Here is a 57,671-nt window from a genome sequence, read left to right as displayed (position 1 = left end):
ATTAAACTGATAATTTGCATTTGTAGATACTTCCATTCCGTTCTCTGTCCAGTTAGTAAATGTGTATCCTGGATTTGGTGTTGCATTTACTGTTACTAAAGAGCCTGAATTAAATGTACCTCCTCCATTCGTAGTTCCGCCTGCTGATGGATTTGATGATAGCGTTACTGTATACTGTAACAGTATAGCACTAAAGTTTGCTATTAATGTTCTGTTTCCACTTATATTAAACTGATAATTTGCATTTGTAGATACTTCCATTCCGTTCTCTGTCCAGTTAGTAAATGTGTATCCTGGATTTGGTGTTGCGGTTACTGTTACTGAAGAGCCTGGATTATATGTACCACCTCCATTTGTAGTTCCGCCTTCCGATGGATTTGATGATAACGTTATTGAATATGGGATAACGGTTGTAAAGCTCCATACATAGTTATTTACCAGAGCTGTGCCTGCCAAGTCCTTAGCCCCGGTTGTAATTGTGGCTGTATATATAGTATTTGGTAATAGGTTGCTTGCCGGTGCAAAAGTGGCAGTTATACCGGAGTAGGACACAAAGCCGGAAACTGGTGTTGTACCTTGCATTAAGGTAAATGTTGCTGTACTAATAGTTGAGGCATCCATTGTCTTACTAAAAGTTGCGGCTATTTGTTTGTTTAAGCCTACACCTGTGGCAGCATTAACCGGGTCTGTAGAACTTACTGTAGGTGGAGTAATGACCACTCCTGCTCCTGTTGTAAAGCTCCATACATAGTTATTTACCAGAGCTGTGCCTGCCAAGTCCTTAGCCCCGGTTGTAATTGTGGCTGTATATATAGTACTTGGCAAGAGGTTACTTGCCGGTGCAAAAGTGGCAGTTATGCCGGAGTAGGACACAAAGCCGGAAACTGGTGTTGTACCTTGCATTAAGGTAAATGTTGCTGTACTAATAGTTGAGGCATCCATTGTTTTACTAAAAGTTGCGGCAATTTTCTGGTTCAAAGGTACGCTTATGGCAGCATTAACAGGATCCGTAGAACTTACTGTAGGTGGAGTGATGACCACTGCTGCACCTGTTGTGAATTTCCAAACATAGTTATTTACAAGAGGAGTGCCTGCCAAATCCTTTGCCCCGGTTGTAATCGTGGCTGTATATTCAGTATTTGGTAAGAGGTTGCTTGCAGGTGCAAAAGTGGCAGTTGTGCCAGTGTAGGACACAAAGCCTGAAACTGGAGTTGTACCTTGCATTAAGCTGTATGTCGATGTTTGAATAGTTGAAGCATCCATTGTCTTACTAAATGTTGCGGCAATTTTCTGGTTCAAAGGTACACCAGTGGCAGCATTAGCAGGATCTGTAAAACTTACAGTTGGTGGAGTGATTACCGCTCCCGCGCCTGTTGTAAAGCTCCATACATAATTATTTACCAAAGCATTACCTGCAAGATCCTTAGCCCCGGTTGTAATCGTGGCTGTGTATGTTGTGTTTGGTGCAAGATTGGTAGATGGTATATAAGTCGCTGTAATACCAATATAGCTTACGGTACCAGATACAAATGTAGTACCCTGCATTAAGGTAAATGTTGCAGTTGTAATAGTTGAAGCATCCATTGTCTTACTAAAAGTTGCAGCTACTTTCTGGTTAAAAGGCACACCAGTTGCAACATTAGCTGGATCTGTAAAACTTACTGTGGGTGGCGTGATAACTGCTGCTGCGCCAGTTGTAAATTTCCAAATATAGTTATTTGCCAGAGCAATGCCTGCAAGATCCTTAGCCCCGGTTGTAATCGTGACTGTATATTCAGTATTTGGTAAGAGGTTACTTGCCGGAGCAAGAATTGCAGTTGTACCGGAGTAGGACACAAAGCCTGAAACTGGTGTTGTACCTTGCATTAGAGTAAATACTGCATTGGTAATAGTTGAGGCATCCATTGTTTTACTAAAAGTTGCTGCAATTTTCTGGTTGAAAGCCACACCTGTTGCGGCATTAGCAGGGTCTGTAAAACTTATAGTTGGTGGAGTGATGACTACTGTTGCGCCCGTTGTGAAGCTCCATACATAATTATTTACCAGAGCAATGCCAGCAAGATCCTTAGCCCCGGTTGTAATCGTGACTGTATAAGCGGTATTTGGTGCGAGATTGCTTGCCGGTGCAAAAATTGTCGTTGTACCTGTGTAGGATACAAAGCCGGAAACTGGCGTTGTACCTTGTAACAAGGTAAATGTCGATGCTGTAATAGTTGTTGCATCCATAGCCACACTAAAAGTTGCGGCAATTTTCTGGTTGATAGGCACACCTGTGGCAGCATTAACCGGATCTGTAGAATTTACAGTAGGTGGCGTGACGACAGCTGCTGCACCTGTTGTAAAGTTCCAAACATAGTTTTTTGCCAACGCGCTGCCTCCAAGATTCTTAGCCGTTGTTGTAATCGTTGCTATATATATGGTATTTGGCGCAAGATTACTTGACGGTGCAAAAGTGGCTGTGGTGCCTGTATAAGACACAGTACCAGATACAAACGATGTACCTTGCATCAATGTAAATGATGCGGTGGTAATTGTTAAAGAGTCCATCGCTTCACTAAAAGTTGCAGTGATTTTATTATTGAAAGCCACATCTGTTGCGGCATTAATAGGATTTGTTGAACTCACTGTTGGTGTAGTGACAACCGGGGGAAAAGTGATTCCATCTCTGTTGTCGCAACTAGCCATAATTATCACTAGTAGCAGTGGTATTAACCAAACCTTAAAATAGTTTTTCATTTTGTTCATAATAAATTAACTCCTCAGATAAATTAGTTTTCGTTATTTACTGTTAAAAAGTTACGTATGTGTTTTGCGCTTGTAAATAGGGCAAGGGGATGAAAAAGGAACTACATCTTTTGGGTGATATAACCTTCCTATGATGTCAAGATTCCATCGCGAAAATTAATTGTACTTTATTCATTTAGAATACATTTAACAATCCTTTGCGGAGTTCCTTCAAAAAAGAATAATCAGCTACTTCCAAGCTCATATGCATTTACAAGTTTATCCTTATATATTCACACAATTATTGATCGATACGAAGTAAAGGTGGTTTGCCTGTACTAATGACAATTGTGTAATGAGTATTCTTTGCGGCAAGGAACGATACCGACTCATTCTGGAAAACAGCAGTCGCAGTAATATTTCCTTCAGGAGCGGTTTGATATTCCGTTGTTTGCCCGGGTTCGATATCGTCAATGCTGAATTTGTTGCTTCCTGATGTCTGTATATTCACTTTGACTTTGTTCAACTGTTCGTTCCGGATGCGGACCTGAGGGTCTGTATTACGGGAACAACCATTGATGAAAACAAAGAATACTATACTAAGAATACCGATAAATATGTTTTTCATGCGTTCTCCTAATTAAATTATTTGTTAGCTACCGAAATACTAATAGGTTGTTTTTGAGATTCTTGTCATTGTTATTATAGTTAGAAACCGCCCACATAGTGGTGGGTTCCCACAGGCGTGTTTGCGGCTTGAGTCTCTCCTTTATGTAATGAACATCGCCTTTAATTGTGTAAAAGAATTATGTTCTTTTTCGGTTACTGCCTTTTGACAACTAAATTCACACTGTTTCCAAAAACCACAATAATCCCAATACGTTGCAGACGTTTTTTCAATTAAAAACAATCGGATTTTTTAATAGTATAATTTGTGAATAGTGAAAAGGTATATCAATAGAGCAAAAGGATGAAAATAGGACTACATCCTTTGGATGAGTCAATCCCTGACGTTATCGGATTTAATGAAAGGAATTATTGTTGAGTAAATATTTTAAACTATAATTTTACGTTTCTAATTTTCGAATATTCATTTCCCTAATTCTATTAGGTTTTTTACCAATTTATTATTGAACAGGATATTCTTTCTAACTTTACAAAAAATTATCAAACTCTATTTTAAATTTTCAAATTTTGAAAACCCCACAACAGCTAACTTTTTTTGCCTAATCCATAAGTATTCTAAACCCAGATGAACCTTCTGTCAAATTAACTAAAGTAGAATCGAAATTTTGAACCACCGAATGATCCATTAACAGCCTTCCTATTGTTCCTTTTCCTGATTGTATATTGTTTGTAATCTTTGATAAATCGCTTGTGATATTTGAAAATTAATTACGAACATGGTTCTAAATATTGCTAACTAATTAAAATATTTTTTTATCTCCGTTAACAAAGTTTCTTTATTGAAGGGTTTACTAATAAACTTTGTTGCACCCGCAGACATAGAAATATCTTTGTCTTTTCTAAACGCGAATGCAGTAATAACTATAATTGGTGTGTCTTTGTATTTTTCCATTTTCCTTAGCTCCCTTACCAAATCAATTCCGTTTTTTCCGCAGTTCAGCGCTAAATCGATTATGAATAAGTCGTACTCATTTTCTTTTAGCGCAGCATAAAATTCTTCATCATTACCGCAGATTTTTAACTCATAATAATTTGGTAGAGTAGCTTTATAGACCTTTTGATTTAATCCATCATCTTCTACGATTAGCAATTTATTTTTTCTTTTCATCACGCTGCTTCCGGGTAAATTATTACTACGTTGATATAATTAATTTGTACGGGTAAAAACCAAAGTAAACTTAGTTCCTGCACCTTTTTCTGATTCCACCGTAATATTTATTCCATTCAAATCGCAATATTTTTTTACGAGTGAAAGACCTAAACCGTTCCCATCATATCTTCTAGAGCTTCCTCTCTCCTCTTGCATAAAAGGATTGTACATCATTTTCATAAATTCATCAGATATACCTATACCGGTATCCTCTATGCTAACATTAATGCCTTGTTCATTTTTTGAAACGTTAATCGAAATGTATCCTTTCTTTGTGTACTTAATAGAATTGTCTATTAAATTCACAAATATTTGAAAGATGCTGTAATGGTCACCAAATACCACGGCTTCTGTTAGGTTTGAGTGGAAATTAAATTTAAGTCCCTTATCTTCTATTATTTTCATATTCTCATTTATAATTTTTCCGATAATTTCTTTTAATAAATCAAATTCGCTGAAAGATGGTTCATATGTACCCACTTGCATTTCAGAAACATTCAAAATCAAATCAACAGTTCTAATCAGTCTATGACCGGCAGAATCAATTCCATCAAAATATCCTAAAAAATCCGGTGTTATTTGTTCTAACATCTCTTCTCTTAATAAATTTGAAAAACTCAAGACGACATTCATTGGAGATCTTATTTCGTGCGACATCTGATTGAGGAATTCGGATTTCAGTTTATCTGACTGCTCGGCTTTTTCTTTAGCAGCTATTAATTCTATGTTTGTCTTTTTAAGTTCTTTGGTTCTTTCCTTCACCTTTTCATCTAAAATCAGATTCTGATTTTCTAATTGCTGATGAAGATAGCGGGCATTAAGCAGATTTTTTATTCGAAGGTCAACTTCTATCAAATCAAATGGTTTTGTAAGAAAATCACTTGCGCCTCCGGCAAGCGCTTTTTGTCTAGATTCCGGTGTTATATCGGCAGTGAGTACTAATATGGGGAAGTAAGTATTGGCTGGAATAAGAACTTTCAATTGCATCATCACCTCAAAACCGGTTAAGTGTGGCATGTTCAGATCAAGCAAAATTAAATCCGGATTGAACTCTTCAAACAAACAAATAACCTGCGTAGGATCTTTAGTTGTTGTATAGTTTGTAAAACCTTTAGCATCAAGCAGCCCAGTTAGAACATCCAGGTTAGCCTGCTGATCATCTACAATAAGTATGTTTGCATTTTTAAGTGTTAAATCTATCATGGTTTCTTTCCAGTTAAATTATCACCTAACATTTTAGATTGTCTTCTTCTAAATTTCATGAGCAACTCCATATAAATAATCTAATACTTTTTTTCTGTATCTACCATTTGGGTAAAGCTCAAATATTAAAGAGCAACTTAGTTTATAGTCACAACGTAATAATTAAAACAACTCCGTATTGAAAAACGACGTCTTTGTTGAGCAATTTGTTAGTGGTTGCATTTTTCATTTAATCAAAAGAAATTTTTCATTTCATTTTAGTTACCAGAGTGTAATAATAGGTTCTCAATTTATTTAATTATTTTGGACAAGTAAAAAACAGAGTAAACTTAGTTCCTACCTCTTTCTTTGATTCTACCATAAGAGCTATTTTGTTCAAATCGCAATATTTTTTTACGAGTGAAAAACCTAAGCCGTTTCCATTATATCTTTCAGAGTTTCCTCTCTCCTCTTGCATAAACGGGTGGTACATTATTTTCAAAAATTCTTCTGATATACCTATTCCGGTATCATCGATACTGACAGTTATTCCTTGTTCATTTTTTGAAACGTTAACCGAAATGTATCCTTTCTTTGTATACTTAATAGAATTGTCTATTAAATTCACGAATATTTGGTAGATACTGTATAGATCACCGACTATCACCGCTTCTGAAAGAACTGAGAAGAAATTAAATTTAAGTCCCTTATCTTCTATTATTTCCTTATTCTCATTTATAATTTTTCCAATAATTTCTTTTAGTAAATCAAATTCTCTAAAAGATGGTTCATATGTACTCACTTGCATTTCAGATACATTCAAAATTAAATCAACAGTTCTAATCAGTCTATGACCGGCAGAATCAATACCAAAATAGTCTAAAAAATCCGGTGTTAGTTTTTCTACGAATTCTTCTCTTAATAAATTTGTAAAACTCAAAACATCATTCAATGGAGATCTTATTTCGTGCGACATCTGATTAAGGAATTCAGATTTCAGTTTATCCGACTCTTCGGCTTGCTCTTTTGCTGCCAGTAATTCTATGTTTCTCCTTTCAAGTTCTTTGGTTCTTTCCTTCACCTTTTCTTCTAAAATCAGATTTTGATTTTCTAATTGTTGGTGAAGATATCGGGCATTAAGAAGGTTTTTTATTCTAAGGTCAACTTCTATCAAATCAAACGGTTTTGCAAGAAAATCACTTGCGCCTCCGGCAAGCGCTTTTTGTTTAGATTCATGAGTTATATCGGCAGTGAGTACTAATATGGGGAAGTATGTATTGGCTGGAATATGAACTTTCAATTGCATCATTACTTGAAAACCGTTTAAGTGCGGCATGTTCAGATCAAGCAGAATTAAATCCGGATGGAACTCTTCGAACAAACTCATAACTTGCCGAGAATCTTTAATTGTTGTATAGTTTGTAAAACCTTTTACATCAAGCAACCCGGTAAGAACATCCAGGTTAGCCTGTTGATCATCTACAATTAGTATGTTTGCATTTTTTAGTGATGAATCTATCATTGTTTCTTTCCAGTTAAATTATCAATTAGCATTTTAAACTCTCTTTTCTGTTAAGTTGTGAGAACTGCGTAAAGAGTATCGAGTTTTTCATTTGCAAAATTTTTCCGGTTGAGTAATTATACTTTTTTACATTCTTCCAACTTCATCATATTTATCTAAAAAATATTTTTGTTTTTATGCATTCGAATAATTATGAGCTGTTCAAAATCAATCCAAACTTCAGCAGCTTTTCCTTTTTAATCAATAAGTTTGCTAATAAAAGATTTAGGATATCTTGTATAAACCCATGCTTCTCCAATTATTGCAGAAACAGCTGTTGATGATTTCCGAATCTGATCTATGGGAGTATATTTTTCTTATTTCGGAAATGATTTAGATATTTCGAAAACTTCCAAAGCCAATTTGAAAGCCACCTGATAAACAATCAAATCCCTAAATCCTTTATAAACTCTTTTCTCCATACTCACTTTTCTCTACACCTTACTGCTTTCCCTCATCCACTCATCTACTACTTTCAAAAATTGCACAACATCAATCGGTTTTATGAGATAATCTTTAGCCCCGCTTTCCATTAATTGCTCGATCTGTTTTGTCATTGCATCCGCGCTGAGAATAATAACCGGTATTTCCGCTGTTCTCGGTTCTGCCTGTAACAGCTTTATCACTTTACTACCATGCATGTCTGGCAGATCTAGATCAAGCATAATTAAATCCGGTTTGTAATCAATTGCAAATTGAACTGCATTTTTACCATATATATTTGTTATCAAATTAATCGACGGACGATGCATTACTAAAATCTGTTCAACTAACTGTATGTTCGAAAGATTATCTTCTATATACAAAATAGTTCTGCTTTTCTGTATTATTTCATCTTCCGGTTTTGAGAATTCATTTATTCGTTCGTAGCGATTCTTTTGACTTTCCGTCTGCGGCAGTTCAATCCAGAAAGTGCTTCCTTTGCCGGCTATACTCTCAACACCAATTTTTCCATCCATTGCTTCCATCAATTTTTTAGAGATGGCTAATCCGAGTCCGGTACCTTCGGTTTCTGTTCGTTCAGCACCAATGCGTTCGAATGGATTAAAAAGTTTTTCAATGTATTCCTTTGCAATACCTTTTCCAGTATCAATCACACTAATCCTAATTACATTCTCCTTTTTCACTTCCCCATTCTCCATATTGTAGCGAAGCGAAGATTCCGCTTCTGTGGGATTACATACTGATTTCCGTATTTTACATTTAACCTTAACCGAACCGCCTTGCCGATTATACTTAACTGCATTAGTAATTAAATTCAGAAGAACTTGTTTCAAACGCTGATGATCTGCTTTTATGAAGAGTCTTTCAATAGTTGAAGCATCTGCTTCGAGCTTGATTTGATTCTCATCAGCGAGATGACGAACAATATCAATCGTTTCCAAAATAATACCAAAAATCTCAACTGGCTCCGGTGAAACAGTCAGCCGTCCAGCTTCAATCTTTGACATATCGAGCACTTCATTTATTAAATTTAAAAGATGCTTTCCGCTTTTCAAGATTTGATTCACACCTTTTTTGTGAGCCGGATTCAGTTCTCCCATATCCATTAATTGTGCAAAGCCGAGAATTGAATTCATTGGTGTTCTAAGTTCGTGACTCATACGGGAAAGGAATTCACTCTTTGCAACATTTGCCCGTTCGGCTTCTGCTTTTGCTTTTGAAAGTTCGTTCTCATTTTTTTTACGTTCTGTAATGTCTTCAATTGCAAGAAGAATTATCCGTTCTTTGCCTCCAATTCCTCTTCGAATTTGCCGGGCATTCAAAAGCATAATGCGCTTGCCAATTGTAGAAAAATCGTGTTCAACCTCATAGTTATCAAATGTTGTCTTTTGAGGAAGGATGGTTTCCAACAACTCTCTTAGTTTAGGAATATCCCATTGGTGATTTCCCAGATCATATATTAGCTTTCCCACTGTTTCCTCAGGGCTTACCTTAAAGAACTCATAGAAGGAACGGTTGGGTTTAACTACTCTTAAATCTTGATCAAGTGCAATTAAAGGTTCACGCACAGTGTTGATAACACTCTCTGCAAATTCACTTGCTTCATCTGCGGATTTTTTAATCACAACAAGTTCTTTGCGGGTTTTTTCCAGTCCGGCTTCTATCTCCTTACGTTCGGTGATGTCCTCAATGGCAAGAAGAATTATCTGTTCTTTTCCCGATCCTCTTTGAATTTTCCGGGCATTTAAAAGCATGATGCGTTTACCGATTGTAGAAAAGTCGTGTTCAACTTCATAGTTATCGAAGGTTGTTTTTTCAGGAAGGATTGTTTCCAGAAGCTCTCTCAGTTTTGGTATATCCCATTGATGATTTCCAAGATCATATATAAGTTTTCCAATTGTTTCATCGGAATTTACCTCGAAGAAATCATAGAATGAACGGCTTGCTTTAACTACTCTTAGTTCTTTATCCAATATAAGTAAAGGCTCCCGCACAGTATTGATTATATTTTCTGCGAATTCACTTACTTCATCTGCGGATTTTTTAATCACCGCAAGTTCTTTGCGGGTTTTTTCCAGTCCAACTTCTATCTCCTTACGTTCGGTGATATCCTCAATAGCAAGAAGAATTATCTTCTTTTTTCCAAGGGCTCTTTCTATTTGCCGGGCATTCAAAAGCATTATACGTTTACCAATTGTAGAAAAGTCGTGTTCAACTTCATAGTTATCGAATGTTGTTCTCTCAGGAAGGATTGTCTCAAGCAGTTCTCTCAGTTTAGGTATATTCCATTGGTTATTTCCCAAATCATATATAAGCTTCCCAATTGTTTCATCAGAGTTTACCTCGAAGAAATCATAGAATGAACGGCTGGCTTTAACTACTCTAAGCTCTTTATCCAATAAAAGCAAAGGTTCCCGCACAGTGTTGATTATGTTTTCTGCGAATTCACTTACTTCATCTGCGGATTTTTTAATGACTGCCAGTTCTTTTCGGGTTTTTTCCAGACCGGCTTCAACCTCCTTTCGTTCGGTAATGTCCTCAATAGCGAGAAGAATTATCTTCTCTTTTCCAAGGGCTCTTTCAATTTGCCTGGAATTTAAAAGCATGATCCGTTTACCGATTGTGGAAAAGTCGTGTTCAACTTCATAGTTATTGAATGTAGTTTCTTCGGGAAGGATTGTCTCCAGAAGCTCTCTTAGTTTAGGTATATTCCATTGTTGATTTCCCAGATCATAAATAAGCTTCCCAATTGTTTCATCAGAGTTTACCTCAAAGAAATCATAGAATGAACGGCTGGCTTTTACTACTCTTAACTCTTTATCCAACAAAAGTAAAGGTTCCCGCACAGTGTTGATTATGTTTTCTGCAAATTCACTTACTTCATCTGCGGATTTTTTAATGACCGCAAGTTCTTTACGGGTTTTTTCCAGACCGGCTTCTATCTTCTTGCGTTCGGTAATGTCCTCTATAGCAAGAAGAATTATTTTCTCTTTTCCAAGGGCTCTTTCTATTTGCCTGGCATTCAAAAGCATGATGCGTTTGCCGATTGTAGAAAAGTCGTGTTCAACTTCATAGTTATCGAATGTAGTTTTTTCGGGAAGAATTGTCTCCAGCAGTTCTCTTAGTTTAGGTATATTCCACTGGTTATTTCCCAGTTCATAAATAAGCGTTCCAATCGTTTCATCGGAACTTACTTTAAAGAATTCATAGAATGAACGGCTGGCTTTTACTACTCTTAACTCTTGATCCAGTGCCATTAAAGGTTCCCGCACAGTGTTGATTAAGTTCTCAGCGAATTCACTCACTTCATCAGCCGATATTTTAATAACCGCAAGTTCCTTACGGGTTTTTTCCAGACCGGCTTCTATCTCCTTACGTTCGGTTATATCCTCTATAGCCAAAAGGATGATCCGTTCTTTTGTTTTGGATGTTCTTTCAATTTGCCTGGCATTTAAAAGCATGATGCGCTTGCCAATGGTAGCAAAATCGTGTTCAACTTCATAATTCTCAAAGGATGCCTTCTGAGGAAGGATGGTTTCCAGTAATTCCCGCAGCTTGGGGATATTCCACTGTTTATTTCCCAGATCATAGATAAGCTGTCCCACAGTTTCTTCAGGCTTCACCTTAAAAAATTCATAGAAGGAACGGCTGACCGCGACCACCCTGAGATCTTGATCCAAAGAAAGTAAAGGTTCCCGCACGGTGTTAATGACGTTCTCAGAGAATTCACTTGCTTCATCTGCCGATATTTTAATAACCGCAAGTTCTTTGCGGGTTTTTTCCAGTCCGGCTTCTATCTGCTTACGTTCGGTGATATCCTCAATGGCAAGAAGAATTATCTGTTCTTTTCCCGATCCTTTTTGAATTTTCCGGGCATTCAAAAGCATGATGCGCTTACCGATTGTAGAAAAGTCGTGTTCAACTTCATAGTTGTCGAATGTTGTTTTCTCGGGAAGGATTGTCTCCAGCAGTTCTCTCAGTTTAGGTATATTCCATTGGTGATTTCCCAGATCATATATAAGCTTTCCAATTGTTTCATCGGTGCTTACCTTGAAGAAATCATAGAATGAATGGCTTGCTTTTACTACTCTTAACTCTTTATCCAATAAGAGTAAAGGTTCCCGCACAGTATTGATTATGTTTTCGGCAAATTCTCTTACTTCCTCTGCGGATTTTAATTTGATTTTTGAAAGAGGTGGATAATTAACTGATTTTATTTTCTCTTGTAAATCGTTCTTTACCATAAAACCACCTTATGTCTAACAATGGTCAGAATTTATTTTTCTTAATATGTATTGTTGTTCGGGGTACGAACTCATTTCCGACTTAAATCGTTCATTCACAGAAATTATTCACTTCAAACTTGGTCTATTGTAAAAACAACAAGTACCGTTTTACCGCTAATTATTTAACATCGAAATACTCTTGGAAGTTGTTCTAAGTGTTTCATCTGAGTAAGAATAGTTTGCAATTTCCAGGCGTGTATGTAATGCAAGTTTCTCCATGATATTATGAATATGACTTTTAACGGTATAAGTGGATATGCGTATTCTTTGACCGATCTCCTTATTGCTCATACCTTCGCCTAGAAGCAAAATTACTTCCCGTTCTCTCGTTGTCATCTGAACTGCTTCTTTCAGTTTGGATTTGCCTTCTCTTACTGCATTATCAATAATTTGAGAAAAGAGTGAATCAACCAGGATAGGAGGTAATACAGTTGCTCCTTCAACTACTGTTCGTATCGTGATTAAAAATTCATTAAGCGATGCGTCTTTAAGGATGAAGCCGTTGGCACCGGCTTTTACATACTGTAAAATATCTGCCTGTACAGGCGCAAGGTCCATAACAATAATTTTTGCTTCCGGAAAATCTTTCTTCACTATTTCTACAACACGTAAACTATTTTGACTTCGTAATCCAAGATCCAAAAGAACCACATTCGGTTTTAGCTGCTTGATTTTTACAAGAGTACTCTTTCCATCTCCGGATGCCGCAATTACACTTATATCCTTATGAAGTTTAAGAATCGTAAGGATTCCATTCCGCAAAAGACGGTTATCTTCGATGAGTAGCAGTCTGATTTTTTTCATGGAATAATCTCAATAAATTGTAATTCAAATATTTTGTACCGGCAACATTGATTATTTCCAATGCCGCTATTGAAACATATGTAGATACTCTTGCTGAGTAGTGCTTTATTTATTACAAAACAAGAAGTAGCTATTATTTATAGAAGCGGCTTTACCAATACCGCTTCTATAGAAATTATTTTTTAACTTTATACTATCTATTAGTTGACCTTTGTGAGCAATTTTATCTCAACTCTTCTATTCATAGATCTTCCTTCAACTGTTTCGTTTGTAGCAATTGGTTTATCTTTACCATATCCTACTATTTTCAGATTATTTCTATTAGCGCCTTGGCTTACAAGATAGTCTACAATTGCTTTAGCTCTTTCTTTTGAAAGCTTTTTATTATAAGATGCTGAACCGACTTTATCAGTATATCCACCAACTTCCCATTTGTATTTCGGATGCTTATCAATGGTAACTACAAGACCTTTAAGAGCATCATACGCATTAGGCAGTAGTTTTGACTTATTAAATTCAAAATTTGTGTCGCCGCTAAGAACTAAAGATTCTATTTCACCTGGCTCTATTATAACTACAGTATCTTTTTCATTCTTAATAGGACATCCTTCAGAATCTACCTGAACACCCTTTGGTGTATTAGGGCATTTATCAAGATTGTCCGGAACACCATCACCATCGGAATCAAGCGGACAGCCGTCTTGATCTACCTTAAAACCGGCAGGTGTGTTAGGGCATCTATCAAGATAATCGGGAATACCGTCTTTATCGGAATCAAGTGGGCAGCCATTCTCATCTACCTTAACTCCGGCAGGCGTATTAGAGCATTTATCAAGGTAATCAGGAACACCATCTCTATCGAAATCAAGCGGGCAGCCATCTGCATCTACTTTAACTCCGGTAGGCGTGTTAGCGCATTTATCAAGATAATCGGGAACACCATCGCCATCTGAATCAAGCGGGCAGCCGAATTCATCTACTTTAACACCTTCTGGTGTCTTTGGGCACATATCTCTGGAATCGAGAACACCATCACCGTCTGAATCGCTAGTCCTACCGAAGTAATAAGATAGACCCGCAGTAGCAGTGATTAACATATCATTACTGGAACCATGTTGTATATCATCCAAATAATCTTTGGCACCTGTTATTAACCCAGCGGATACATTAAAACTCATACCCTTCGAAACCATAATTCGTGCTCCTACATCTCCATGGTAAGCCAACATATGGTGGCGATAACCATTTGGATCTGTATAATTTGGTAAATCAGTTTCGTTAGCATCCTTAGGATAAAACCAAAGTTGGTGAATGCCAAAATCCACAAATGGATAAACAACATCGTTAATAGAAAGAGTATAAAATATTCCACCGCCGTACATATCCATTTTTGTAGTAAATTTATGTGTTGGATTTGGTTTTTGGCCGTTTAGTAAATCTGTTGGACCATCTTGCCCCGAAATTAAAGCTTGCTGATAGAAAATTCTTAACCCAATATTTCCCATTCCTCTGGAAGGAATATAATATTCCAGGGAGCCTTTAGCAGTGAAATTAAGTTTGTTAGTTTTGTAATCGGTAAATGCTGATGTTACACCACCTTCAGCGGTAACACCAATTACGTTTGACATAGCGTTGTTTGGCTTTTGTTGCGCCATCATATCAGACTGAGCAACACCAAAAAGCATTAGTATAAGTAAGTAAACTATTTTCATTTCGATCTCCTTATTTAAAAAATTTAGTACAATTATTTTCTCTAATTCAGAGAAATTTCTTTTCCCCTGCCCGGACAGATATGCCTAACTTACTACAACGAAACAATTCCGCACTTAAGCGTTACCATCTTTATTTATTAAATAGAACTACCTAAGTATTACAAATTTCTTTATCGAGACGAAGGATCCGGATTCTAATCGATAAAAATACACACCAGATGAGAGACTGAGAGTTCCCTGGTTAGTATTGAAATTAACGCTGTAAGTACCGGCTGCACGTATATCATTTACCAGTGTGGCAACTTCAAGTCCAAGTAAATTATAGACCTTAAGTGTAACCTGTCCAGGTTTATCTAAACTAAATTGAATTTTAGTTGAAGGATTAAATGGATTTGGGTAGTTCTGATAGAGTACTAATTCTCTTGGTACTAATCCATTCTCAACAGCGGTCACCAACGGATTTGCAACTGTGTTGGCGTCTAAAGTAACAGCTGTTTGCGCTAATGCCTTGCCGTTAAGCGTTGCACCAGTACTTATAACAATTTCTGTTTTACATAAAATTATTCCTTTCATAGCAGCTGTTGTTCCAAGTGTAACTTTGCCGGCAACCTGCCAGAAAATGTTGGATGCTTGTGCACCACCACTTAGTGTAACAATTGCACCATTACCCACATTTAGATTCTGAGCTATCTGAAAGATAAAGACGTCAGTTGCATTGCCTGAAATTGTTAAACCAGCAGCAGATACTATAATTCCGGTACCCCACTTATAAATACCCCGAGTAAGTGTCTGCCCGGTAAGGTCTCCGGCATATAGCTCACTATAATCTGGTAATGTTCTTCCAGCAGCATCAGTATAAGCAGTTGCCATGTCTCCAATAGCAGTAGTTAATTTAGATGGGGATGGGTCAGTATAGTTAGCAGCATAAACCTTTCCGGTAACTAAAGATGAGGTTGCAAATGTACCTGAAGGATCCATTATTAATCCAAATCCAGTAATGGCTGTTGCCGCAATTGGACTTACCCCTAAATCACCGGTGATTTGAGTAACACCAGTAACTGAGATTCCCGATTTTGCAAGAATCACAAAATTGCCTGATGTTCCAAGGTTTACAGTTGCTGGCGATGATTGTGACATTACTACTGCAGGCACTATTAAACCCAAGGTAAGAATTGCTACAATGAATTGAATACACTTGCTTAAAAAAGCAGGTGGGTTATTTACTTTTGTTTTCATAATTAGTTCCATATAGTTCGTGTAAGTGCAAGTGTTCGAATAATTATATTTTAAATTGTTCTTGATTTAATTGCGCTTTAAAAATTCGTTTTTGATATTTAGGTGTAAGTAACTTACATAGTTATCAGGTAGGTGTAAATAAGGCAAAGGGATGAAAAAGGAACTACATCTTTAGGGTGAGTAAAAAAAAATTAAAGAATTGTATTTTGTTTATGTTCTATAAGTTTTGCAATCAAAAAAAATTACTATGCAATCGAAAGACAACATAGGCACCGTACACGAAAGCAAGTTTTAATAATTTTACGATAGCAATTTTCATTACCAGGACAACAACTAATACGTAGTAGAATAATTGTAGTACTGCGCGGGTTTATGATAGAAAGAATTGTAATCAAATTCCCTTTCCATTTTGGATGAACATAATTAAGCTTACCTGAAAAACTAAATAAAAATTTATAACAAACTTATTATTGCAATAATACCAGAGATTATTATCAGCACACCGGCGATTCTGTTTACCCATCGCAGTCCCATTAAGTCCAGCTTATTTCTAAAAAGTGTAACACTGGAACTAAGTAATACAAACCATAAACCTGAACCTATAAATACGCCTACTACAAGAGCCGCTGCAGAAAAATATCCGAGTCCATTTCCTAAACCAAGTGCAGCAAACGCAGCAATAAAAGCAAAGATGGTCATTGGATTTGTAAGAGTTAGAAAAACCGTGGTTAGATAGGATCTTAAAATTCCATTACTCTTAATAAGTATTTTAGGATCAACTGGCAAAGTCCGAAATGTTCTTAATCCAAGAAAAAGTAGAAGCGCTCCTCCTACTAATCGGATCCAGATTCGTTGACTAATAAGTGCTGTCGAAATAACCGTAAGCCCAAATGCTGCAACACAACCGTAAAGTAAATCGGCAGTAGCAGCACCAAGACCAATAATTAGTCCACGTACCCGTCCTTCTGTTAGTGTCTTGCGGATACACATAATTCCTATGGGTCCAATAGGGATTGCCATAGCAAAACCAATTAAGATTCCTTTGAGAAAAAAAGTAAACTCCATATTATAATCTTTCAGTAGAACATCTTTTTTCACCTTCTTTAAGGTGAAGTGTTAAAGCTTCATTTTTCATTTATCACTTTCACGTTTACGTTGGACGATCATTATGCTCCTGATTACAGAGTCATTTCCTTAATACTGCCAATTCCCTGAACATACCCATTTCCTGTTCACTGAGATTCTCCGGAAGCACGATGTCAACTCTCACTAGCAGATTTCCAAACTCATTCTTCTTTGCATAGATCGGCATTCCAAGTCCACGAAGTCTGAGTTCTTTGCCATTAGGCATTCCCTTTGGAATGTTGATCGTAACTTTGCCTTTTAATGTTTTGATTTGAGTCTTTCCGCCAAGGAGTGCAGTGTACAATTCTAATGGGAGATTACTGTGGAGATCGTTTCCAATCCGTTGAAGTTCCGGATGCGGTGCAATCTTGACAGTAAGATATAGGTTACCGTTTGGACCGCCGTTTAATCCCACTCCACCTTTGCCCGGAATTCTTAGCATTTGCCTGTCTGCAACGCCTGGCTTGATCGTTACCTTAATTGTTTGACCATTTAGTCGGATGAGGCGTGTAGTATAGTGATACGCTTCTTCAAGCGAGAGTGTTGTTTCTGTTTCAAGATCCTCACCCTTAACGGTAACACTCCATCTCCCTTGGCTTTGACCGCTGCGTTGTCCAAACAGCATCTCAAAAAGATCATTAACACCCTCATCGTTAAACAATGAACCGGATTCGTTAGTGGTTGCCTGGTACGATTGTCCGCCGCGACCGCTTGCATATTTCGACCAATCAAATCCTCCCGGCTGCGCTCTGGCTTCTTCATAGTGTTTCCATTCCGCACCAAACTGATCGTACTTTTTTCGTTTTTATGGATCGCTAAGGTCTTCGTTTGCCTCGTTGATTTCCTTGAATTTTTCTTCAGCCGCTTTATCTCCCTTGGTCTTGCTGGATGATATTTTTTAGCAAGCGTTCGAAATGCCTTTTTTGATCTCTACAGGTGTTGCTGTCTTTCCTACACCCAAATCTTTAAAGTAATCTTTGTAGATCATAGTCTAACCGTTTTGTGCTCATACCGCAGACGCTTTCATACATAATATTTATCATCCAGCAACCCGTACTTGCGCAGGTCGCAGTAATTGATTATTCCAGAGATAACCGCGACACAGTTCATCAACTACGGTTCCTGGTTTACTGCCTTTATGTTTCGCCACCGCCACTGCATCATGAAGATTATGGTCGAATGGCGTACCAACACTTCCGAAAGGGAGAACTCCATGCTTTTCCATCAGCGTAAGAAGTTTCTGATGGATGATTTCCATTCCTTCCACAGAGGGTTGATTTTCATTACTTGCCCATTGCAGGGCTTTCTCCATATCGTCAATAATATCTAATAGCGGAATTATGATCTCCCGTTTACCTTCCTCAGCAATTTTATTACCATCACGCTCAATACGACGACGATAATTCTTAAAGTCTGCAAGAGTGCTGAGATTCCGGTCACGCTCATTTATTAGTTCTTCTTGCAATCTCTGAATTTCTGCTGCCAAATCAGCTGGTGGTAAAAGACTTTGTTCATTCTCGTCTATGTAAAGATCCATTATAAACCTCTTTTTTTGATTGTTTGATTAGATCAATTAGCGGATATGGGATAGTCGGTATATCCTTTTTCACCTGGAGAATAAAATGTGTTCATCTCGAGTTCTTTTGATAGCTGCCAACCGTTAGCAAAGCGTACAACTAGATCAGGGTTATTAATAAATGGTTTGCCGAATGCAATAAGGTCCGCAAGTCCTCTTTCTAATTCGCTTTCAGCGCGTTCAATGGTATATCCACCACTTAAAATAAGTGTGTGCTCAAATCTTTTGCGTAAAACATTTTTAATTTCGAGTGGTACTTCGGGCGCACCCATACTGCTATGATCTACTAAATGGATATAAAGTATTCCTATACTATTCAGCTTTTCAGTAAGATATTTATACGTGTCATCAATCTCAGGATAGTAAGGCATATCGCTCGCGACACCATAAGGAGATAAACGTAAACCGATCCTTTCCTTTCCAATTGCATCAACTGCACCCTCTAGTACTTCCAACAGAAAACGGCAACGGTTTTCAATGCTGGCGCCGTAATTATCTTTTCTTATATTACTAACTGGAGACAAAAATTGTTCTAACAGATAACCATTAGCGCCATGCAGTTCTATGCCATCAAACCCAGCTTTTATAGCATTAGCTGCTGCGGTAATGTATTCTTGTTTGGTGTGTTTTATTTCAACAATATTCATTTCTTTTGGGATTGGAAAATCCTGTAGTCCATAAACATCTGTCCACATTTGTCCATTTGGTTTAACAGCCGAGGGCGCAAGAATTACAGCATCTTCCGGCATGTTCTCACGATGGCTGATACGTCCAGTATGCATAAGCTGAACAAATATCTTTCCATCTTTGGAATGCACGGCATTTGTAATTTTCTTCCAACCTTCTACTTGGGCTTCACTATAAATTCCGGGGATACGGCTATAACCAAGCCCATTTGGTGAAGGCGAAGTCCCTTCAGTAATGATAAGTCCGGCAGCAGCACGTTGTTCATAATATTCTACCATTAATTGATTCGGGATATTTCCAATTGCACGAGCTCGCGTCATGGGAGCCATAACGATTCTGTTTTTAAGTTCAATGTTTCCCATTTTATAAGAACTCATTAGTTTAGTGTTTTTCATTTTTATATTTCCATTTATAAAATCATTTATCAATTTAGTATAGTTCAATAACCGAATTATGAATTCTATTTTATATCGTTATGAAAATATCAACTCTGATTCAACCGGCTTATAAGACTGAAAAACTCCAAGTATATGACCATCCTGATGTCCCATAACCATTTGTTGAGCTAACACGCCAATAGTATAGATTTGGCGCCGTTAATCACGTCACTTGTTGAATCAAAGATGTTAATCCGCTTTGATTATATAAAAAAATTGTAAAAGAACTATTTACAGATACCTGCAATGTATAACTCGTAGCTCCACCGCTTGCGCTCCAGTTTAACATCGGGGAAACAGATATATTTGTTGCTCCATTTACCGGAGATGATAAATCCGGTGCAATTGGTACCGCTGTTGTAACACTCCATACAGTTGACCATCCGGATGTTCCGTTATTGCCTGCTGCATTTACACGCCAATAGTATGTTGAAGCAGTCAGTCCCGTTACCTGTTGAGTCGAAGAAGTTAATCCGCTTTGATTATATACAAAACTTGTAAATGAACTATTAACAGAGACCTGTAATGTATAACTTTCCGCTCCGCTGGTTGCGAGCCAACTTAACGTTAACGGTGCTGAATAGGTTATTGCATCATCTATCGGGTTAGATAAAACCGGCACCATTGGCGAGGGACCTGTTGCAGTAAAGCTCCATACTGTTGACCAGTCAGATGTACCCGCTTTATTTGTTGCACTTACTCTCCAATAATAAATTGATAACGGATTCAGACCGCTTACTTGTTGGGTTAAACTTGTTAATCCACTTTGATTATATATGAAACTTGTAAATGAACTGTTAGTCGACACCTGTAATGTGTAACTTACTGCTCCGGTGCTTGTTTTCCATCCAAATTCAGTCGGAATTGCTACATGCGTTGTTGCATCAGCCGGGTTTAATAATGTAGGTACGGAGGGAATAGTATCAGCAACTACAGGACTATCGCTGTTATTACTACAAGAGTTAAAAATAAAAATTAAAACAAATGCAAGTATTAATAATCTATTCATAGTATTTGCTCCTAATATTTAAATTTATAAAATAGACTTGTCACATAAAGTGAACGGCGGTTTGTTGATATAATTAAAATTTTACTCGCCATAAATTTTCTGAATTATTTGTTGAGTCTAAAAAAAAATGCCAACTGTAAATGACTTATTAATGGAATTTCTACTAAAATCCATTTGTAAATTACATACGGATCTAAAGCGAATCAATCGTTCTAAAGGATGAAAAAGGAACTACATCTTTTGGTAATGAAATTAAAGGAAATTACTCGCCAATTAATGGAGTTGTTTCTGCTGCAATTAAGTACTTATTAAAGAGATTATAGTTTTATACAATCTGCATGCATAATTTTTTATTATTAAAAGAAACCATCAAAATATTATTGTCTTAGATTATACTGATGAGTTTTTTTAAGAGTATTGAAGAGGAACAAGTTTTTAATTCTTATTATAATTTGATAAAAGATATTCCAAGTAACGCGATTTCAATTGATTACTTGCAAGCACTTGTTTAACCGGAGGAAGTTTTACAATCACACCAAGTATTGCTGCCATTGCTCGGTGATTCCACAAAGCTTGTTGATCGAAGATTAGATTTTGAAATTTCCCACGCTCAATTGCCATCACTACAACTCTGTGCGCACTGTTGAGAGGAGTAATCACCCTTTGCTCTCGTTCTATCTGATGAATCTTCCCAACAGTACAAGACCGAACACACAATCCGCATCCAAGACAAATATCTTCATTCAAAACAGCTTTCTTTCTTTTTTTCTTCAGAGGATCATTAGCAGACACAAGACTCAAGGCTTCAACAGGACAGACATTCACACACTTTCCGCATCCGTTACAAACTTCAGTTGTTACGACCGGGAGATAATTTGTAGTGTGTACCGGATTCAGCATTGCGAATCTTTTTGCGGCGAGCATCGCTTCGCAACAACAGCCACAACAATTGCATATAAAACTAACTTGCTCTCTAACATTTTCTCCGAACTGAACAAGATTGTTATCATAGGCAGATTGAAGTAAATCCATCCCTTCTTGTAAATCAATTTCTTTGGCAATGTTATGTTTTATTAAAGAGGCGGCAACATTATTGAATGTTAAGCAAATCTCCATAGGTGCATCACATGCTTTACCGAGATGTTCCATCTTATGCCGGCAATAGCACATTCCAACGGCTCTATGGCTTGCTGTTTTAATTACTTCGCTTGCTTTTTCATAATCAAGAACTTCCAATTTGTGCGCTTCGCTCAAAGTCTTTTCATTCACAAATGTTCTTCCCGGTTGAGTGATTCCTCCAGTGAAAAGCTGTTTAATAAAATCTTCTTCCACATTAAGATATTGATAGAAAAGTTCTGCCAAAACTTTTTGATCAATATCGGTACGGATTCTCATCATCGAAAATTCGAAGAAGCCTGCCATTGGCGGCGGAAGTGAGTAAATCGGTTGTCCATTTTGTTCAACATCCAATAAGATTCCCTTCGATGAAAGTTCATCTAGTATTTTTTGAGTTTCACTAATAAATTTTTTAGTTAAGTATGCTGCTACCTTTGCAGTAAATGGTTTTATTGGTAGTGATGCTACAAACCCAGCATCTTTCTCAGTAAATAACATTTCTAAAATTTTATAAAGTAATTCTGAAGGTGGGGCTCCTTGTGGTAATTGATTAATTCTATCTACCAAATTCTTATATGCGGAGCGTGTAGTTAAATGAGCCATTATTTTTATATAAATTTTATTCAGCAAAATATTCTAAAGGAGATTGCTGGGAATCAAATTACTGTTATTTTACTTTTGTGTCAAAGGTTTATATGAATTGAATTTTGTAGACATGGGCAGACGGAAATCTGTATACCTCTGGTTCCATTAGAACTTGGGCAATTAAATGCACAGTTTTTCTATCTGGTTACAAGGGGCATAATGCTGCCGCTACATTAATCGATTTATATTCTTGCAGCGTTCGTAATTCGTACTATTTCTTGAGCAATCTCCTCAGGCGAAAGAACAAAATCTATACACCCGCTTGCTATTGCGCTTTCAGGCATATCAGGCTGTGTAGCTGTTTCGGGTTTCTGTGCTATGGTAATGCCTCCTACTTCTTTTATACCGCTCAACGCTGCTGCCCCATCACCATCATAACCAGAGACAATAACAGCGATAAGTTTCCCATCCCAGTTCTGTGTAAAGGAACGGAGAAAAACGGTAATCACATCTGGCCATCCCCTTGGCTTTGATATCGGCTTTAGCCGGAACTCTCCATCAAGAACATGCAAGTCACGCTGTTCCGGGATGATGAAAACATGATTCGGTTCTATAAGTAATTTTTCCGTTATAAGTTCAACAGGCATCTTTGTGTAACGCGGAAGAATCTCATGAAGCATAGTAGCGACGGTTCGCAGATGATTTACAATTACGATTGCAACACCCATATCACTTGGTAAATGCTTAAGTAATCTGGTATAGGCATCCAGACCACCGGCAGAACCGCCCACGCAAACGACAGGAAAGTTTTTTGCATTACTCTTAGATTTCATTGATAATCACTCCTGCATCCATTCCATATTTTTATTCTGTCGTTTTACCATCGAAGTGTTCATTGTCCTTCTCCGCATCTGCACGGGTATGGTGGACAACGCCGTCCCGATGATTCGGCGGTGAATAGATCGTATAAAGCTTCATTGGAACGCTGTCGGTATTGATAATATTGTGATTCATTCCAGCAGGAACGAGCACGGCAAATCCCGCGCTGATCTTCGTGTGAACGCCATTAAGGACAGCCTCGCCCGTACCTTCCTCCACGCGAAAGAACTGATCGAGTTTATGCACTTCCGCCCCGATTTCCTCCTTGGGCTTCAACGCCATTACAACAAGCTGACAGTTCTTAGCCGTATAAATCACTCTGCGAAATTCTTCATTTTTGACTGCAATACTCTCGATGTTTTGCACATAACCTTTCATAGCAACTCCTTTATTTGATGATTCTTTACAACTTATAATTAACAACATCCCATACAGAACAACAACAAAATATTTTTTCATAAAAACTCCGATACTTAATGGTATTGTCTATAGAAAAGAAAGTCAAGAAAAACGGTTCAACTTGGGATTTATTTATTTCACATTTCTGACTTCGGTCTTACAGACAACACTATTGATTATTCATAAGCTAATGGCTTCTTGTTTTTGCAAACAACTTCATCCTTTATCAAAAGCATTTACGAACATACCTTCTTCAATTTTTTCTTTGTCTTGATGAGCTACGTTCCCGGCTTTATCCTTTGCTTCATTAAGGAACCTTTCTGCCTCACTTAAGAAAGAGTGTCAACTTTTTCTTTAGTCTCTGCAACCATCTTTTTGATTTTTTTTTACCATCATTTAAGAGATGCAAGGCTTTATCTTTTGCGTTCACTACATATTGATCAGCATCTTCAATAAAATCTTGTGATTTGGTTTTAATATCTTCTCGTAATTCTTTACCGGATTTGGGAGCGTAAAAAAACGCGATTATTGATCCGACTGCTACGCCGGTTAACATACCGATAAATAATCCTTTACCCATTCCGTTTCCTTCATTTTGCATAATGATCCTCCATTTGTTTTTTATTTTCCTGTAATGTACAAACATGCATTCAAAGCGCACGCCTGCCACGAATGACGTTTACTAAGATCATTATAACTGCAATTACAAGCAGAACGTGAATAACACCGCCCAAAGTATAGGTGGTGAGTAGCCCTAGAAGCCACAACTATTAGAACAACCGCGATAGTGTATAACATAGTAAGTCTCCTTTTCGTTAAAATTTTATTAAAATTCTTTATGAAGCTATGAAGAGAATTATAGTAATTCAATCGGTCAAAGGGATGAAAAAGGAACTACATCTTTTAGTCGAACCATACCGATATCTGATTACAGAGAAGGTCGATTGTTAACAAAAGAATATGTAGGAGTATTCGAAATAGTAAATTGAAAAGTGGAATTAAGTTATTCTATTTGAACTGAAAATAAATCAATGCAACACCGGCAACGCTCATCAATATTAGCGTTATTGTTCCAAGAACATTTGACCATCTTTTGTTGGTAAATTTCCCCATTACTTTTTTGTTGTTACAAATGTGCATTATAATTGCAATCATTACCGGCGCTGTTAAACCATACAAAACAGCAGTGTAAATAAGCGCATGTATTGGACTTATGCCGAGAAATTCCAAAGACAATCCAACAATAAGTGACACGATAAGTGTGATGTAAAACCCTTTGGCTTCATGAAATTTTTTATCTAATCCTTCCTTCCAATTAAAAGTCTCAGCTAAAATGTAGGAAAGTGAGCCAGCCAAAACAGGAATTGCTAAAAATCCTGTACCGATTACACTGACAGCAAAGAGTAAATAAGTAAGTTTACCTGTTAATGGTTCTAATGCTTTTGCAGCTTGTCCAACTGTATCAATTTGAGTGATACCAGCTTTATACAATACAGCGCCCGTTGTAAGGATGATGAAAAACATAACAAGGTTTGAAAACAACATTCCGAAATCAATATCCATTTTCATGTTGTTCAAAATTCGTTTATTGATAATAATTCTTTTATGGTTATGTGAAATGTCTTCCGCTTCCATAGTGGCTTGCCAAAAAAACAGGTAAGGAGAAATAGTGGTGCCAAGAATGGCAACAAGTATCCCAAAGAAACCCTTGTTGAAATGAATAGTTGGAATAAAAGTACTTTTCATTACATCTGCCCAATTTGCTTGCACCAAGAAAGGGACTAAGACATACAATAATAATGTAACACAAAGCCATTTTAATACAGCAGCAAGTTTTTGATATGGAAATTTGATAATGAAGAAAATAAGTAAAACCGTAAAAATTATGCTGAAGGTAAAAGAGGGAATTTGAGGTATAAGTAAATTGGCAACGGCTCCCATTCCCTGGATGTCTGCGCCTATATTGAGTGTAATAGCGGGGAAACTAAATACCGCCATTAAATATAAAATACTTTTCGGGTATTTCTTTTTTAGTGTTCCTGTCAATCCCTCTTGAGTTACCATACCGATTCGCGCGCACATCTCCTGCACAGCAGCCATTAGAGGAAAAGTGATAATTGCAGTCCAAAGAGTTGCAAAACCAAAACCGGCACCTGCCTGTGAATAGGTTGCAATTCCCGAAGGATCATCATCGCTCGCGCCTGTAATAAGTCCTGGACCAAGTATGTGCCAGTATTTTTTAATTCGTGCTGAAAGTATTGTAGATATTTTCATTATCGTTATATAATGAAGAAACCAATTATACCTTTCATAAAAATTCCTTCGAGCGTTGAATGATAAACAATGTAATAGGAATTAACTAGCTTTTTCTAATTGACGAACACATTTAAACTTTACCAAAAAAAGATTATAACAAACTAACAATGGCAATTAAACCGGAGATAATTATCAGCACACCTGCAATTCTGTTTACCCATCGTAGTCCAATCAAATCCAGCTTATTTCTAAAAAGTGTAACACTGGAACTAAGTAATACAAACCATAAACCTGAACCTATAAATACGCCTACTACAAGAGCCGCTGCAGAAAAATATCCGAGTCCATTTCCTAAACCAAGTGCAGCAAACACAGCAATAAAAGCAAAGATGGTCATAGGATTTGTAAGAGTTAGAAAAACAGTGGTTAGATAGGATCTTAAAATTCCATTACTCTTAATAGGTATTTTAGGATCAGCAGGCAGAGTCCGAAATGTTCTTAATCCAAGAAAAAGTAGAAGCGCTCCTCCTACTAATCGGATCCAGATTCGTTGACTAATAAGTGCTGTTGAAATAACCGTAAGCCCAAATGCCGCAACACAACCGTAAAGTAAATCGGCAGTAGCAGCACCAAGACCAATAATTAGTCCACGTACCCGTCCTTCTGTTAGTGTCTTGCGGATACACATAATTCCTATGGGTCCAATAGGGATTGCCATAGCAAAACCAATCAAGATTCCTTTAAGAAAAATAGTAAGTACCATGTTATCAACTTTCAATCATGATATTTGTGTAAAAATCATGAGTTCAACATACAAAATATTTACCTTACTTTGTATTTGAATTGCATAGTTTTATAACCGGAACCTACATTCAGATTAATAGTAAACAAATAATCCCCTCTTTCATTGAACGATACCCCGCTGCCAAAATGGTTCATCATAGGTTGGAGGCGTAAAGATAAGACTTTCTTAGATGCTGAAACAATTTCTACCTTGGCACTTGTATCGGCGAATTCTTTTCCATTATTAATATTTGTTATGTCTAAAATAAAGTAATGCGAGCTATCAAACATCGCTTCCTTCGTTGCCTTATCCATCTTTGTTTTTTTATCTTTCATTTTACTCATCGCGGTACCCATATTTGTCTTCATTATTCCCTTATATTCTTTCTGGCTTAGGATCCACACTTTGGTTCTAAGACTATCAACAGTTGATTCAAAAACTGGCTTACCCATCGCATTCGATATGTCATTTTTCTTTATGACAGTCTTTGTCTTCACATTACGTGTAGTCTGTCCAAACATAGTTAGTGCCATAACGATCATCAATATCATTGGGAGAATTACATATTTTGTTTTCATAATATTACCTTCCTAATTAATCTGTAATTAAAATTTAAAATTAATAAATCTGTGGTCATTTTATATTTATCGCTTTATCACAATTAGTAAATTATTTACTTAGTAGCTAACACAATAATAAGTTTACAAGTAATTCACTTTCCGTTTGTCTGTTGTACCTTGAAAGTAAAGATAGGATAGATGCTACTTTCAGACACAACATTTCAATTGATTAAATGTTAATCCTTCCACTCTTCCGAAATCCCTTTGCAGCAATGATAGCAAGAGTCACGCTTCTACTCCCAATGACATCTAACAAAATAAGATTACCGTCCGATACGAATCGTCTTTAGTCCTTCTATTAGTCCGAAGGCACTCAATAACCAGAGAATCACTACAATAATCACTACGGCATTCAAGATTTTCTTTATGGTAGATTGCATTGGGATGTAGCTGTTAATCAGCCATAGGATCACTCCAACTACAACCAAAACGATCACTAATTCAACCAATGACATAGTCTTTCTCCTTCTATAATTTGTTTATTCACCGGATTCCGCCGGCTTGGTTTTCTGCTTTTCTATCGCCTCCTTATTTGTTATAAACCATTAAAACGGTTTGTATCCTTATTTCAGTTCAATGCTATCTAGTCAATAGGTGTCTAATAGCATAGAGCGGCAAGCCGCAATGATTGATCCCGCTAGCAGGATTGATGTTTGACCTGCCTGCCGGCAAAAGCAGGTGGGTGATGTAAAAATCATTTAAAATATCTTGACTTGCCCGAAGCAAGCAGGCATAAAAAACAAAAACTTAAATGTCAATACTATAGTGTTTTTCAATTTACATTTCCTTCTATAAAATTATTCATCAAATTATTATGGACTCAATAATCTTATCATAACATTGTAAAAGACACAATAAGTTAAATAAACCAGATACTACTATTTCAAAAAATTCGGCTGCCATTTTACAGCTAATCCGGTGGCTTCAGATGAAGAATAAAATCCAACCGAGAAGTTCTTGTCTTGTATACGATGTAATTCAGGGATTAATATTCCACATAATGCTCCTACTCCAAAACCAGTCATTACATCAGTCGTAAAATGTCTTAGTGCTTTCAATCTAAAATATGCCATGAGAAGAGGCGGTATTGCTGCTGCTACATAAACAAGATATTTATTCCATCCCAGTTCCGGATGGTAATCACAATAAACCTTTGCGGTTAAAAAAGAAGTCTCTGCAATAGATGCAGTATGCCCACTATAAAGCGAACTCCGGTTGAAGGGCCTGCTTCTTTCCTCATTGGGAACTGCATCATAATAGACGACAGGACGGAATCTATTTTGAAAAGTTGGTCCGATTGGGCTTAAAAGATAAAGATTGTTTGTAATTGCTTGGGTTTCCAAATATATCAGCAGCACATCTAACCAGTCTCGCCTAATATTGTGATCCAGCACAGTGAGAACAGGAAGGAGGACTCCAATTACTGCCAACTGACTTGAAAGCCTCTCGTAGTAGTCTCTTTTAGTTGGATCAAAATTCAAAGCCCAACGGTCAATTGGAGAAATATCATTTCTGTTTAAATTCTGTAATTCTGCAATTGATATTCCAGATTTGGACGTTACCAAGTGTATCCCAATTTTTTCTATCACCGTTCCTCCGATTATGATACTACCTGTTACCCAGTAATTAACATAATAAGGATGATATGAAGAATCGCCTACAGAAGATTGAGAATACATCTGTTTAACTAAAAAAATACCTAAAAAAACAAGGATAATTAATTTACACCGATAAATTTTCATGATTTTGTTTTTGTATTGATTTATTAAAATTAATTAACATAAAAATATAGCACCAACTACCAGTGAATAAATTGCTTACTTGATCTTGTACTTGAACTGCGTATTTATGTAACCTACACCAACAGTGATAGTAAGAGTCACTCTTCTACTCCCAATGACATCTAACAAAATAAGATTACCGTCCGATACGAATCGACTTTAGTCCTTCTATTAGTCCGAAAGCACTTAATAACCAGAGAATCACTACAATAATAACTACCGCATTTAAAATTTTCTTAATGGTAGATTGCATAGGAATGTAGCTATTAATCAGCCATAGGATTACCCCAACTACAACCAAAACGATCACTAATTCAACCAATGACATAGTTTATCTCCTTTTACAATTTATTTTTTCACCAGTTAGCTACCGGCATTAGCTTCTTCCTTTTTCAGCCTCATTCTATTATTGTCCTGATATCTATTCATAATAATGTAGGAGTTAATTTTCATAGTCCTTGCCTATTAGTTGAGAAGAGTCAAATTCAGGACTATTTTTTATCGATTCCTGCGAAAGATTGACATAGACTTTTGATTCACTCCAATCGATAAGATTAATCCATTGTGGTGATATAAGAACCTTTCGCCCCTGAAGCCAGTTGTGTGTATCAACAATCAGGAAGCAAAGATTCCACTTTTCATCGTCAACTATATAATCTTCCACATGTCCAATGTCACCGTCAATAGCATGAATGTAATATCCCTCGACATTATTTGTGCTGCGCAAGTGCGGATTGCCATGAAGTTTTCGTACAGAATCATCGCTTTCTTTCACTGTTTTATTTTCGCTAATAGGTACATAAGGAAACATTCCAACGGGTCCATCATAAAATACATTCTCCCAATAAACTGGAAATCCATAATGGTTAAACAATTCTAATTCGTGTTGGCGAGTTACGGTTTTTTCAGTTTCAATATCAGGGCTGTTGCGTACCTGTTCTTTAGTTAGGTTCACCTGAAATGTCCGTGACTCCCAATCAGTTATCCCAAGTGCCAAGTGTGGAATAAGAACCTTCCGTTCAGACAACCAATTACCTGTTTCTACAACTAAGTAACGGATGGACCAGGTAAGATCATCGAAGTAGAACTCACTCACTTTTCCCAATTCACCATCCTTTGCACTAATGGTATAACCAATTAAATTATTTACACTACGTTGCATACGAACTCCCTTTTTAATAATTATTCATAATACAATAATAGCTTGTTTATGGAAACTTCTGTTGTTTGCGCGCAGTTGAAAGTAAACTGCTGAGGATTTTCAGTAACATTTTGCAGCACAGCGTAGGTGATTTTCTTAATAGATTTTATTTTTAAAAGATGTTGTTTCATTTACTTCCGTCAGACTTTAAAACTTCTTCATATCTTATTGCTTCTTCTTCCAAGTTTACTAGATTTAAAAATGCGATTATAAAATCCTAACTTTTATTGAAATATTTCAAATAATATGTATGTTCCCATAATCAATTTGTATGTAGAGGCATTCACTTTTTTTCAGATATATCTAATGGATTATCCTTATATGGTACAGAACAAATGAACAGGTTGCCTTTTACATCGTGGGAAAGCCATGCCAAGCCACTACCAAATATGGTTTTATCCGTGCCTGATAATTTAACGGTTGGCAATCCACCTTCAAGAGCTAACATATTTTCCCAATAAACTACGTAATTAGAATAATCACCAATATTATTTCTGACTGCTATAGTACGTTTACCTATATGAATTTCTCCTGGAAGGTTATCAATGAAAGGTACAGCAGCATCACTTGGATAAGGTAATGGTTGAAATTCGAATTTATTGGGTGTATACATAACTGTCTGGTTTTTAGATCTATTGATTGTTATATCCTTTTTCAATTGATCATTTGGAGGTTTTTGTCCTTGTATAATAAAGGTGAATTGAAATCCAAGGAATCCAAAGATAATTAATGCAACAACTAATTTTAGTTTACTCATTGTTTGTCCTCATATTGTTTATCCAAAGGTAGAACCTTTGTAAATTGTTTCTATTAAATGACGACTATCAACCTGTCGTACATACTGTTTGATGAGCCAGATAGTTCTCAATACCAACTTGATCAATCTGTGCACGTTGTATTTCTGCCCAATCGACATGACCTTCTTCCATTTTAAGAATCATGGTTAGCAGATCAACAGTTCCTTGATCATAAATTTCACAGGCAAGTTTGATTGATTCATTATAAGCGCTAACAGCATCAAGTTCATCGTTATCATCGTTACTGATCATTTCTGAAACTGTCTTACCAATCTTTATTTTGTTTAGATTGGATACCACTGGTGAACTATCAAAAAAAAGGATTCGCTCGATAAGCCATTCCGCGTGATGCATTTCATCCATTGCTTGTTTTTTAATTGCCATATGAAGTTTACTGTAACCCCAGTTTTTGCACATTTCAGAATGCACTATGTACTGGTTAATGGCTGTAAGTTCATCTGCCAAAAGTGAATTCAAGACAATGATTAATTTTTCATTGCCTTTCATATTTTTACTCCATTAAAAATGTTATAAAAAAATTCGACTTTATTAATTCTTCTTTCTAAAAGTAACCAACCAACCAAGACACCAAAACCAAATGTGAATAATGGGAAGATCTATCCAGAGTTATTACTGCCCTGCAAATTATTTAGTTTAAACTTCCCTTTTATTATGCTATCAACCAGCGACCAATTGAACAAGTATAAATACTACGCTAATGGCTATCACAATGATCAATATTGAATTATTTTTATGCTCACGTAATTAATTTCTATTGTAATAATTGATTTTATTTATTTTATTAATTGATTTTTGGGAATTAGTTCAAAGCGCAATCCTTATGGATAATGGATATGGCGAAGAAATTTCTATCAGAGATTTATTATTCTCATGCTGATCTACAACCCAGGTTGCAACAAAGTAACCGAGCGCTGCACCCAAAAAATCGTCTGATGTCCAATGTTGGTCTTGATAAACACGAGATACAAACGTTAGTACGGCTGGTAAATAAGCTAATACTTTTAACCAAACCGGTTTAGCATTTCTTGAAAGAACAGTCGATAATACGAAGGCGGCAGCACTATGCCCACCAGGAATTGAATGATACTCCTGAGTAAAAAAAGCAGAAAACGGGTGAAATGAGTTAGGACCTTCGTTGTAATAAGGTCTTGCCCTGCCAATTGCCACCTTTAATATATAATCAATTGCACCGGCATATAGAGAAGCCTGCCCAATCTCATAAGCTATTTTCCTAGTTCCAATGTCATCCGCTATCAATGAATGAATAGCAAAACCGCCAAAGAGAATAACGGGAGAGTATAGTTCACCATAAATCCTACCGAATTCAATTGGAACACTCTTGAAATATTTTTGATCTTTTAAAACTGCACTGCGAACAGGTTGATCAGCTGTTTCCATAAGTAAAAATGTTCCCGCGCTTAACAAACCCATTGTGAGTATATCGTTGCCATCCCATTTACCTGGTTGTTTTACGAAATCCCAAGTCTCATTTCCGAACTGGGTAAAAGTATATTTTAATTGTCCGAAAAGAGAAGATTCACATATGATGATTAATAGTATTGATAAATAAATTTTGTTCTTCATTTCGCAAACCTTTCTACATTTATAATTGAAGTGTTAATCCAAAACCATATGAATTACCGGAAATAAACGGTTGAATATTAATAACTCGTATTCCAACTTGAGATTCTTTTTTATTAATTTCAACCGCTTTCTCATGCTGATCAACTACCCACGTTGCAGAAAGGTAACCGACTGCGCCTCCCAAAAAAATATCAGAACTCCAGTGTCTATCCAGATAAACCCGGCTTATTATACTGAGTGCTGCCGGTACGTATGCTAATATTTTTAACCACAACGGTTTAGCATTTCTTGAAAGAACAGTTGTAAGAGCCATGGTAATGCCGGTATGTCCTCCGGGAAGTGATTGATGATCTGGATTATCATATTTGGAGAATGGAACATAAGTTTGATTCCCTTGTTCCAAATAGGGTCTTGATCTTCCAATTAAATATTTTAGACTGCCATTAACTAAAAAAGTATAGAATGCTGCTTGTGTAATTTCAAAAGCGATTTTATGGGCTGTCTTATCACCGGCATATAATGCATACACAGTAAAACCAGCAAAGAGCGCTTCAGTAAAATATAATTCACCCCACATATTTCCGAATTCAATTGGATAGCTCTTGGCGTATTTTTTATTAAGTCCGTATTCTTTATCACTATTTACAAAATTTCGGATTGGGTTATCGGCTTGCATAACTAAAAATGTTCCGGCACTTAATATTCCTAACCTGAGCCAATCGTATCCATCCCATTTCGTTGGTTGCTTGATGAAATTCCAGGTTTCGTTACCAAACTGGGAAAAATTATATTTATTTTGCTCTACAGAATCCGGTAAAACAGGATTTTGTGCAAATAGAGAAGACTCACACAGAACTGTAAGGAGGATGATTATAAAAACTTTCTTCATTGTGGTTTCCATTTTATACTTTTACATTTTAAAAAAAATCAGAAACAAACGTCTTATCTTTTGAACTTGAACTCTTCTAAAAATATTTGAAGGAATATTTTCTGTTCAGTTCTTACGGAATGAACACTTGGAAAATCGCGAGGGTATCTATCACTGTAATAAATCAAATGTTCAATACCAATACTTACATTGTTAAAAATTCTGAAGGCAATACTTGGTTTGATTAATCCAATATAACTATTACCAGCAATTCCAACAAAAGTACTAAACCACCAATAATAACCTTTAAATGAAACACCCACCCATCCTCCAATATTGAATGTGCTTTCAAGTGTTGCTTGCGCTCCACCGGCATAATCATAATCTCTAACCTGTGAAGTATCAGGTCCAAACCGTTTGCTAAGTGCCCCAAAAGGTATAATATCTAAATGAATATTAGTATAAAGGCTAGTACTCTTGGTCATTGGAAGTTTAGAAATTATTCCAGGACCAAAAGCTATGGTACCTAATTCAAAAGTTTTATTGTCATAAAAGTCCATGTGCTGATATAGTCCGGTTAACATTTCCAGATTACCTGTTTGAATATTCTTTGCGTATAATATTCCATTTCCAGTTACAAGAGAAATAATTTTCCTTCCGACTCCAAAATCTAAATCAGTACGGAGTTTGAAATAATCAAAAGGTTTACGTGATCTTTTTTCAAACGGATTTCCATAATCGAGTTGTAGAGTGAAATTAATACTATTATTTCCTTTCTGGTATGATATTCCTTCATTGACCCTATGAAACCCACCAGACAATGTTATGTTAAGCGGTTCTTTCTGATATACATCTGCTGTTGTTGACCTGGTTAATTTTCCTTCCAAAAACCTGCTTAAGAATCTTGTAGGTGTAATAACGGCTACAGCTAATTCACGGAAAAATCTATCGGCACCGGTTGTTTGATCATCAAGAATATTTGAACCCAACCGGTAAAATATTTCCCCAAGGAAAATACCATTAACAGGTGTATTGATGAGATCGTTATAAGAAGGTAATGTGTTTTCTCCAAAGTACTCCCATTCTAAACTACCTAATACTGCAAACGGTGCAGATTCGAAGAACGAATAACCGTTTGCACGAGCTGCATTAAAATACATTCCTCCGGAAAAAGGATGGAAAAAATAATTCATACCAAATCTATCTTTATCCCATTCCCACCCGGTTTTTAAATTATTTTTCCAGGAATTAAATCCAACCCGTGAAAAATTATAGTTAAAGATATACCTATCAATTAAAAAAGTGGAAAGGTTTGCCAGCGTAACTCTAAGAGCAACCATCCCCAAAGATGATTTTTTATTATACTCAGGATTGTCATTCAGCAAATCACCATACATATTGTATTTCAGTGTATCTGTTAAAGAAGTATTAATTGTATCCGTTAATGCCGTTTTAGTAGTGTCGGGAAGCGATTTGTTTTTATCCATGTTAACAACTGAATCGGAAAAATGATTACTCCTATTAATTGGCAAGTACTGACTTAACCACATATTTTGATTTTGAGGTATCTTTTTATCAAACGCAGGTTTAAACTGCGCCTGATATATTGTTGAAAACGAAACTAAAAAAACTAAAGACCAAATAATTTTCATTTTAATTTTCCTTATCCTAAAAAAACTATTTCCGATTAATCTTTTTTTGTGAATAAATCCTTTATTGTTTTTCCAACAACATCCATATCGCGATTAAATTCTTGTTTGAATTCTTCCCATTTATCTTTTCCTTCATATTTATATTCACTTATCTTTTTCTTTAGCTCAACATTTTTTTTTTCTAACACCACTACTTCTTTATCATATTTAGCTTTGAATTTTTTACTCGCTGTTTTCATCTCCACTTTGAAATCATCAATACTTTTTTGGTTAGCATTAATTTTTAATTCAGCATCGCTCTTAAATTGCTGCCATTCTTTCTCGTATTCAGCCTGAGCATCTTTCAAATCTTGCTTTGCTTCTTTTACATTTTCTTTAGCATCTTCTACTTTTTTTTCTCGATTGACATTACAACCGGTTAATATTGATCCACCAATTAACACTATTGCTGTTAATAAAAAATATTTTGTTTTCATAACTCTCCTTGTTTTGTTGATTAGAAATATTCAAATGCTTTTTTAATAATTGAACCTGAAACAATTGCTGCGCATAAAATAGCCCGACAAACTAAACATTAAAATTTAGAAATTATTTTGTGTAGTTCTTCCTTAGTCTTTCCAAGTTTATTCTGCAATTTTCCTAATAGTTCTTCTTCCTTCCCTTCCTGGTAAAGTAAATCATCATCGGTTAGGTTTGCGAATTGCTGTTTAAGTTTACCTGCAACTTCTTTCCAATTTCCTTTAATTATCATTGAATTCATTTTATAATTCCTTTAAAATTAAATTGATAAATATTTCGTGTAATAATTTCTTAATTACAATATTATGATATGGAGGAAATAAGGATTGTTCAATCGTACAAAAGGATGAAAAAGGAACTACATCCTTTGGGTGAGAAACTACTTATTCAGAATAATGATACTTTTACTAAATCGTAAATAGAGTTGAAATATTCGGATTCCACAAATAGAAAATATTGCAAGTATACTTTTTATTTATCATAGGTATCTCTTATTGGATTTTAATTAGATTTTAAAAAGCAAGGTAAAGAATGGATGCGTTAAAAAGATTGAGAATTAAAAACAGACTAAAATAATTAATTTTTAACTTAAGAATTTCATCACTCGTTCTGGTTATACAACCGGTTTCGAAATGCAATTACCATTTAAATCAAAACCGGTTATAATTTTTGTAAATATTCATCCCGGTTATTTTTTCTTCTTGCCTTTATCTTGCTTGCCCTGATTATTATTTTGTTTCATAGCCTTGTTGTTACCATTGCCATTATTCCCTTTATTCAAAACTTTGCGGTTACCATTATCCTGCTTTTGCTGCTTAATCCAATTATTATGTTCGGGATGATATTTGTTCACAAAATATTTTGATTCACGGCTATCGCGGATTGGCTGTTGATCGTGACGACCTTTATATGAGGAATATTTTTCTCTGTAAGTTTCATGATTACGCCACGGCCGCTTCTCATTCACTACTACTTTATAAGAATTATATAAATCATAATTGCGATAGCTTGAAGGCAAATATGAACTACTTATCCAACGCCCTTTTGTATTATAGTAATAACGATGTGTAGGAACATTGTAGTAGATATCTATATCAGGCAAATAATAATATTCAACATAATCATAACCGGTGGGTCCCCAAGCTGGCTGGATACCTAAATTAAAGCCGAGACTAAAACTTACCTGCGCTTTTATAGGTGCTGCAAGAACAATTAAAATTCCCGCAATTAAAATGGTAAAATAGATTCTTCGCATTTTTAACTTCTCCTTATTGTTTATTTAAATTGCAACTACTATGTCAGAACAAATTATTTAGAACATAGATAACTCCATCCGGATTGAATCAAAATTTCCATCAAAGTCTCTGTAACTTTAAGTTAGGGGAAATTGATACATTGATTGAAAACTTAGTTATTTAAAAATTCTAAACACAATTCATTTGTCCAATTCTCTGCCATCTTCTGTCTTGTTATCTGCAATTGGATTTCTTTTTCTGTAACCGATAGTTGTAAGTCTGCTTTCAGTTTTATTTTTAGAAACAAGGCAAGCTTAAACTGTTTGTACTTGAGAAACTCCACAGGTTAACATCAATACAATCGTAATAAAAAAATTCATCAATTCAGGTCTTCTTTTATATTTTGGGCTAAATCCATCGCTGTTATCAGCGATGGATTTGAACGTAAAATATTGTATTAAATTATTTAATGATCTCGACAAATACATTCCGATTATACATTCTTCCTTCAGGATATCTATTTGAAAACGTATACTGCATATTAGTTTGACCGATTCCGATAGCCTGTACATTAACTTTTTTGTTTTCTTTACTAAGTTCATCCTCTATAATACCTTTTACTTGATCTGCTCTTTCCTGCGAAAGCTTTTGATTTTCTTCTTCATTTCCAATTATGTCTGTATGACCGTGAATTATTACAGTATTACCGACATTCAATCCTGGAGTAATTTCTTTTCTAATTTTTGTTTCATAAGACAAAACTGATTCGGATTTATTGTAATCGAAAATCATAAGATATCTGGAAGCATTCCTTAATTCTCTTTCCTTCAACAGCTTGAAATCGATGTCTTCAGTGACTTGTTTTCCATCTTGCATTGATATCACAACTTTTGCATTAAATTTGCCCTCAGCAAGTCCTCTCATAAGCGGTGCCGGATTGATCCTTTGCTTATTATTTTTAAAGGGACCAAAATTCATTGTATTATTTTCACCTGTGATTGAAATATCCCAGCTTTTGAACTTAACATCCTTACTTATGGAGAAAACCATATCATTATCCATTAAAGATTCATCCCTGATAGTATAAGATATCGGTCTCAACATGTCCTGATTACTAAAAATAAAGACAACTCTACGGTTTTCGTCGTCAAGTAGAGCTATAAATGTCGAATCTGTAGAAATACTTCCGGACGGTTTCCGCGGTGGTTCCACTATAGTTTTTATTCTTTTGGCATCAATCCCAAAATTATTTACTAAATAACTCTTTACATTATTCGCATAAGTTTCTCCATCTTTTTCTACCGGGTCAGAGCCTCGTAATGTAAGCAGTTCATTCGGATTCTTTCTCATTCTATCGGCATAAACATTTATAACATCATAGTAGGCTATCATTACTTGATTGATATTAGTTTCTTTTACGGTTAAATCGCCTACAATAAAATTTCCAAGGTCAGATTCTTTGAAATCCTGTGCAGCAGCCTTTGAAAGCATAATATATCTTAGAGGAATTTCCTTATTTCCTTCATCAAAAAACACATAGGGATGTATCGGGAAATAACCTTTAATACTTTTTGTTGCTATAGTATTGTTAGCGGGCATAACAACGGAAACTTTCTTTTCGGGAGGAGTCTCAGTAATTTTTTCTTCAACAGACTGCCTGAAATCCGTGGTAATATTTTGAGGTAACTGTTGCCGTCCGAGAGTTGAAGAATTATAATTCAATCCCTCAATCGAACCAGTACTCCAAGCCTGGTAGCAGAATTTAGTCTCTTGTGCATTTATTGTACTAAACACTTGAACAATTGAAAATGTAAAAAAGAAACTTACAATAATTATTTTTGTTAAAATTTTCATTTCATAACTCCTTTTATATTATTTTTTTGAATTATTGAATTATGGTTTAACTCAATACTATTAAATTTATTTCCGGTCTATTCTCCAAACAGTCGAGTCTACACGATACAAAGGGATAAACTACATCCAGTAAAAGTGTTGGATTTTGCATAAAATAATTTGATCCCTTTAATTAAATTAGTTTTAGTTATTTACCATTAAAAAGTTATGTAGATGTTGTGATTGTGTAAATCGGACAAAGGGATGAAAAAGGAACTACATCTTTTGGGTGAGTCTACTTCGCATCAGTCTAAGTACTAAAGGATTGTTCAATTATTGTTTCCTAATTTCTTGCAATTCAAATTCAATGGTTCCATATCCTAGAATGTCTCTTAAAAATCCCATTAGTCCGCCACCTTCAATTATTATTTTGGCTTTTATTAATCCTATACCTTCTGCATACCATTCGGTTACTCTATTTTTGGAATTAGATGAACCTTCAACAACAGATTCTAATTTTATCGCTTCAAAGCGCCCGGCTTTTGTTTTAACAAATTCCTTATCAAATGCTTTTCCAGTAACTTTAACATTATTCTTACCACCATCTGAATATTCATCTCCTTCCCATTGCCACATCATTCCTGGTGTTAAAGGAAGTGGAAATCGCAATAAAGGTTTTCCATACGTGAATGTTACTTCTTTGTTTATAAATAAAAATATTTTTAAATACTGATAGGTTTCTTTTGTATAAACACCCTCTTCTTTTATTAGTAAAGTCTGTCTATACTTAAATTTGTCGCCTTCACTCGAACAGATGGTAAAATCTCCATCCTGATAGTATTTTGTAATACTTTCACCAAATGATGATTTATAAACCAATGTTATACTATTATTAACTGGAAAGTATGAATTTGGAATTATGATGATTCTCTCTTTAGCTTTTGATGCGAAACTAAAAACAGCAAATAAAACAAGTATTGGAATTATATAAATTGAATTGGTTTTCATATCGGTTATTGTTTCCTAAATAAATTTCTTTTTGAGATTTAATTTTTTTCCTTTGGATTGATAAAGAAGACGAGTTAAGTGAATGAACAATTAGATATACGCAAAAATAATAATCAAACTACTTTCCCTAATCTCTTTATTGGATATAATTTTGATGGATAATGTAATAAGGAATGAAGCTCGCAACAATCGTCCATAAGGATGAAAAAGGAACTACATCTTTATGTTAGAGTTGATAAATGTATTCTTACCTGGTGTTAAATTCTATGCAAAAAATAAATTCTGTTATTCACTACAAAAAATGAATGTATATTTTAATTATTTATCTGGAATTCATCTTCTTGGAGGTGGGGGAAATCCCGCAACATCTGCAACGCCGTTGCGAAGTGCAAACCACAAAACCTGGAGAAAATAATCTTGCGGGTATCTTGTGTAATTTGTACTTCCAATCTTCATTAAACCTTTTTCGTCTGGCAAGTTGGTTCCACGAATAATAAATATTTTGCCAAAGATAGAGCTGATCCGATCAAAAATTCCATTTTCACTTCCAGTATCTTTGTTTAGAACTGCGATGGATAGATCTTTGTAAGCGACACGCAAAGTACCGGTTGCTTGTCCCGATTTAACTTTGATATTAAACTTTGCAGACTGAATAATTCCGGATTTAATACGTCTGTGTTCACCTGCTTCAATAAATTTATTTAAATTGGTTACATCCATCAGGCTTACCGAACCTGAATATCGTAAAGAAAAATCTTTTGACATTAAAGGAATTGCCATAAACAGTTTCATTGTGCCAGAATTCATAAAAAGTCCTTCTCCAATAATAATTGTAGTGTCAGGAAAAACTGTGTGATTAGCAATTCCACTTATTGAAATATTGACTTTATTAAATGAGATCACTCCTGGCTTTGCTCTTACAGCAAACCGCTCGCGATATTTGAAACTACTATTTATAACTTTTATACTATCTACTTTTATTATTTCATTCATTGATGAGAGAACTTCGTTTGGCATCTGTGGATTAGGTGAGCTATTGTCATATAGCTTATCCATGTTTACAAAAATATCGGCAAACGCATCATTTATATTAATGCTTCTTGCTTTATAAATATTTCCATGCAACAATGAGAGGCAATCCAAACCAATTATTTTAATTTGAGGAGCATCAAAACGAAACCTGGTTTGCCTGAATTTACTTTTGGCGAAGAATCGTTCATCATCAATTAAAGAAGAATACTTTATCGAATCCGTTACCATTTCAGAATCAGGTACCGATATATGAAGCAAATCAACACGAAGTTCATTCTGCGATTTATTAAAATTAAGGACAATTTTTTGTGCATCTATTACTGACCTAACAAGATTATTAGGAGTAAAACCTCCTTCCCGTAGAATTTTAATCCAACCGATTCCACTTGCTGAGAATGAAGCAACACGGCATGTAAACGAAGAGTCGCTACTTAGAAGTATTAAAGAATCACACCCTAAACGATTCTTCCAGATATCGTAATGTATATAACCAAGCTGTATTGTGTAAGCCGGATAAGCTTCCTTAAAGGTGTTCGTAATTTTGTCTTTTAAGAATTTGTTGATTAAAGGATCTGTAAAGAAAATTAATGTCAATATACAAATGAGTATACCGGCACCAACAATAATGCTTACATACTTCACAACTTTTAGAAGTAATGAATTTTTCCAACCCTGCGAAATATTTTTAATTTGTGGCGTATTTATCATTTCTCTTTTTCTTATTAGAATTTGGATAGAAAATTCATCTAACTTTTCTGATACGAACTATAAAGTATTACATAAAGAATTACTTTACTCTGTTATAAAATTATAAGATCATATTTTTTTTAGTTTTAAATCAGAAATCATCGCAACTGCAGATACAAAATAAAAAATCACAAACCAGGCGAGATATTCTTTCGCAAATAAATATCCAAGAAAAGCTATAGTAGAAACTGCTGAAGCTGCTAATACTGTTGGAATACCAGTGAAGCCCTTTTGTTTATATGCCGTAAAATATGCCAATCTTATAGAAGCTGCACCAATATTTAAAAATCCTGCAATAAGCATTACAATTCCATCTATCCCAACAAACCATCCGAAAACAACTGAAGAGGAAACAGCCATAAAATCCGTAAAACTATCCAGGTAAATACCAAGTGCTCCTCCACCAATTGCTCTGGCTAACTTTCCATCAAAATAATCTAACAGGAATTGCATTAGTATAAGAACGTATGCAATAATTAAAAATCCTTTGAAAGAAAAATAAACTGTAAAGGAAACACACAAAAGTCCAAGCAGTGTAAGCAGGTCTGGCAAGCGAAGAGTACGGAGTTGTTTAAATAACATACTAATATTTCCTATTAAGTAATTTAGAATGTAAACTTTGTCTTCAATAATCTTTAATGAATGATATAAAATGTCTAATATGGATTTTCAAAATTCACAGGCACTCTGCTTTTCTGCTTTGTGCCCATAAATTTATTTTACCTATCCTTAATACTTCCTCTTTATTAATGATAATCAGAGCGTGCGACGTCCGCGAATGAAATTAACTAAGATAATTATGATTGCTATTACCAAAAGAAAGTGAATTAGACTACCCGTGACGGGGAAAGCGAAGAATCCAAGTAACCACAATACAATTAAAACTACAGCGATAGTATATAACATATAATTAGCCTTTCTATTGAGTGAGTAATATTTTTTTTAATGTTCTACAATAAGAGCAATCAACTTATGCATTATTAATCAAATGCATCAATCTCAACACTTAGTAATCATTTTGGTTTCCTATTTTCCTTTTTATTTTCATTCGGATTTGATTTGGATGGTTGATCCACACTCTTGTTCTTTTGCGGAGTTATGGTTCTTTCTTTCTGCGGTTTATCCGAAACATTATTGTTTTTTGGTGTATTTATTTTCTGAGGTGGTAATGGTTTAACAGTCTTGTTTTCTTTCCTTGGAGAATCCAGCTTTTGTTGTTGAGTTGGATTATTTTTATTAATACTATTATTTGGTGGAGTTGTATTCCGCCTTTGAGAAGGAATTTCTTTTGTATTGATTCTATTAGTCGGATTAACAACAGGTTGTTGTTCCTTGTTCACATTGTTCTTGGGTGGATTTATATTTCGCTTCTGAGAAGGTATCTCTTTTGTATTGATTCTATTAGTCGGATTAACGACAGGTTGTTGTTCTTTATTCACATTATTCTTTGGTGAATTTACATTACGCTTCTGAGAAGGAATCTCTTTCTTATTTATTTTATTTACCGGATTTACTACGGGTTGTTGTTCTTTTACCGTTTTGCTTTCCACTTGTTGTAAATCCCGTGGTTGTTTTTTGGTTTCTCTTTCCGATATCCGTTTTACATCTTTTATATTTGTTATTTCCGATGGGACTATTTTCTGCCCGGGTTTATTTTTCTGTACTTGAGGTCTATATATTTGTAATCGGTCGTTGTTTAAATTCTGTCCCGGTTTATTTCTTTCTTGAACTTGTATTGGTTTGATTGTTCTACCAATAATTTTTTGAACATCCATTCTGTCTGGTCCAGAGACGTACGTTGTTTGCCTTTTATTATCATAGTAAGTTTTATTAATTACAGTTGAATTATTGATGATTGTTATATTGTTGCTCCGGTCTATATAATTTCGACTAATGTCATGTCTTTCAATATCCCTGTCTCTTACAAATATCCATCGATCATTAGGTACTTCATAATTACCACCAAAAGAAATGCTTATAGAAATACCCGGTCTCATCGGTGTCCATCCATAATAACCTTCTGATCTTCGCCATGTAACCCAAGAAGGACCCCATTCATTGTCTGGAACCCAATACCAACCATAGTAATCATTATAATCCCAACGCCCATAATGAAAAGTTGCCCATCCCCAATCATAGTCTGATACCCACGTCCAACCATAATCAGTCATTACCCAGTAACCATTTGATGAATATGGTGAAAAGTCTGGACCTACTGCTGGGATCCATACATATCCATAATCAGGGTTTTCAATCCACTGACCATAGGGGCTTAAATCATTATAAAACACCTGATAATTATGCTGTGCTAATATTTGTTTTGGAAATATTGCAAGCACTATACTTAATGAAATCACCAGTATAAAAGTTTTAATTAGTTGATTCATAATTTTTCCTATTTTATTTAAAATGCTTTTCATTAATTCAATTCGTGTAGATGATTCACATCATTTTTGTTTGAAATATATGCACATAATTAGAGCGCATCAATCGAGCGAAGGGATGAAAAAGGAACTAAACCTTTTGGGTGAGAAGTGAAAAGAAATACAACCTGAATATATATTTGAATATTCTTTTACAAAGCTCTCATAACCTAAAGAACATTTATTTTTTTGAATGAAATGTTATTTGATAAATTTTTCCGTGTAAATAAAATCTTTTCCATTTTCTCCTTCGTCGCAAAAAAATGAATACTGAAGTGCGTTATGAAAAATGTGAACTATGCACCAAACTTCCGAATTCATTTGTCAATTATTAGTATCTGATTTTTCTTTCTGACGAGTTTTTGAAACAGCTGCCATAATTCCTAAACCAATTGTGATAATAATACCAATTATAATCCAAATTGGTGGAGCACCAAGTTTATTTGCAGCCCAAGCTAATCCACCAGCTACTAAAGCAGTTCCTATTAAATAAATTACCAAATTAGACATTTAAGTTTTCCTTTTATTTTTGGACGGTTTATTAAAACACTGAACATTAAACAATATAAAATTTACTTCAATTGAATCGTTTTTATTTTTGATAAAAATATTTCAAACCAATCAAGACATAATTTTAACAATATTTTATGTAGCTATTTCATAGAGTCAATTCAAGAGTTATTTTCTTTATTCTTAATTGCAGTAATCCAATTGCTCACACTTAAGGTGCATCCAAAAGAGATCCAAGCAAAATCATAATTAAGAATATTGGGTTTCTTTTTTAAAGTGTTTCATCTGTTAATTTAAAAAGTCATTTTAAATTTTGATTAGCGCATGTTAAAAATATTCTGGTATTAAACATACATTTAGAGCGCGCGGCGCCCGCTTATAATTCTAACTAAGACCATAATAATTGCAATTACCAGCAGAATGTGGATAACACCACCCATAGTGTATGAAGTTAGGAAACCGAGTAGCCACAATATTATTAAGATGACAGCAATGGTATATAACATAGTAAGTATCCTTCCTGTTTTAATTTTAGTGATTAATACTATACTAAGCTATGTTTAGAAATATAGTAAATCAATCAGTCCAAAGGATGAAAAAGGAACTACACCTTTTGAGTGAAAGATTATAGGAATTTATTCGGTGATTAAAGAAGTGGTATCAATTGCAGTTTTATATGAATCAGAAAAATGAGCATAATTTGCAACCTGGACACGTGTATGAAGCGATAATTTTTCAAGAATATTATGAACGTGGCTTTTTACCGTGTAAGTTGATAAATGAAGTTTATGTGCGATCTCTTTGTTAGTAAAACCATCTGAAATCAGTTCGATCACCTGGCGTTCACGTTTTGTCATTCGAAACGATTCTTTAATTAAAGATGGTTTAGATTCAATTATTGCGTGTTCAACTATCTGACTGAAAAGTGATCCAGTTAAATGAGGTGGTAATACCTGGGCGCCCTGATAAACTGATCGAATAGTTTTAAAAAATTCAGCCGTGTTTGCATCCTTAAGAATAAATCCTGAAACTCCAGCTTGTACAAATTCAAAAACATCTGCTTGTAAAGGAATAAGATCCATCACTATTATTTTGGTTTCATTAAAATCTTTCTTAATTAATTTTACAATATTTAAACTGTTTTGACTTCGTAAACCGAGATCAAGGAGTATTATATTTGGTTTGAGTTTGGCAGTCATCAGCAATAAGTTTTCACCATTACCAACTTTGGCAACAACTTGCATGTCAGATTGTTTTCTGAGCATTGCTGCAATACCTTCGCGTAGAAGGCGATTATCTTCGATAAGTAAAATCTGGATTTTTTTCAATATAGTTCCATAAACGTTAAATAAAAATAGAAAACAGATTAGTAATAATTAACCACAGCCAAAGCAAAAATAATAAAAATATTTCAATAAGTATAATTGAAGTTGAATGTTTTAGGAATGCTGTAACAATTCATTACTTTTTTTGTTTTTTTCAATATTCAGCGATTCTCTCTATTAAAAGTCCTTTAGGAAAAAGGAATACTTCTTAATCATAAACGCCCTCAGATCGAATTCAATTTTATTTGATGCATCAGCATATTTATTAAAAACTAACTAGAGATCTTTGACACAGTTGATCTTTTAGCATGAATAATTGGTTGTAATTGTCATAAGTAACCGGGAGACGGCATTGTTTATTTGTTTGCTAATACTTCACTAATAAGGTTTAATATTTCTTTCCTGGTGTATGGTTTGGAAAGATAACGTGTGAAGCCCTGCAATAAAAAGTGTTCCTTATCTCCGTACATTGCATAACCAGTTAACGCAATAATAGGTGTTTTTTCATAACCAGGTAACTTTCTTATTTCGGCTGTTGTCTTAATTCCATTTATTCCAATTCCCAGATTTATCTCCATAAAAATAAGAGAGTAATTATTTTGAACAGCCAGATTAATTGCACTGGTTCCATCTACCGCAATGTCAATTGAGATGAAACTTTTAAGCGTGTGTTGAAAAAATTCAAGACAGATTTTATCATTTTCTACAATTAAAATTTTACCAAAAAAATTTTCAATATTGTTTTCTGCAATAGCTACTTCTTTTACGTTGAAAGTTTCGGATAAATTATCATTCATTTCCAGAGCTGGAAAACTAATTATAAAAGTAGATCCAACTCCTTCAGTACTTTCTACAGTTATGGTACCATTCATTATTTCAACAGATCTTTTTGTAATAGTAAGCCCAAGCCCGGTACCTTCATAAGAACGGCTGAATCCTTCACTTACCTGTCGGAACTCTTTAAATATTATTTCAAGATTTTCTTTGGCTATACCAATTCCGGTATCTATTACTTTAACTACCGCACAAAGCTTTCCATTAATAGTTTCTATATCCACTTGAATTGTAACACTGCCATGTTCAGTAAATTTAAGAGCATTATTTACAAGATTGTTAAGTACTTGATCAAAAATTCTTTCATCTAATTGGGCGATTACATTCATATTCTTTATTTCGGCAATTAGTTTTAAGTTTTTATTTTTGGCAACAGAATCAAAACTATCAATTATTATTTGAACGTATGTTGAAACATTTACATTTTCAAATTTGATTTCTTCCCGATTTGATTCTATTCGGGAAAGATCTAATAAAAGATTTAATGTTCGCATCAATCTTACGCTGTTTGTACGAATAGTTTGAACCATTAATCGATGTTCGGGATCTACAAGTTCGTCATTCAATATATCTGTAAACCCAAGTATGCCAACCATTGGAGTACGGAGCTCATGACTCATATTAGCCAGGAAGTTAGATTTTATTCTATTCATTTCCTCCGCTTTTTCTTTTGCCTGGATTAATTCCACCATGGTTTTTTTTGTATTTGTAATATCGGTAGCAACACCTATTAGAGCTATTGGTTTATCGTTATCATCTTTAATTACAGATGTAGATAAGTGAACCGGAAACTCAGTTCCATCTTTCCTTCGGTTAACAACTTCCCCTCTCCAACCGCCTTTCAAAGTTCCGGACAAAATGTCAGCAGGAATTTCAATCTTTGTATCCCGTGGGCGAACAATACTTATATTTTCCCCAATTAATTCTTTCTCAGTATAATCGTATGTTTTAAGAAAAGCCTCATTAACGAAAATAATTTTATTTTTTTCATCTGTAATAGAAATGCATTCGCTTATACTTTTAATAGAATGTGCTAACATTTTTATTTCTTTTTCGGATTGTTTGCGTTCGGTAACATTTCGCGCAATCCCAAGAAAGCCAGAAACCTTATTTTCTTTTAAATAAGGTGCAGAGCGCACTTCAATCCAGAATTTTTTCCCATCTTTTCCAACTGCCACGTATTCGATAGCATCATTTTGACTCTCTCCTAACAATATCTTTTCAAATCTTTTTTTATGTTGATCGAAAAATTCTTTAGGTATAATATTCCAGATTTTCATTGAATTAAATTCATCTTCACTGTATTTAAGCATTTCACACATTACTTTGTTTACAGAAAGAAATTTGCCTTCTAAGTCAACAATAAATATCCCATCGGGGCTTTGTGTAACTAATGAACGAAATTTCTCTTCACTTTCGAGCAGAGCTTCTTCTGCAATTTTCCTGATAGTTATATCATGGATATTACACTGTATAACTTTGGCATTATCTACTGTATAACCATTCGCAATAAATTCAATATTCACTAATGAACCATCTTTCTTTTTAAGCTTAAGATCTGTATAGCGCATATTTTCATTTTCTTGTAACTCTAATAAAATTTCTTTGTTGGAAATTTTATTATTCGTAAAACCAATTTCCCACAGGTATTTGCCAATCAATTCTTCTTTTGCATACCCGGCTAAATCAGCAAGAAATGGATTAACGTCCATTACCTTACCGGATTCCGCACTAATTATTATAATACCATCATTTGTTGCTTCAAAAAATCGTCTGAACTTTATTTCACTTTCTTTTAATTTTTTAACAAAGATTTGGTTCTCATAGTGATCAAGTAGAATTTTTCCAATTAGAACTGTAAAAAAAGGATAGACTACTATTACCGTTAGAGAAATTGCTTTAAAGACTACAATAATATCTTTGAAGGGTAAGACAAAAATTAACAACAGCATAATGATGTGCACTAAAAGCCCAAGAACGTACAGTTGGGATTTAGTGATTTTATTTTCGAATGATTTATTTTTCCAGTAAAAGAATAATAGTCCGATAAGAAAAGATGATAGAATTACAAGTGCACCCATTAAAGTGCCGCTCCCTCCAATGTACAGCCTGTATGTTACCGATAAAACTGCTGCTATTGTGCCTGAGATTGGTCCAAAAAATAAAGTGCACAAACTAATTACAATTGATCTTCCATCAAAAATAATTCCTTCACTTAAAACAAAAGAAGAAAGCATTCCAATTATTGCAGTTGTACCAAAAAGCAATCCTTGGAATATTTTCCCCTTAAGTTTTGTCCTTTTAAATTTTAGATCAATGAATCCTGAAAGTACACTGAGTGCAACTAAAATCGATAAATTTTGTAATAACCCAATAATTATCATAATTACAACATTAAGTTAGAATCCAAACAGCTTTATAAAAAATTTATAACCTTTCCTTTTGGCAATAATTATTTTTTTGTGGATGTATCTGCTTTTCTACTCTCAGCCATTTTTTTCTGATCTTTCACGAATCTTTCGGTTTTAGCTTTTTCCATTTCAATAATTTTGATTGTTTCTGATTCTTCAGCTTTAAATTCAGACTGCAGAACTACGATATGAGCATCTGTTGCGGCACGTCTTAGTTTTAATCCAAATTGTTTACGTTCAATTTCTTGTTGACGTAGGAATTGTTCTTCATCGTTTTTAGCTTCTTGCGATAACCGAGCTGAACCAGTCAGTACGCCCTCAGGACCAACATACACATCAAGTAATTCAATTCCACGGTCGGTAAGTATAAATTCACGAATCTGATTGGAATGTGCCATACCGCGTGATTTAAGAATATACAATCCCCTGTTACGCTCACCGCCAATTTCAATATCCCGTAAAAGTAACCAAGTATCTATTAAGGAAGATATTGACATATCTGTTAGCTCCTGGTCATCACTAGAATTAGTAAGGGTCGTAAAGAATGCAGTGATATTTTTCATCTTTAAAAAATCTACGAGTCGTAAAAGCATTATTTTTACTTCAGCCTGGTTCCCTCCCATTACAAAAGCATCAATGGGGTCCAATACAACTATTTGCGGTTCAACTTTATTAATCAATTTTATAGTTGTTGTTAGATGATGTTCCAATCCAAAAAGTGTTGGGCGAGTTGCATGAAAATGGAGCAATCCTTTTTTTACCAAGGGTTCTAAATTTATTCCGATAGAAGACATATTGCGCATAAACTGGCGTGGTGATTCTTCAAAAGCGAAATAAAGAACGCGCTCACCGCGCTTGCATGCTGCTTCAACAAATTGCGCTGCAACGCTTGTCTTGCCGGTACCTGCGGTACCAGAAACAAGCACCGTGCTGCCGCGGAAGAACCCTTTGCCAGATAGCATAGTATCAAGACGCGGAATTCCTGTGGAAATTCTTTCGATGGATGTAGTGTGATTTAATCCCAGCGAAGTAACAGGTAGAACAGAAAAACCATCTTCATCAATTAAAAAAGGATATTCGTTAGTACCGTGTGTTGAGCCGCGATATTTAACAATTCGCAATCTCCTTATTGAGGATTGATCGTTTACCCGATGGTCAAGAAGTATAACACAGTCAGAAACGTACTCTTCCAAACCCTGGCGTGTTAATGTACCATTGCCACGCTCTCCAGTTACTATTGTTGTAACACCTTTCTTTTTTAGCCAGCCGAACAACCTCCTAAGCTCTGTGCGTACAACAGTTGCGTTGGGTAATGCTGAAAAGAGAGATTCAATAGTATCCAGCACAACACGCTTTGCACTAATACTTTCAATAGCATTGTGGATACGAACAAACAAACCTTTCAAGTCATATTCCCCACTCTGTTCAATTTCACCCCGCTCAATATGAATGTGTTCAAGCCAAATCTTTTTTTGCGCAACAAGGCTTTCCAAATCGAAACCTAACGAAGCAACGTTTGCTGTTAGTTCTTTTTCAGTTTCCTCAAATGAAATAAATACACCAGGTTCATTGTAAATAGTAGCACCACGCACAAGAAACTCCATCGCAAAGAGAGTTTTTCCACAACCCGCACCTCCGCACACAAGCGTAGGTCTTCCTTTTGGTAATCCACCACCGGTTATTTCGTCCAGCCCTTGAATGCTGGTAGGCGATTTAGGAAGGATCTTTCGTTGAAATTTCAAAATATTTTTTTTCATAATAGTTATCTCCAGAATTGTTATCGTTCTTACTTATTTTATTTTCTATGCTTATTAAATTATTTTTCACAAAATTGTCATTCTGTACGGAATGAAGAATCCACACACCTCAATTTCCAACTGGTTTGAGATATTTCGTTCCCTCATAATGACAATTACAATTTCTTTCGTATGGTGACCTTATTAATATCTGTATTAACAAAATTTTACTTGCAAATATTTGTTCATCAACTAAAAGGATATTGCTCATATTTTTGCCTATCCAAATAAGTCTCCAGAATTCTCTGTCGCTTGATTGTATTTCTTAATCAAAACTATAAAGTATTAATTTTTTATTTCGTCAAATATTACAAAAAATTAAAAGTACAACAATCACCCAAAAGGATGAAAAAGGAACTACATCCTTTGGATATAAAATCCGTAGAAATTTATGTGCTTACTAAAGAAGCGGCAGCTATTTCAGTTTTGCAATGGTTATGCAGATACGCAAGGATTACTTTCCTGCAAATACACCAGGTTTTTCAAAGATGAAATGGAGTTGATTTTTTTTGTGCAGTTTATTTTTAAGATTATGTTGAAGAATCTAAAAAAAAACATTACTAAAAAATGATTTTAAAAAAATTACTGACGACTTACCGGACACTATTTATTCAGCAGCCCGTGACTCGTCTTATCATTTTTCTTATCTCTTTTAGCAGTCTTTTTTTCCTTCATAGTTTTAGCAGGTTCTTTCTTTGAACCCTTTTTGGTGTTCTGACCTTTGCTCATGATTTTTTCCCTTATAATTTAAGATTAAGATCTAATGAAGAATAAAATAATTTTTAATTGCATCATTATAATTAAATTCTTCTTGAACATTATACGTAGAATAATTGAAGTACACAATAAGGCAATGGGATGAAAAAAGAACTACATCATTTGGGCAGAATGCTGCTGGCAATTACTCGCTTATTAATGAAGTTGAATCAATTGCAGTTTTATATGTTTCATTAATATGAGCATATTTTGCAACCTGCACACGTGTATGAAGCGACAATTTTTCCAGTATGTTATGAACATGACTTTTTACAGTGAAGGTAGAGAGATGAAGTTTTTGTGCAATCTCTTTATTGGCAAAACCATCCGCAACCAATTCGATCACTTGCCGCTCGCGTTTTGTCATGCTAACCGCTTCCGCAATTATGGAAGGTTTGAATTCATTAATTGCATGTTTTACTATCTGACTAAAAAGTGAACCGGTTAAGTTTGGTGGTAAAACCTGTGCATCCTGATAAACTGATCGGATAGTTTTTAAAAATTCATTAACATTTGCATCTTTAAGTATAAATCCTGAAACTCCTGCTTGTACAAAGTCAAAAACATCTGATTGAAGTGGTATAAGATCCATCCCTATTATTTTGGTTTCCTGAAAATGCTTTTTAATTAATTTTACAACTTGCAAACTATTATTACTTCGTAAACCAAGATCGAGAAGCACAATGTTTAATTTTAGTTTGCCTATTATCTCCAAAATATTTTCAGCAATACCATCTGTGGCAACAACTTTCATATCTGGTTGTTTTTTTAGCACTGATGTTATTCCATCGCGCAAAAGCTTATTATCTTCAATAAGCAATATCTTAATTTTTTTCATATTGCTTCCGATTGTTCTAAAAGAAAACCAAAATTTGGTATTGACTTTAGCAATCCTATAATCATATTACAATCCAATTGAATTCTGGATTAATGAAAAATAAATTTTATGTAGTACAACTTGATAATTTATCATGAAATTGCTTTGCGTAAAGTGAAATTAAACTTTGATCCTTTTCCCAATTCACTTTCCACCCAAATTTTACCACCGTTTCTTTCAATAAATTCTTTACTAAGTAATAAACCAAGTCCGGTTCCGCTCTCACTGGCTGTGCCGCTAGATGTATTTAGTGTGTTAAAGTTGAAGAGTTTAGCAATTTTTTCCGATTCGATTCCTATTCCGTTGTCCTGGATAGAAACTTCTATAAAATCGCCATTCTTAACAGATGTAATAATTATTCTTCCTAAAGCCCGGGTAAATTTAACTGCATTTGTAATAAGGTTCTGAACTACTGAGCGAAGCATATTAGAATCCGCATAAACAAATATTCCGGGTTCAACACTGTTAGATATAAAAATATTTTTCTTCAAAGCGGTCGGATTTGAAATTCCAATTACATTATTTACTATTCCATTGAGGTTAAGATTTACCGGGTTATACTCTATCTTATCTCTTTGCATCATTGACCAATTGAGTAAATTTTCCAGAAGTGTATAAAGGTTATTCAAATTTTCATTTAATCCTTTGCTAAAAAATTGTATTTCTTCTCCAGATAAGCTTTCAATTTCTTTTGCTAACAATTCGGAAGAACTCAGCAAAGATTGTAAAGGGCTCCTTAAATCGTGTGCAATGATTGAGAAGAATTTATCTTTGGTATCATTAATTGTTTTAAGTTCTTCGTTGGTTTTATTTAACGAATCTTCAATCTTTTTGTATTCAGTCAAATCTATTATAGCAACCTGGCATTTTTGATCTGTTTCCGAAGATTCATCAAACTTTAATCCTTCCATTAAAACATGCAATATTTGTTTTCCTTTGTTTACCAATTTTATTTGACTGGAGTGTTTTTCTGGTGAATTAAAAACAGTTTTAATAAAGGAATTAAAAATATCCCGTTCATTTAACTGGACGTAAGAAATAAAACGATTACCAACTAATTTTTTTCTTTCAACGCCAAACATTTTACCGGCGCTTAAATTTACTTCCTTAATTATTCCATCAATGTTCAAAGTAAAGTAAGGTATTGGTGAAAAATCAAAAAGGTTTACATATTTATGCCTGGATACTTCCAGTTCTTCCTGCGTAATTCTAAGTTCCTGGTTTTGGTGTTCCAATTCAATTTGATGAACGTAAACTAAATGCACAAGTTTTTGAACGTCTTCAATATTTTCAACCGCCGTTTTTTTGTTTTTTAGTTCAATTTTATTTATCACTTGTTCAATATTAGTTAATTCTGGTTGTTTTTTGGAACGTTTCATTTTTTGCCACCTTTCTCTTTTATGTCCTGGCTCTGGATTGCAAGCAGGATGAGTTTAGATTCTTTATCTCCCTGAAATACCTCGCGGGCATTTAATAATAGTTTTTTTCTACCACCTTTTTTAAAATTGTATTCAACTTCAAAGTCTTCAAAAAACGTGGCTTTAGGAATTATTTCCTGAAGCAATTTCCTCAGTTTTGGTATATCCCAATTATTATCTTCAAGTTCATAAATAAATTTACCAACAGTTTTTTCGCTAATGGTATCAAACACTTTATAAAAAGCCCTGTTAGCAGAAAGTACTTTTAATTTATCATCAAGAATAAGAAGTGAATCCCTAAGCGTCTCAACAATATTGTTTGAAAAATCCCGCGCAATTTGGATTTCCTGGTTTAACTTAGTTATCTCACTAGAAGCAATTTTTATTTTGTTGATATTTGAAAACGTAATAACAACACCATCAATTATGTTGCTTAAAGTCCGGTACGGTAAAATTCTCATTTGATACCAGGTACCATCATTTGTTTGTAACTCAATTTCTTTAAAAACCAAGGTTCTTAAAACTTCCTTTGCATCCTCAATAAATTTTTCATACCTAAGATTTGTAGCTATATGATTTATTGGTCTTCCAATATCCGAAGAAATAAGGTTAACAACCTTTGTTGCATGAAATGTAAATCTTTTAATAAGCAGATTATTGTCTAAAAAGATGGTTGGTATATCAATGCTATCCAACAGGTTTTTCATATCATTATTTATAATTGATAAAGCATCATTCTTATTTTGCATCTCGGTGTTTACTGTAATCAATTCTTCATTTAATGATTGTAATTCTTCTTTAGAAGTTTCCAATTCTTCATTTGAACTTTGCATTTCCTCATTGGTAGATTGCATTTCTTCATTGGTAGATTTAAGTTCTTCATTTGAAGTTTCTAATTCTTCAATGGTTGCCCTTAAATTTTCTTTAGCAGCTTTTAATTCGTGTTCAAGTTCTTTAATATTTTTTTCTGCTTTCTGTTCATAATGGATTTTTTTTGAAGGCGATACTTTTTTTTGTGGTATTATTTCTTCAAATATTATCAATAAGGAACCGATCATTGCTGCCGGTTCTTTGATTGGTTTAATAATAAGATTTACCAATTGGCTATTACCATTAGATTTTATTCTTACTCCTTCGGCGGTTACAGATTTCTTACTTAATAAAACTCTTCTAATTAAAGTTGGAAGTTCTTGCTTTAATCCCGGGCGTGCCATTTCAAAGATGTTCATTTTCGCTTCGCCATGAATTAGCTCTAAGTATTTACCTGTTCTGCCATGGATATAAACTATATCTCCATTTCCGGTTATGATTACACAATCTGGAGAGTAACTTTGCAGGATTACTTTTTCTGCTAATTGGGTAATATTTTTTACTTCATTTTTTATCATAATAGTTTCATTAGTTTTTCCAATTGACCGTTGTACCGGGAATTCTATAAAAGGTTGCACCGAAAAAATTGAATCCCTTCTTTTGTAAATTTTCCATTTACTATCTAACATTGAAAACAAATCAACAAACTCGCCAATTGTTTCCGATGAACCAAGAAAAAGTACTCCCTTAGGTAAAAGACTATAATGAAACAAAGGAACAATTTTTTTCTGTAATTCGGTATTAAAATAAATTAAAAGATTTCGGCAGGTGATTAGGTCCAGTTTGGTAAATGGAGGATCTTTAATAATGCTTTGAGGTGCAAAGACTAACATTTCTCTAATTTCTTTTCGAATATGAAAAAGATTTCCTTCGGAAGTAAAGAAATGGTTCAAACGTTCTTTGCCAACATCGGATTCAATTCCTGTAAATGAACCTATACGCGCTTTTTCAATTGCGTTACTATCAATATCTGTGGCAAATATTTGCACGCTAAAATTTTTCTTTGCTTCATTCATGCATTCTTTTAATAAAATTGCAACCGAGTATGCTTCTTCACCGGTAGAACAACCTGGCACCCAAATTCTTATTTGACCGTGTTCCGGTTTACTTTTTACTAACTCTAATAATATCTTTTTCAATTTCTCGAATGATTCGGGATCTCTGAAAAAATTTGTTACACCAATTAAAAATTCCTTAAACAAGTTTTCTATTTCAGAAGGATTTTCCTGAAGCAAACGAATATAATCTGGAAGACCATCCAACTGAGAAATATTCATTCTTCGTTCAACTCGCCGAAAGATTGTGTTCTGTTTATAATGGGAAAAATCGTGACCAGTATGGGTTCTGAGAAGTATGAATATTTTTTGAATTGAATCAGGGATTTTACCATCCGTAATTGCTTTATCTAATAAAACACCTTTAACTTTTTGGGAAGTATATTTTAATAATTGTTCAGGCATTTCTTCGGGTGGAAGAATGTAATCTACTAATCCGGTTTTAATTGCACTGGTTGGCATCCCATCAAATTTTGCTGATTTAGGATCCTGTACCATCACCATTCCTAATTCACTTTTTACTGCTTTCAATCCTGTTGTGCCATCAGAAGCCATTCCAGAAAGAATAATACAAATAGCTTTTTCACCTAAATCTGCTGAAAGGGATTTGAAGAAAAAATCAATTGGAAGCCTGAACCCATGCGCCTCAAGTGGTTCAATTAATTGGATTGTTCCGTGGAGTATTGCTAAATCCCGATTAGCCGGTGTAACATATACATGGTTAGGTTTAACTTCCATTCCGTCTTCAGCTTGAAATAACTTCATCTTGGTAGATTTTTGAATTAGCTCCGGCATAATGCTTATATGATTGGGATCTAAATGCGATACGACGATAAAAGCCATACCAGAATTCTCAGTCATACTTCCAAAAAATCTTTCAAGTGCATCTAAACCACCTGCAGATGCTCCAATGCCAACTACATAAAAAGAATTATCTATGTACGATATTTCATGAGTAACATTCTTTTTAATGATCGGAGATCGTTTAGGAATTGGTTTTTTTTTCATTGTTCCTCTTATTTATAATTCACAGTTCTTCCCATAATTTAAAGTGATAAGGTTGAATCAACAAAGAAAAAAAACTTAAACAATTAATCTGGGGATTATACATCGGTTAATGCGAATTTACTTTGTACGAAGTTATAAATTTAATCTTATAAAAGCAACGAAATATTAACAAATTGGCAAGAAAATGTAGGACTTTATCATTCTCCTTTTAATGATTTACAGTTCGTAAAATTCATTATGGTTTCTAATCAAACACCATTCAAAATAAATTACCAAATCACCTTACACAAAATTTGCATTCTGAATGGAGTGAAGAATCTCTATACTAATGATGGGACTTACTCTTATCGGGGTGTTAGATTCTTCGTTCGCAACCCTGTCTGCCCTGCCTACCGCAGGCACATAGGCGTCAACCTAAGGAAATTTTGTACTTGAATAGCTCCGGCATTTATGCCGGAGTATCGGAATCCTCAAAAAATCCTGGACTTTAGTCCAATACAATCCTAATGTTGGGCTAAAGCCCTAAATTCTTGGAGAATATTCTTTCCCCGACTTGAAAAGTCGGGGCTATTTTCATCATAAACTAAATATTTTACCTTAAGTTGACGCCTATGTGCGGTAGGCAGGGCAGACAGGCCTGCCTTTGTCGGCAGATAGGCCTGCCTTGCGTGTTTGTTTTAGAATTAGTTCGATTATTAGTACAGAGATTCTTCCTGTTTTCCGCATTGGGACACCCTGAGAGTTAATTACAAATCAGATATAGTAGTTTTTGTTCTTCCGTTAAGTTTATTTTTATAGATAGTTTTTGCTTTGATTCCGGTAAAATAAAATCTAACTGATATATTGTTTCA

48 protein-coding genes and 3 pseudogenes (1 of these 51 running past the window's edge) are annotated in these 57,671 nt (G+C 34.9%); 1 reads left to right on the top strand and 50 read right to left on the bottom strand.

From position 1 onward, the window contains the following. The 46 genes and pseudogenes from NTX22_07425 to kaiC form a co-directional block, all read right to left on the bottom strand. Positions 1-2,745, bottom strand: the 5' portion of a protein-coding gene (locus NTX22_07425) for an Ig-like domain-containing protein (GenBank protein MCX6150332.1). It extends 765 nt beyond the left edge of the window; only the first 2,745 of its 3,510 coding nucleotides appear in the window; the start codon lies at positions 2,743-2,745; its stop codon lies beyond the left edge, outside the window. A 280-nt stretch (positions 2,746-3,025) separates the two neighbouring features. Then, complete coding sequence (locus NTX22_07420; GenBank protein MCX6150331.1) at positions 3,026-3,235, bottom strand: hypothetical protein; 210 nt, start codon at positions 3,233-3,235, stop codon at positions 3,026-3,028. Positions 3,236-4,147: 912 nt separating this feature from the next. Next, complete coding sequence (locus NTX22_07415; protein ID MCX6150330.1) at positions 4,148-4,519, bottom strand: response regulator; 372 nt, start codon at positions 4,517-4,519, stop codon at positions 4,148-4,150. Between the two features lie 39 nt (positions 4,520-4,558). After that, positions 4,559-5,764 (bottom strand): ATP-binding protein, encoded by a 1,206-nt coding sequence (locus NTX22_07410; GenBank protein ID MCX6150329.1) that lies wholly within the window; start codon positions 5,762-5,764, stop codon positions 4,559-4,561. Between the two features lie 298 nt (positions 5,765-6,062). Further along, a complete protein-coding gene (locus NTX22_07405; GenBank protein ID MCX6150328.1) occupies positions 6,063-7,265 on the bottom strand; it encodes a response regulator in 1,203 nt (400 codons plus the stop codon). Positions 7,266-7,738: 473 nt separating this feature from the next. Further along, positions 7,739-11,992 (bottom strand): PAS domain-containing protein, encoded by a 4,254-nt coding sequence (locus NTX22_07400; protein ID MCX6150327.1) that lies wholly within the window; start codon positions 11,990-11,992, stop codon positions 7,739-7,741. Positions 11,993-12,148: 156 nt separating this feature from the next. Continuing rightward, entirely contained in the window at positions 12,149-12,838 is a 690-nt protein-coding gene (locus tag NTX22_07395; GenBank protein ID MCX6150326.1) for a response regulator transcription factor, read from the bottom strand. 200 nt (positions 12,839-13,038) lie between these two features. Next, the gene (locus NTX22_07390) at positions 13,039-13,392 is read right to left on the bottom strand and encodes an OmpA family protein (protein ID MCX6150325.1); all 354 of its coding nucleotides are present in this window, start codon (positions 13,390-13,392) and stop codon (positions 13,039-13,041) included. Positions 13,393-13,476: 84 nt separating this feature from the next. Then, a pseudogene (locus NTX22_07385) lies at positions 13,477-13,618 on the bottom strand (thrombospondin type 3 repeat-containing protein). Continuing rightward, a pseudogene (locus tag NTX22_07380) lies at positions 13,618-13,722 on the bottom strand (thrombospondin type 3 repeat-containing protein). The pseudogenes NTX22_07385 and NTX22_07380 overlap by 1 nt, the downstream one beginning before the upstream one ends. Positions 13,723-13,744: 22 nt before the next feature. Then, a pseudogene (locus NTX22_07375) lies at positions 13,745-13,935 on the bottom strand (thrombospondin type 3 repeat-containing protein). Positions 13,936-14,697: 762 nt separating this feature from the next. After that, positions 14,698-15,786 (bottom strand): ice-binding family protein, encoded by a 1,089-nt coding sequence (locus NTX22_07370; GenBank protein MCX6150324.1) that lies wholly within the window; start codon positions 15,784-15,786, stop codon positions 14,698-14,700. A gap of 453 nt (positions 15,787-16,239) precedes the next feature. Beyond that, positions 16,240-16,806, bottom strand: a complete 567-nt coding sequence (locus NTX22_07365; GenBank protein MCX6150323.1) for a LysE family transporter — start codon at positions 16,804-16,806, stop codon at positions 16,240-16,242. A gap of 166 nt (positions 16,807-16,972) precedes the next feature. After that, positions 16,973-17,536, bottom strand: a complete 564-nt coding sequence (locus tag NTX22_07360) for a J domain-containing protein (protein MCX6150322.1) — start codon at positions 17,534-17,536, stop codon at positions 16,973-16,975. A gap of 414 nt (positions 17,537-17,950) precedes the next feature. After that, a complete protein-coding gene (locus NTX22_07355; GenBank protein MCX6150321.1) occupies positions 17,951-18,448 on the bottom strand; it encodes a nucleotide exchange factor GrpE in 498 nt (165 codons plus the stop codon). 32 nt (positions 18,449-18,480) lie between these two features. Continuing rightward, positions 18,481-19,569, bottom strand: a complete 1,089-nt coding sequence (locus NTX22_07350) for an alkene reductase (GenBank protein MCX6150320.1) — start codon at positions 19,567-19,569, stop codon at positions 18,481-18,483. A gap of 205 nt (positions 19,570-19,774) precedes the next feature. Next, positions 19,775-20,620: a hypothetical protein gene (locus tag NTX22_07345; GenBank protein ID MCX6150319.1), complete on the bottom strand. Its 846-nt coding sequence runs from the start codon at positions 20,618-20,620 to the stop codon at positions 19,775-19,777. Positions 20,621-21,055: 435 nt separating this feature from the next. Next, positions 21,056-22,366 (bottom strand): 4Fe-4S dicluster domain-containing protein, encoded by a 1,311-nt coding sequence (locus NTX22_07340; GenBank protein ID MCX6150318.1) that lies wholly within the window; start codon positions 22,364-22,366, stop codon positions 21,056-21,058. Positions 22,367-22,563: 197 nt separating this feature from the next. After that, positions 22,564-23,154 (bottom strand): chemotaxis protein CheB, encoded by a 591-nt coding sequence (locus NTX22_07335; protein MCX6150317.1) that lies wholly within the window; start codon positions 23,152-23,154, stop codon positions 22,564-22,566. A 31-nt stretch (positions 23,155-23,185) separates the two neighbouring features. Further along, positions 23,186-23,659 carry a cupin domain-containing protein gene (locus NTX22_07330; GenBank protein MCX6150316.1) on the bottom strand — a complete coding sequence of 158 codons (474 nt, stop codon included), beginning with the start codon at positions 23,657-23,659 and terminating at the stop codon, positions 23,186-23,188. Positions 23,660-23,924: 265 nt separating this feature from the next. Then, on the bottom strand, positions 23,925-24,200 hold the full coding sequence (locus NTX22_07325) for a YtxH domain-containing protein (protein MCX6150315.1): 276 nt from the start codon (positions 24,198-24,200) through the stop codon (positions 23,925-23,927). Positions 24,201-24,607: 407 nt separating this feature from the next. Next, positions 24,608-25,873: a divalent metal cation transporter gene (locus NTX22_07320; GenBank protein ID MCX6150314.1), complete on the bottom strand. Its 1,266-nt coding sequence runs from the start codon at positions 25,871-25,873 to the stop codon at positions 24,608-24,610. 133 nt (positions 25,874-26,006) lie between these two features. Further along, on the bottom strand, positions 26,007-26,573 hold the full coding sequence (locus tag NTX22_07315; protein MCX6150313.1) for a LysE family transporter: 567 nt from the start codon (positions 26,571-26,573) through the stop codon (positions 26,007-26,009). Between the two features lie 104 nt (positions 26,574-26,677). Further along, a complete protein-coding gene (locus NTX22_07310) occupies positions 26,678-27,217 on the bottom strand; it encodes a hypothetical protein (GenBank protein ID MCX6150312.1) in 540 nt (179 codons plus the stop codon). A gap of 920 nt (positions 27,218-28,137) precedes the next feature. Then, positions 28,138-28,848 (bottom strand): phosphatase PAP2 family protein, encoded by a 711-nt coding sequence (locus NTX22_07305; protein MCX6150311.1) that lies wholly within the window; start codon positions 28,846-28,848, stop codon positions 28,138-28,140. A 328-nt stretch (positions 28,849-29,176) separates the two neighbouring features. Further along, complete coding sequence (locus NTX22_07300) at positions 29,177-29,368, bottom strand: hypothetical protein (protein MCX6150310.1); 192 nt, start codon at positions 29,366-29,368, stop codon at positions 29,177-29,179. A 114-nt stretch (positions 29,369-29,482) separates the two neighbouring features. Further along, entirely contained in the window at positions 29,483-30,202 is a 720-nt protein-coding gene (locus NTX22_07295) for a PRC-barrel domain-containing protein (GenBank protein MCX6150309.1), read from the bottom strand. Between the two features lie 20 nt (positions 30,203-30,222). Continuing rightward, positions 30,223-30,372, bottom strand: a complete 150-nt coding sequence (locus tag NTX22_07290) for a hypothetical protein (GenBank protein MCX6150308.1) — start codon at positions 30,370-30,372, stop codon at positions 30,223-30,225. 152 nt (positions 30,373-30,524) lie between these two features. After that, positions 30,525-30,998, bottom strand: a complete 474-nt coding sequence (locus tag NTX22_07285) for a hypothetical protein (GenBank protein ID MCX6150307.1) — start codon at positions 30,996-30,998, stop codon at positions 30,525-30,527. A 67-nt stretch (positions 30,999-31,065) separates the two neighbouring features. Continuing rightward, on the bottom strand, positions 31,066-31,545 hold the full coding sequence (bfr, locus tag NTX22_07280; GenBank protein ID MCX6150306.1) for a bacterioferritin: 480 nt from the start codon (positions 31,543-31,545) through the stop codon (positions 31,066-31,068). Between the two features lie 318 nt (positions 31,546-31,863). Further along, a complete protein-coding gene (locus NTX22_07275) occupies positions 31,864-32,643 on the bottom strand; it encodes a phosphatase PAP2 family protein (GenBank protein MCX6150305.1) in 780 nt (259 codons plus the stop codon). Positions 32,644-32,662: 19 nt separating this feature from the next. Continuing rightward, positions 32,663-33,532 carry a phosphatase PAP2 family protein gene (locus NTX22_07270; GenBank protein ID MCX6150304.1) on the bottom strand — a complete coding sequence of 290 codons (870 nt, stop codon included), beginning with the start codon at positions 33,530-33,532 and terminating at the stop codon, positions 32,663-32,665. 53 nt (positions 33,533-33,585) lie between these two features. Continuing rightward, positions 33,586-35,163 (bottom strand): DUF3943 domain-containing protein, encoded by a 1,578-nt coding sequence (locus NTX22_07265; protein MCX6150303.1) that lies wholly within the window; start codon positions 35,161-35,163, stop codon positions 33,586-33,588. 35 nt (positions 35,164-35,198) lie between these two features. After that, the gene (locus NTX22_07260; GenBank protein ID MCX6150302.1) at positions 35,199-35,639 is read right to left on the bottom strand and encodes a hypothetical protein; all 441 of its coding nucleotides are present in this window, start codon (positions 35,637-35,639) and stop codon (positions 35,199-35,201) included. A 98-nt stretch (positions 35,640-35,737) separates the two neighbouring features. After that, a complete protein-coding gene (locus NTX22_07255) occupies positions 35,738-35,923 on the bottom strand; it encodes a CsbD family protein (GenBank protein ID MCX6150301.1) in 186 nt (61 codons plus the stop codon). A gap of 447 nt (positions 35,924-36,370) precedes the next feature. Further along, complete coding sequence (locus NTX22_07250) at positions 36,371-36,937, bottom strand: hypothetical protein (protein MCX6150300.1); 567 nt, start codon at positions 36,935-36,937, stop codon at positions 36,371-36,373. Positions 36,938-37,379: 442 nt separating this feature from the next. Further along, positions 37,380-38,771, bottom strand: coding sequence for an OmpA family protein (locus tag NTX22_07245; GenBank protein MCX6150299.1), 1,392 nt, complete (start codon positions 38,769-38,771; stop codon positions 37,380-37,382). Between the two features lie 312 nt (positions 38,772-39,083). Next, positions 39,084-39,758 carry a hypothetical protein gene (locus tag NTX22_07240; GenBank protein MCX6150298.1) on the bottom strand — a complete coding sequence of 225 codons (675 nt, stop codon included), beginning with the start codon at positions 39,756-39,758 and terminating at the stop codon, positions 39,084-39,086. Positions 39,759-40,091: 333 nt separating this feature from the next. Continuing rightward, positions 40,092-41,498, bottom strand: a complete 1,407-nt coding sequence (locus tag NTX22_07235) for a hypothetical protein (protein ID MCX6150297.1) — start codon at positions 41,496-41,498, stop codon at positions 40,092-40,094. A gap of 108 nt (positions 41,499-41,606) precedes the next feature. Next, positions 41,607-42,119 (bottom strand): CDP-alcohol phosphatidyltransferase family protein, encoded by a 513-nt coding sequence (locus NTX22_07230; GenBank protein ID MCX6150296.1) that lies wholly within the window; start codon positions 42,117-42,119, stop codon positions 41,607-41,609. 431 nt (positions 42,120-42,550) lie between these two features. Continuing rightward, the gene (locus NTX22_07225; GenBank protein MCX6150295.1) at positions 42,551-43,924 is read right to left on the bottom strand and encodes a hypothetical protein; all 1,374 of its coding nucleotides are present in this window, start codon (positions 43,922-43,924) and stop codon (positions 42,551-42,553) included. A 360-nt stretch (positions 43,925-44,284) separates the two neighbouring features. Further along, positions 44,285-44,470 (bottom strand): hypothetical protein, encoded by a 186-nt coding sequence (locus tag NTX22_07220; protein MCX6150294.1) that lies wholly within the window; start codon positions 44,468-44,470, stop codon positions 44,285-44,287. A 356-nt stretch (positions 44,471-44,826) separates the two neighbouring features. Beyond that, positions 44,827-44,976, bottom strand: a complete 150-nt coding sequence (locus NTX22_07215; GenBank protein MCX6150293.1) for a lmo0937 family membrane protein — start codon at positions 44,974-44,976, stop codon at positions 44,827-44,829. Between the two features lie 129 nt (positions 44,977-45,105). Next, positions 45,106-45,798, bottom strand: a complete 693-nt coding sequence (locus tag NTX22_07210; protein ID MCX6150292.1) for a response regulator transcription factor — start codon at positions 45,796-45,798, stop codon at positions 45,106-45,108. Positions 45,799-46,151: 353 nt separating this feature from the next. Continuing rightward, positions 46,152-49,013 carry a PAS domain S-box protein gene (locus NTX22_07205; GenBank protein ID MCX6150291.1) on the bottom strand — a complete coding sequence of 954 codons (2,862 nt, stop codon included), beginning with the start codon at positions 49,011-49,013 and terminating at the stop codon, positions 46,152-46,154. A gap of 68 nt (positions 49,014-49,081) precedes the next feature. Then, positions 49,082-50,797 carry a circadian clock protein KaiC gene (kaiC, locus tag NTX22_07200; GenBank protein ID MCX6150290.1) on the bottom strand — a complete coding sequence of 572 codons (1,716 nt, stop codon included), beginning with the start codon at positions 50,795-50,797 and terminating at the stop codon, positions 49,082-49,084. A 384-nt stretch (positions 50,798-51,181) separates the two neighbouring features. Here kaiC and NTX22_07195 point away from each other — a divergent pair, with 384 nt between their 5' ends. Continuing rightward, a complete protein-coding gene (locus NTX22_07195; GenBank protein ID MCX6150289.1) occupies positions 51,182-51,328 on the top strand; it encodes a hypothetical protein in 147 nt (48 codons plus the stop codon). A gap of 111 nt (positions 51,329-51,439) precedes the next feature. On the opposite strand, the gene NTX22_07190 is transcribed toward NTX22_07195, so the two are convergent. The 4 genes from NTX22_07190 to NTX22_07175 form a co-directional block, all read right to left on the bottom strand. Beyond that, positions 51,440-51,565: a hypothetical protein gene (locus tag NTX22_07190; GenBank protein ID MCX6150288.1), complete on the bottom strand. Its 126-nt coding sequence runs from the start codon at positions 51,563-51,565 to the stop codon at positions 51,440-51,442. 172 nt (positions 51,566-51,737) lie between these two features. Then, positions 51,738-52,430, bottom strand: a complete 693-nt coding sequence (locus tag NTX22_07185; protein MCX6150287.1) for a response regulator transcription factor — start codon at positions 52,428-52,430, stop codon at positions 51,738-51,740. Positions 52,431-52,561: 131 nt separating this feature from the next. Then, a complete protein-coding gene (locus NTX22_07180; GenBank protein ID MCX6150286.1) occupies positions 52,562-53,848 on the bottom strand; it encodes a PAS domain-containing sensor histidine kinase in 1,287 nt (428 codons plus the stop codon). Continuing rightward, positions 53,845-56,820 carry a PAS domain-containing protein gene (locus NTX22_07175; protein ID MCX6150285.1) on the bottom strand — a complete coding sequence of 992 codons (2,976 nt, stop codon included), beginning with the start codon at positions 56,818-56,820 and terminating at the stop codon, positions 53,845-53,847. The genes NTX22_07180 and NTX22_07175 overlap by 4 nt, the downstream gene beginning before the upstream one ends. Positions 56,821-57,671: the final 851 nt, after the last annotated feature.

This window comes from Ignavibacteriales bacterium (assembly GCA_026390815.1).
GTDB lineage: Bacteria > Bacteroidota > Ignavibacteria > Ignavibacteriales > SURF-24 > JAPLFH01.
The sequence above is the reverse complement of the archived record's forward strand: the minus strand, read 5'-3'. Positions and strand labels throughout refer to the sequence as shown.

Coding starts and splice junctions, on each gene's coding strand:
- NTX22_07415 (MCX6150330.1), bottom strand. CDS start 4,519: ATGAAAAGAAAAAATAAATTGCTAATCGTAGAAGATGATGGATTAAAT.
- NTX22_07410 (MCX6150329.1), bottom strand. CDS start 5,764: ATGATAGATTTAACACTTAAAAATGCAAACATACTTATTGTAGATGAT.
- NTX22_07405 (MCX6150328.1), bottom strand. CDS start 7,265: ATGATAGATTCATCACTAAAAAATGCAAACATACTAATTGTAGATGAT.
- NTX22_07400 (MCX6150327.1), bottom strand. CDS start 11,992: ATGGTAAAGAACGATTTACAAGAGAAAATAAAATCAGTTAATTATCCA.
- NTX22_07395 (MCX6150326.1), bottom strand. CDS start 12,838: ATGAAAAAAATCAGACTGCTACTCATCGAAGATAACCGTCTTTTGCGG.
- NTX22_07370 (MCX6150324.1), bottom strand. CDS start 15,786: ATGAAAACAAAAGTAAATAACCCACCTGCTTTTTTAAGCAAGTGTATT.
- NTX22_07365 (MCX6150323.1), bottom strand. CDS start 16,806: ATGGCAATCCCTATTGGACCCATAGGAATTATGTGTATCCGCAAGACA.
- NTX22_07360 (MCX6150322.1), bottom strand. CDS start 17,536: ATGCTGTTTGGACAACGCAGCGGTCAAAGCCAAGGGAGATGGAGTGTT.
- NTX22_07355 (MCX6150321.1), bottom strand. CDS start 18,448: ATGGATCTTTACATAGACGAGAATGAACAAAGTCTTTTACCACCAGCT.
- NTX22_07350 (MCX6150320.1), bottom strand. CDS start 19,569: ATGAAAAACACTAAACTAATGAGTTCTTATAAAATGGGAAACATTGAA.
- NTX22_07345 (MCX6150319.1), bottom strand. CDS start 20,620: ATGAATAGATTATTAATACTTGCATTTGTTTTAATTTTTATTTTTAAC.
- NTX22_07335 (MCX6150317.1), bottom strand. CDS start 23,154: ATGAAATCTAAGAGTAATGCAAAAAACTTTCCTGTCGTTTGCGTGGGC.
- NTX22_07330 (MCX6150316.1), bottom strand. CDS start 23,659: ATGAAAAAATATTTTGTTGTTGTTCTGTATGGGATGTTGTTAATTATA.
- NTX22_07325 (MCX6150315.1), bottom strand. CDS start 24,200: ATGCAAAATGAAGGAAACGGAATGGGTAAAGGATTATTTATCGGTATG.
- NTX22_07320 (MCX6150314.1), bottom strand. CDS start 25,873: ATGAAAATATCTACAATACTTTCAGCACGAATTAAAAAATACTGGCAC.
- NTX22_07315 (MCX6150313.1), bottom strand. CDS start 26,573: ATGGCAATCCCTATTGGACCCATAGGAATTATGTGTATCCGCAAGACA.
- NTX22_07310 (MCX6150312.1), bottom strand. CDS start 27,217: ATGAAAACAAAATATGTAATTCTCCCAATGATATTGATGATCGTTATG.
- NTX22_07300 (MCX6150310.1), bottom strand. CDS start 29,368: ATGTCATTGGTTGAATTAGTGATCGTTTTGGTTGTAGTTGGGGTAATC.
- NTX22_07295 (MCX6150309.1), bottom strand. CDS start 30,202: ATGCAACGTAGTGTAAATAATTTAATTGGTTATACCATTAGTGCAAAG.
- NTX22_07290 (MCX6150308.1), bottom strand. CDS start 30,372: ATGAAACAACATCTTTTAAAAATAAAATCTATTAAGAAAATCACCTAC.
- NTX22_07285 (MCX6150307.1), bottom strand. CDS start 30,998: ATGAGTAAACTAAAATTAGTTGTTGCATTAATTATCTTTGGATTCCTT.
- bfr (MCX6150306.1), bottom strand. CDS start 31,545: ATGAAAGGCAATGAAAAATTAATCATTGTCTTGAATTCACTTTTGGCA.
- NTX22_07275 (MCX6150305.1), bottom strand. CDS start 32,643: ATGAAGAACAAAATTTATTTATCAATACTATTAATCATCATATGTGAA.
- NTX22_07270 (MCX6150304.1), bottom strand. CDS start 33,532: ATGAAGAAAGTTTTTATAATCATCCTCCTTACAGTTCTGTGTGAGTCT.
- NTX22_07265 (MCX6150303.1), bottom strand. CDS start 35,163: ATGAAAATTATTTGGTCTTTAGTTTTTTTAGTTTCGTTTTCAACAATA.
- NTX22_07260 (MCX6150302.1), bottom strand. CDS start 35,639: ATGAAAACAAAATATTTTTTATTAACAGCAATAGTGTTAATTGGTGGA.
- NTX22_07255 (MCX6150301.1), bottom strand. CDS start 35,923: ATGAATTCAATGATAATTAAAGGAAATTGGAAAGAAGTTGCAGGTAAA.
- NTX22_07250 (MCX6150300.1), bottom strand. CDS start 36,937: ATGCGAAGAATCTATTTTACCATTTTAATTGCGGGAATTTTAATTGTT.
- NTX22_07245 (MCX6150299.1), bottom strand. CDS start 38,771: ATGAAAATTTTAACAAAAATAATTATTGTAAGTTTCTTTTTTACATTT.
- NTX22_07240 (MCX6150298.1), bottom strand. CDS start 39,758: ATGAAAACCAATTCAATTTATATAATTCCAATACTTGTTTTATTTGCT.
- NTX22_07235 (MCX6150297.1), bottom strand. CDS start 41,498: ATGATAAATACGCCACAAATTAAAAATATTTCGCAGGGTTGGAAAAAT.
- NTX22_07230 (MCX6150296.1), bottom strand. CDS start 42,119: ATGTTATTTAAACAACTCCGTACTCTTCGCTTGCCAGACCTGCTTACA.
- NTX22_07225 (MCX6150295.1), bottom strand. CDS start 43,924: ATGAATCAACTAATTAAAACTTTTATACTGGTGATTTCATTAAGTATA.
- NTX22_07220 (MCX6150294.1), bottom strand. CDS start 44,470: ATGTCTAATTTGGTAATTTATTTAATAGGAACTGCTTTAGTAGCTGGT.
- NTX22_07215 (MCX6150293.1), bottom strand. CDS start 44,976: ATGTTATATACCATTGCTGTCATCTTAATAATATTGTGGCTACTCGGT.
- NTX22_07205 (MCX6150291.1), bottom strand. CDS start 49,013: ATGATAATTATTGGGTTATTACAAAATTTATCGATTTTAGTTGCACTC.
- kaiC (MCX6150290.1), bottom strand. CDS start 50,797: ATGAAAAAAAATATTTTGAAATTTCAACGAAAGATCCTTCCTAAATCG.
- NTX22_07195 (MCX6150289.1), top strand. CDS start 51,182: ATGAAAAAGGAACTACATCCTTTGGATATAAAATCCGTAGAAATTTAT.
- NTX22_07190 (MCX6150288.1), bottom strand. CDS start 51,565: ATGAGCAAAGGTCAGAACACCAAAAAGGGTTCAAAGAAAGAACCTGCT.
- NTX22_07185 (MCX6150287.1), bottom strand. CDS start 52,430: ATGAAAAAAATTAAGATATTGCTTATTGAAGATAATAAGCTTTTGCGC.
- NTX22_07180 (MCX6150286.1), bottom strand. CDS start 53,848: ATGAAACGTTCCAAAAAACAACCAGAATTAACTAATATTGAACAAGTG.
- NTX22_07175 (MCX6150285.1), bottom strand. CDS start 56,820: ATGAAAAAAAAACCAATTCCTAAACGATCTCCGATCATTAAAAAGAAT.